Source organism: Pseudomonas sp. Teo4, from assembly GCF_034387475.1.
Classification (GTDB): domain Bacteria; phylum Pseudomonadota; class Gammaproteobacteria; order Pseudomonadales; family Pseudomonadaceae; genus Aquipseudomonas.
Genome location: NZ_JAXCIL010000001.1, coordinates 461,374 through 516,572 on the forward strand (window position 1 = coordinate 461,374; position 55,199 = coordinate 516,572).

General features: G+C 62.2%; 52 protein-coding genes, 5 tRNA genes and 3 pseudogenes (2 of these 60 only partly in view). 34 read left to right on the plus strand and 26 right to left on the minus strand.

What is annotated here, in order from left to right; all coding sequences use genetic code 11:
- A protein-coding gene (locus PspTeo4_RS02320) for an XRE family transcriptional regulator (protein ID WP_322362112.1) crosses the window boundary here: on the minus strand, positions 1-425 show its 5' portion. The gene continues 199 nt to the left of window position 1, outside the view; only the first 425 of its 624 coding nucleotides appear in the window; the start codon lies at positions 423-425; its stop codon lies off the left edge, out of view.
- A 113-nt stretch (positions 426-538) separates the two neighbouring features.
- Here PspTeo4_RS02320 and PspTeo4_RS02325 point away from each other — a divergent pair, with 113 nt between their 5' ends.
- The 4 genes from PspTeo4_RS02325 (at position 539) to PspTeo4_RS02340 (ending at position 4,483) form a co-directional block, all read left to right on the plus strand.
- On the plus strand, positions 539-1,669 hold the full coding sequence (locus PspTeo4_RS02325; RefSeq protein WP_322362113.1) for an FAD-dependent oxidoreductase: 1,131 nt from the start codon (positions 539-541) through the stop codon (positions 1,667-1,669).
- 18 nt (positions 1,670-1,687) lie between these two features.
- Positions 1,688-2,059, plus strand: a complete 372-nt coding sequence (locus tag PspTeo4_RS02330) for a RidA family protein (protein WP_322362114.1) — start codon at positions 1,688-1,690, stop codon at positions 2,057-2,059.
- Between the two features lie 65 nt (positions 2,060-2,124).
- Positions 2,125-3,189 carry a hypothetical protein gene (locus PspTeo4_RS02335; RefSeq protein ID WP_322362115.1) on the plus strand — a complete coding sequence of 355 codons (1,065 nt, stop codon included), beginning with the start codon at positions 2,125-2,127 and terminating at the stop codon, positions 3,187-3,189.
- 340 nt (positions 3,190-3,529) lie between these two features.
- On the plus strand, positions 3,530-4,483 hold the full coding sequence (locus PspTeo4_RS02340) for an IS110 family transposase (protein WP_322362116.1): 954 nt from the start codon (positions 3,530-3,532) through the stop codon (positions 4,481-4,483).
- A gap of 176 nt (positions 4,484-4,659) precedes the next feature.
- Here the strand turns inward: PspTeo4_RS02340 and PspTeo4_RS02345 are convergent, their stop codons facing one another.
- Positions 4,660-5,088: a PACE efflux transporter gene (locus tag PspTeo4_RS02345; protein WP_322362117.1), complete on the minus strand. Its 429-nt coding sequence runs from the start codon at positions 5,086-5,088 to the stop codon at positions 4,660-4,662.
- A 102-nt stretch (positions 5,089-5,190) separates the two neighbouring features.
- Here PspTeo4_RS02345 and PspTeo4_RS02350 point away from each other — a divergent pair, with 102 nt between their 5' ends.
- From PspTeo4_RS02350 to PspTeo4_RS29755, 3 genes and pseudogenes are all read left to right on the plus strand, one after another.
- A complete protein-coding gene (locus PspTeo4_RS02350; protein WP_322362118.1) occupies positions 5,191-6,069 on the plus strand; it encodes a LysR family transcriptional regulator in 879 nt (292 codons plus the stop codon).
- 143 nt (positions 6,070-6,212) lie between these two features.
- Positions 6,213-7,244 (plus strand): annotated as a pseudogene (mcpA, locus tag PspTeo4_RS29750) (methyl-accepting chemotaxis protein McpA); the annotation flags it as partial.
- Between the two features lie 114 nt (positions 7,245-7,358).
- Positions 7,359-8,099: a methyl-accepting chemotaxis protein gene (locus PspTeo4_RS29755; protein ID WP_416196939.1), complete on the plus strand. Its 741-nt coding sequence runs from the start codon at positions 7,359-7,361 to the stop codon at positions 8,097-8,099.
- 85 nt (positions 8,100-8,184) lie between these two features.
- On the opposite strand, the gene PspTeo4_RS02360 is transcribed toward PspTeo4_RS29755, so the two are convergent.
- The 6 genes from PspTeo4_RS02360 to PspTeo4_RS02385 form a co-directional block, all read right to left on the minus strand.
- Positions 8,185-9,138, minus strand: coding sequence for an IS110 family transposase (locus PspTeo4_RS02360; RefSeq protein ID WP_322362116.1), 954 nt, complete (start codon positions 9,136-9,138; stop codon positions 8,185-8,187).
- Positions 9,139-9,379: 241 nt separating this feature from the next.
- Positions 9,380-10,438 carry a hypothetical protein gene (locus PspTeo4_RS02365; RefSeq protein ID WP_322364785.1) on the minus strand — a complete coding sequence of 353 codons (1,059 nt, stop codon included), beginning with the start codon at positions 10,436-10,438 and terminating at the stop codon, positions 9,380-9,382.
- Between the two features lie 90 nt (positions 10,439-10,528).
- The gene (locus tag PspTeo4_RS02370) at positions 10,529-11,209 is read right to left on the minus strand and encodes a GntR family transcriptional regulator (protein WP_322362120.1); all 681 of its coding nucleotides are present in this window, start codon (positions 11,207-11,209) and stop codon (positions 10,529-10,531) included.
- A 16-nt stretch (positions 11,210-11,225) separates the two neighbouring features.
- Positions 11,226-11,930, minus strand: coding sequence for a FadR/GntR family transcriptional regulator (locus PspTeo4_RS02375; protein ID WP_322362121.1), 705 nt, complete (start codon positions 11,928-11,930; stop codon positions 11,226-11,228).
- Positions 11,931-11,974: 44 nt separating this feature from the next.
- Positions 11,975-13,285: a C4-dicarboxylate transporter DctA gene (locus PspTeo4_RS02380; protein WP_322362122.1), complete on the minus strand. Its 1,311-nt coding sequence runs from the start codon at positions 13,283-13,285 to the stop codon at positions 11,975-11,977.
- Between the two features lie 247 nt (positions 13,286-13,532).
- On the minus strand, positions 13,533-13,847 hold the full coding sequence (locus PspTeo4_RS02385; RefSeq protein WP_322362123.1) for a helix-turn-helix transcriptional regulator: 315 nt from the start codon (positions 13,845-13,847) through the stop codon (positions 13,533-13,535).
- 267 nt (positions 13,848-14,114) lie between these two features.
- Here PspTeo4_RS02385 and PspTeo4_RS29760 point away from each other — a divergent pair.
- From PspTeo4_RS29760 to PspTeo4_RS02395, 3 genes and pseudogenes are all read left to right on the plus strand, one after another.
- Positions 14,115-14,444, plus strand: a pseudogene (locus PspTeo4_RS29760) (PAS domain-containing protein); the annotation flags it as partial.
- 747 nt (positions 14,445-15,191) lie between these two features.
- Positions 15,192-15,680 (plus strand): annotated as a pseudogene (locus PspTeo4_RS29765) (methyl-accepting chemotaxis protein); the annotation flags it as partial.
- 12 nt (positions 15,681-15,692) lie between these two features.
- Entirely contained in the window at positions 15,693-17,381 is a 1,689-nt protein-coding gene (locus PspTeo4_RS02395) for a putative bifunctional diguanylate cyclase/phosphodiesterase (RefSeq protein ID WP_322362125.1), read from the plus strand.
- On the opposite strand, the gene PspTeo4_RS02400 is transcribed toward PspTeo4_RS02395, so the two are convergent.
- From PspTeo4_RS02400 to folD, 3 genes are all read right to left on the minus strand, one after another.
- On the minus strand, positions 17,382-17,867 hold the full coding sequence (locus tag PspTeo4_RS02400) for an Lrp/AsnC family transcriptional regulator (protein WP_322362126.1): 486 nt from the start codon (positions 17,865-17,867) through the stop codon (positions 17,382-17,384). It lies immediately after the preceding gene.
- A gap of 101 nt (positions 17,868-17,968) precedes the next feature.
- Complete coding sequence (locus tag PspTeo4_RS02405; protein ID WP_322362127.1) at positions 17,969-19,033, minus strand: ornithine cyclodeaminase; 1,065 nt, start codon at positions 19,031-19,033, stop codon at positions 17,969-17,971.
- A gap of 232 nt (positions 19,034-19,265) precedes the next feature.
- Entirely contained in the window at positions 19,266-20,120 is an 855-nt protein-coding gene (folD, locus tag PspTeo4_RS02410) for a bifunctional methylenetetrahydrofolate dehydrogenase/methenyltetrahydrofolate cyclohydrolase FolD (protein ID WP_322362128.1), read from the minus strand.
- A 256-nt stretch (positions 20,121-20,376) separates the two neighbouring features.
- Between folD and PspTeo4_RS02415 the strand changes: the two genes are divergently transcribed.
- The 5 genes from PspTeo4_RS02415 to PspTeo4_RS02435 all read left to right on the plus strand — a co-directional run bounded on the left by PspTeo4_RS02415 (position 20,377) and on the right by PspTeo4_RS02435 (position 20,988).
- Positions 20,377-20,453, plus strand: a tRNA-Arg gene (locus PspTeo4_RS02415).
- A 42-nt stretch (positions 20,454-20,495) separates the two neighbouring features.
- Positions 20,496-20,571, plus strand: a tRNA-His gene (locus tag PspTeo4_RS02420).
- 55 nt (positions 20,572-20,626) lie between these two features.
- A tRNA-Leu gene (locus PspTeo4_RS02425) sits at positions 20,627-20,711 on the plus strand.
- A 59-nt stretch (positions 20,712-20,770) separates the two neighbouring features.
- Positions 20,771-20,846 (plus strand) — tRNA-His (locus PspTeo4_RS02430).
- Between the two features lie 57 nt (positions 20,847-20,903).
- Positions 20,904-20,988 (plus strand) — tRNA-Leu (locus PspTeo4_RS02435).
- 57 nt (positions 20,989-21,045) lie between these two features.
- Here the strand turns inward: PspTeo4_RS02435 and PspTeo4_RS02440 are convergent.
- Both PspTeo4_RS02440 and PspTeo4_RS02445 read right to left on the minus strand, forming a co-directional pair.
- Positions 21,046-21,357 (minus strand): XRE family transcriptional regulator, encoded by a 312-nt coding sequence (locus tag PspTeo4_RS02440; RefSeq protein WP_322362129.1) that lies wholly within the window; start codon positions 21,355-21,357, stop codon positions 21,046-21,048.
- Positions 21,354-21,695: a type II toxin-antitoxin system RelE/ParE family toxin gene (locus tag PspTeo4_RS02445; protein WP_322364786.1), complete on the minus strand. Its 342-nt coding sequence runs from the start codon at positions 21,693-21,695 to the stop codon at positions 21,354-21,356. The genes PspTeo4_RS02440 and PspTeo4_RS02445 overlap by 4 nt, the downstream gene beginning before the upstream one ends.
- A gap of 284 nt (positions 21,696-21,979) precedes the next feature.
- Here PspTeo4_RS02445 and PspTeo4_RS02450 point away from each other — a divergent pair, with 284 nt between their 5' ends.
- The 7 genes from PspTeo4_RS02450 to PspTeo4_RS02480 all read left to right on the plus strand — a co-directional run bounded on the left by PspTeo4_RS02450 (position 21,980) and on the right by PspTeo4_RS02480 (position 30,990).
- Complete coding sequence (locus tag PspTeo4_RS02450) at positions 21,980-22,279, plus strand: DUF6388 family protein (protein ID WP_322362130.1); 300 nt, start codon at positions 21,980-21,982, stop codon at positions 22,277-22,279.
- Between the two features lie 247 nt (positions 22,280-22,526).
- Positions 22,527-23,837 (plus strand): trigger factor, encoded by a 1,311-nt coding sequence (gene tig / locus PspTeo4_RS02455; RefSeq protein ID WP_322362131.1) that lies wholly within the window; start codon positions 22,527-22,529, stop codon positions 23,835-23,837.
- A 91-nt stretch (positions 23,838-23,928) separates the two neighbouring features.
- Positions 23,929-24,570 carry an ATP-dependent Clp endopeptidase proteolytic subunit ClpP gene (clpP, locus tag PspTeo4_RS02460; protein ID WP_003250240.1) on the plus strand — a complete coding sequence of 214 codons (642 nt, stop codon included), beginning with the start codon at positions 23,929-23,931 and terminating at the stop codon, positions 24,568-24,570.
- A 108-nt stretch (positions 24,571-24,678) separates the two neighbouring features.
- Complete coding sequence (clpX, locus tag PspTeo4_RS02465) at positions 24,679-25,962, plus strand: ATP-dependent Clp protease ATP-binding subunit ClpX (RefSeq protein WP_322362132.1); 1,284 nt, start codon at positions 24,679-24,681, stop codon at positions 25,960-25,962.
- A 152-nt stretch (positions 25,963-26,114) separates the two neighbouring features.
- A complete protein-coding gene (gene lon, locus PspTeo4_RS02470) occupies positions 26,115-28,511 on the plus strand; it encodes an endopeptidase La (RefSeq protein WP_322362133.1) in 2,397 nt (798 codons plus the stop codon).
- A 152-nt stretch (positions 28,512-28,663) separates the two neighbouring features.
- A complete protein-coding gene (gene hupB, locus PspTeo4_RS02475; RefSeq protein ID WP_011533117.1) occupies positions 28,664-28,936 on the plus strand; it encodes a nucleoid-associated protein HU-beta in 273 nt (90 codons plus the stop codon).
- A 182-nt stretch (positions 28,937-29,118) separates the two neighbouring features.
- Positions 29,119-30,990: a SurA N-terminal domain-containing protein gene (locus PspTeo4_RS02480; protein ID WP_322362134.1), complete on the plus strand. Its 1,872-nt coding sequence runs from the start codon at positions 29,119-29,121 to the stop codon at positions 30,988-30,990.
- Positions 30,991-31,158: 168 nt separating this feature from the next.
- On the opposite strand, the gene PspTeo4_RS02485 is transcribed toward PspTeo4_RS02480, so the two are convergent.
- A complete protein-coding gene (locus tag PspTeo4_RS02485; RefSeq protein ID WP_322362135.1) occupies positions 31,159-32,199 on the minus strand; it encodes a patatin-like phospholipase family protein in 1,041 nt (346 codons plus the stop codon).
- Between the two features lie 166 nt (positions 32,200-32,365).
- On the opposite strand from PspTeo4_RS02485, the gene PspTeo4_RS02490 reads away from it, so the two are divergent.
- The 3 genes from PspTeo4_RS02490 (at position 32,366) to PspTeo4_RS02500 (ending at position 34,312) form a co-directional block, all read left to right on the plus strand.
- Positions 32,366-32,644: a hypothetical protein gene (locus PspTeo4_RS02490; protein ID WP_023379639.1), complete on the plus strand. Its 279-nt coding sequence runs from the start codon at positions 32,366-32,368 to the stop codon at positions 32,642-32,644.
- 14 nt (positions 32,645-32,658) lie between these two features.
- A complete protein-coding gene (locus tag PspTeo4_RS02495; RefSeq protein WP_322362136.1) occupies positions 32,659-33,429 on the plus strand; it encodes a CHAD domain-containing protein in 771 nt (256 codons plus the stop codon).
- A gap of 85 nt (positions 33,430-33,514) precedes the next feature.
- Entirely contained in the window at positions 33,515-34,312 is a 798-nt protein-coding gene (locus PspTeo4_RS02500; RefSeq protein ID WP_322362137.1) for a thioesterase family protein, read from the plus strand.
- Positions 34,313-34,536: 224 nt separating this feature from the next.
- On the opposite strand, the gene PspTeo4_RS02505 is transcribed toward PspTeo4_RS02500, so the two are convergent.
- The 3 genes from PspTeo4_RS02505 to PspTeo4_RS02515 form a co-directional block, all read right to left on the minus strand.
- Positions 34,537-34,905 carry an Mpo1-like protein gene (locus PspTeo4_RS02505; protein WP_322362138.1) on the minus strand — a complete coding sequence of 123 codons (369 nt, stop codon included), beginning with the start codon at positions 34,903-34,905 and terminating at the stop codon, positions 34,537-34,539.
- A gap of 75 nt (positions 34,906-34,980) precedes the next feature.
- A complete protein-coding gene (locus tag PspTeo4_RS02510; protein WP_322362139.1) occupies positions 34,981-36,459 on the minus strand; it encodes a methyl-accepting chemotaxis protein in 1,479 nt (492 codons plus the stop codon).
- A gap of 88 nt (positions 36,460-36,547) precedes the next feature.
- Positions 36,548-37,345 carry a TatD family hydrolase gene (locus tag PspTeo4_RS02515; protein WP_322362141.1) on the minus strand — a complete coding sequence of 266 codons (798 nt, stop codon included), beginning with the start codon at positions 37,343-37,345 and terminating at the stop codon, positions 36,548-36,550.
- Positions 37,346-37,504: 159 nt separating this feature from the next.
- On the opposite strand from PspTeo4_RS02515, the gene PspTeo4_RS02520 reads away from it, so the two are divergent.
- The 5 genes from PspTeo4_RS02520 to PspTeo4_RS02540 all read left to right on the plus strand — a co-directional run bounded on the left by PspTeo4_RS02520 (position 37,505) and on the right by PspTeo4_RS02540 (position 42,187).
- Positions 37,505-38,911, plus strand: a complete 1,407-nt coding sequence (locus PspTeo4_RS02520; RefSeq protein ID WP_322362142.1) for a transglycosylase SLT domain-containing protein — start codon at positions 37,505-37,507, stop codon at positions 38,909-38,911.
- Positions 38,912-39,023: 112 nt separating this feature from the next.
- Positions 39,024-39,461 carry a DoxX family protein gene (locus PspTeo4_RS02525; RefSeq protein WP_322362144.1) on the plus strand — a complete coding sequence of 146 codons (438 nt, stop codon included), beginning with the start codon at positions 39,024-39,026 and terminating at the stop codon, positions 39,459-39,461.
- A gap of 204 nt (positions 39,462-39,665) precedes the next feature.
- Positions 39,666-39,974 (plus strand): hypothetical protein, encoded by a 309-nt coding sequence (locus tag PspTeo4_RS02530; RefSeq protein ID WP_322362145.1) that lies wholly within the window; start codon positions 39,666-39,668, stop codon positions 39,972-39,974.
- Positions 39,975-40,055: 81 nt separating this feature from the next.
- Positions 40,056-40,532 carry a transcription elongation factor GreB gene (gene greB / locus PspTeo4_RS02535; RefSeq protein ID WP_322362146.1) on the plus strand — a complete coding sequence of 159 codons (477 nt, stop codon included), beginning with the start codon at positions 40,056-40,058 and terminating at the stop codon, positions 40,530-40,532.
- Between the two features lie 251 nt (positions 40,533-40,783).
- Positions 40,784-42,187 carry an LLM class flavin-dependent oxidoreductase gene (locus PspTeo4_RS02540; RefSeq protein ID WP_322362147.1) on the plus strand — a complete coding sequence of 468 codons (1,404 nt, stop codon included), beginning with the start codon at positions 40,784-40,786 and terminating at the stop codon, positions 42,185-42,187.
- 51 nt (positions 42,188-42,238) lie between these two features.
- Here the strand turns inward: PspTeo4_RS02540 and PspTeo4_RS02545 are convergent, their stop codons facing one another.
- From PspTeo4_RS02545 to PspTeo4_RS02575, 7 genes are all read right to left on the minus strand, one after another.
- Positions 42,239-43,480, minus strand: a complete 1,242-nt coding sequence (locus PspTeo4_RS02545; protein ID WP_322362148.1) for an acyl-CoA dehydrogenase family protein — start codon at positions 43,478-43,480, stop codon at positions 42,239-42,241.
- Between the two features lie 476 nt (positions 43,481-43,956).
- Positions 43,957-45,090 carry an FMNH2-dependent alkanesulfonate monooxygenase gene (gene ssuD / locus PspTeo4_RS02550; RefSeq protein ID WP_322362149.1) on the minus strand — a complete coding sequence of 378 codons (1,134 nt, stop codon included), beginning with the start codon at positions 45,088-45,090 and terminating at the stop codon, positions 43,957-43,959.
- Between the two features lie 28 nt (positions 45,091-45,118).
- On the minus strand, positions 45,119-46,222 hold the full coding sequence (locus PspTeo4_RS02555) for a sigma-54 dependent transcriptional regulator (protein WP_322362150.1): 1,104 nt from the start codon (positions 46,220-46,222) through the stop codon (positions 45,119-45,121).
- 8 nt (positions 46,223-46,230) lie between these two features.
- Entirely contained in the window at positions 46,231-47,418 is a 1,188-nt protein-coding gene (locus tag PspTeo4_RS02560) for an acyl-CoA dehydrogenase family protein (RefSeq protein WP_322362151.1), read from the minus strand.
- A 59-nt stretch (positions 47,419-47,477) separates the two neighbouring features.
- Entirely contained in the window at positions 47,478-48,041 is a 564-nt protein-coding gene (gene msuE, locus PspTeo4_RS02565; RefSeq protein ID WP_322362152.1) for an FMN reductase, read from the minus strand.
- Positions 48,042-48,260: 219 nt separating this feature from the next.
- On the minus strand, positions 48,261-50,768 hold the full coding sequence (locus PspTeo4_RS02570; protein ID WP_322362153.1) for an ABC transporter permease: 2,508 nt from the start codon (positions 50,766-50,768) through the stop codon (positions 48,261-48,263).
- Positions 50,768-51,451, minus strand: a complete 684-nt coding sequence (locus tag PspTeo4_RS02575; RefSeq protein WP_322362154.1) for an ABC transporter ATP-binding protein — start codon at positions 51,449-51,451, stop codon at positions 50,768-50,770. Before PspTeo4_RS02575 ends, PspTeo4_RS02570 begins: the two co-directional genes overlap by 1 nt.
- Before the next feature lie 10 nt (positions 51,452-51,461).
- On the opposite strand from PspTeo4_RS02575, the gene PspTeo4_RS02580 reads away from it, so the two are divergent.
- The 3 genes from PspTeo4_RS02580 (at position 51,462) to PspTeo4_RS02590 (ending at position 53,491) form a co-directional block, all read left to right on the plus strand.
- Positions 51,462-52,067 (plus strand): arylesterase, encoded by a 606-nt coding sequence (locus PspTeo4_RS02580; protein WP_322362155.1) that lies wholly within the window; start codon positions 51,462-51,464, stop codon positions 52,065-52,067.
- Between the two features lie 58 nt (positions 52,068-52,125).
- Entirely contained in the window at positions 52,126-52,407 is a 282-nt protein-coding gene (locus PspTeo4_RS02585) for a hypothetical protein (protein ID WP_322362156.1), read from the plus strand.
- A gap of 106 nt (positions 52,408-52,513) precedes the next feature.
- Positions 52,514-53,491 carry a L,D-transpeptidase family protein gene (locus PspTeo4_RS02590; RefSeq protein ID WP_322362157.1) on the plus strand — a complete coding sequence of 326 codons (978 nt, stop codon included), beginning with the start codon at positions 52,514-52,516 and terminating at the stop codon, positions 53,489-53,491.
- Between the two features lie 138 nt (positions 53,492-53,629).
- Here PspTeo4_RS02590 and oprI read toward each other — a convergent pair whose 3' ends face one another.
- Positions 53,630-53,881 carry an outer membrane lipoprotei OprI gene (oprI, locus tag PspTeo4_RS02595; RefSeq protein WP_003259780.1) on the minus strand — a complete coding sequence of 84 codons (252 nt, stop codon included), beginning with the start codon at positions 53,879-53,881 and terminating at the stop codon, positions 53,630-53,632.
- Between the two features lie 506 nt (positions 53,882-54,387).
- Between oprI and PspTeo4_RS02600 the strand changes: the two genes are divergently transcribed.
- A complete protein-coding gene (locus PspTeo4_RS02600; RefSeq protein WP_023379662.1) occupies positions 54,388-54,669 on the plus strand; it encodes a GNAT family N-acetyltransferase in 282 nt (93 codons plus the stop codon).
- A 57-nt stretch (positions 54,670-54,726) separates the two neighbouring features.
- On the opposite strand, the gene PspTeo4_RS02605 is transcribed toward PspTeo4_RS02600, so the two are convergent.
- A protein-coding gene (locus PspTeo4_RS02605) for a 3-deoxy-7-phosphoheptulonate synthase (protein WP_085674649.1) crosses the window boundary here: on the minus strand, positions 54,727-55,199 show its 3' portion. Its footprint extends 604 nt past the window's final position; only the last 473 of its 1,077 coding nucleotides appear in the window; its start codon lies off the right edge, out of view; its stop codon occupies positions 54,727-54,729.

Genomic DNA, 55,199 nt, shown 5'->3' on the forward strand with positions numbered 1-55,199 from the left:
TCGAACTGGCCGCGTTCGCGCGCGATGATGCGGGCATAAGCCGGGGTCATGCGCCGTTCGGGAAAGGCGCCGGCAATCGGGTGGTAGTCATAGGTGCCGGTGGAATAGCCGGCCGCCGCCGGTAGCGAGTCCACCACCACGGTTGCCGGCACTGGCGCATTCACCGGCCCGCTGGCGCGGAACAATTGCGCGATGTCGACGTTCAATGCCCGGGCTGCGGCGGCCAGCTTTTCGTAGCTCACCGAGACTTGCGCCAACTCCATCTTCGACAAGGTCGACACCGGCACTCCACTGAGTTCGGACAGCTGCTTGAGGGTCAGCTGGCGCGCCTTGCGAACCTGGCGCAGACGCGCGCCCACTTCGGCGCGATCGAGCAAGGGCAGGGCATCGGGGCGGCCTGTGGTAGAGGGGCGTTCAGCGGACATCGAGACTCTCTGTGTGCGGCTTTGGTCGGGCATCTTACCTTGGGCGCTTGCATGATCGTAAATTCTCATATATTAGAATTCTCATAAATGATAATTGCGCGACGGGAGCGTGCATGACCCAGATCTACGACACCCTGATCATTGGCGCCGGTATCGCCGGCGCTTCCCTGGGCTACCGCCTGGCCGGCGAGCGCCGGGTGCTGCTGCTCGAACGCGAGATGCAGCCGGGTTATCACTCCACCGGGCGTTCGGCGGCCATGTTCATGGAGGCCTACGGCACGCCGCAGATTCAGGCGCTGACCCGCGCCAGCCGGGCGTTCTACGAAGCGCCGCCGCCTGGTTTCTGTGAACACCCGTTGCTTGAACCGCGCGGCTGTCTCTACGTCGCCAGCCTTGAACAGCAGGCGCTGCTCGAAGCCACCCACGCCCAGAACCTGGCCAACGGCACCGAGGTCAGCCTGCTGGACCGCGATGCCGCCCTGGCGCTGGTGCCGAGCCTGCGTGGCGGCACGCTTGCCGGGGCGGTGCATGAGCCGGGCGCCATGGACCTGGATGTGCACGCCCTGCACCAGGGCTTCCTGCGTGGCCTGCGTGCGGCCGGTGGTGAGCTGCGCTGCAATGCCGAGCTGGTCCAGGCGTATTACCTCGACGACCTTTGGCACGTGGAGTTGGCCGACGGCAGCTGCCTGCAGGCGCGTCAGCTGGTCAACGCCGCAGGTGCCTGGGCCGACCGCGTGGCCGAACAGTGCGGGGTGGCCCGAATCGGTCTGCAGCCCTGCCGGCGCAGCGCCTTTACCTTCCCAGGGCCGGTCGACCAGGACTTTGCCCGTTGGCCTGCGGTAATCGGCGTCGACGAGAGTTTCTACTTCAAGCCCGATGCCGGCCAATTGCTGGGTTCGCCCGCCAACGCCGACCCGGTCGAACCCCAGGACGCCGCGCCCGATGAGCTCGACGTGGCCATCGGCATCTACAACATCGAGGCCATGACTACCCTGCAGATACGCCGCCCAAGCCACAGCTGGGCGGGCCTGCGCTCGTTCGTCGCCGATGGCGACCTGGTGATCGGTTTCGACGCCCAGGCGCCCGCCTTCTTCTGGCTGGCAGCGCAGGGCGGCTATGGCATTCAGTCGGCTGCAGGCGCCTCTCGTCTGGCCGCCGACCTGTTGCTTGGGCAACCGCTGTGCCCGAGCTTGACTGTTCAAGGGGTGTCGCCCGAGCGGCTGTCCCCTGCACGATTTCAATAACCCCCCAAGGAGCTACCCATGAGCAATGACATCCAGCGTTTCCCCAGCAGCCTGCCGTTTCCTTTTTCCCGTGCGGTGAAGGCTGGCGGCTTCCTGTTCCTGTCCGGTCAGGTGCCGATGAGTGCCGGTGGTGATGTGGTGCGCGGCGACATCCAGACCCAGACCCGCGCCGCCTGCGAGCGTATCGCCGAGAGCCTGGCGGCTTGCGGTGCGGGCTTCGAGCAAGTGGTCAAGTGCACGGTGTGGCTGTCGGACATGAGCCACTTCGCCGGTTTCAACGAGGTGTACAAGGAGTTCTTCGGCGCGGCGCTGCCGGTGCGTTCCACTGTGGCCTCGGCGCTGGCGCTTGGCGTGGATGTGGAGATCGAAGTCCAGGCTTACGTCGGCTGAAGCCCTTCGCGGGCTTGCCCGCAGGCAGGGCCCGGCTGGCACAACAACAATAACCAGAGGTTCACATGCAAGAGCAACTGAAGATCGCCGGCGCATTCGTTGGCGTGATCGTGGGGGCGGGCTTCGCGTCCGGGCGGGAACTGTTGTTGTTTTTCGTCGACTTCGGCGTCTGGGGCCTGGTCGGGGCGCTGGTCAGCGCGGCCCTGTTCACCTTCCTGGGCATGGCCCTGGCCGGCTTGGGCAATCGCCAACAGGCCACCTCGCACAAGGATGTGATCCAGGCCATCTGCGGCCGCCACCTGGGGTGGTTCGTCGACTGGCTGATCACCTTCTTCATGTTCGCCGTCACCGTGGTCATGCTCGCGGGTGGCGGTGCCTTGCTGGAGCAGCAGTTCGGCATTCCCGCGCTGACCGGTAGCGTGCTGGTGACCTTGCTGGTGGTCGGAATCGTGTGCCTGGATGTGCGCAAGGTGATCCTGGCCATTGGTGCGGTCACGCCGCTGCTGATTCTGGTGGCCTCTGCGATTGCGCTGTATGCGGTATTCACCCGCGGTCAGAGCTTCGCTGAACTCGACCAACTGGCCAGCCAGCAGCAGGCCGGCACCCGTCACTGGTTGCTCGGGGCGTTCCTGTATGTGTCGTACAACATCGTCGCTGGCGCTCCGATCCTGGCCATCCTCGGTGGCTCGGCCAAGGGCGAGAAGACTGCGGTGTGGGGCGGCTTGTTGGGCGGTGCGGCATTGGGTGGGTTGATGCTGGTCATGAGTGCCGGGCTGTTGTCGCGCCTGGACAGCGTGGCCGACCTGCCGATGCCGATGCTGTCGATTGCCAGTGAAATCTCGCCGCTGTTGGGGCTGGTGATGTGCCTGATCATCTTCGGCATGATCGTCAACACGGCCGTGGGCACGCTGTTTTCGTTCCTTTCGCGCCTGCTGCCGGCCGGCACGCCGAAGTTTCGCAGGGGGGCGGTGGCGACCGGGGTCGTCGCTTTCGTCTGCAGTTTGGTGGGGTTCATCAGCCTGGTGGGTGAGGTGTACCCGTTCTTCGGGTATCTGGGCTTCGTGCTGATGGCGGCGGTATTGGTGGGTTGGGTGCGGCGGGGCAGGAGCGGTAGAGCGGTGGTGGCCTAGAGGCCTTTATCGTCGCGCTTCGTCGTCACGACAAGCCGGCCCCTAAAGGCATTGCAGTGGTCTCAGGATCAGCTCGGCCCATGTGCAAACAACTGCCTTGTGTTGCCTGTACCGGCCTCATCGCCGGCAAGCCGGCTTGTATGGTAGGACTTGAAGGGGTGGTGGGACGACATGCCGGCTTCTGACTGTGACAGCAGTACAGACCGTGGGAGACATCGCCCCACCCCTTCCACCAAAGCGCCGATAAAGAATGCATCGTTTGCAAGCGACGATAGAAGCAAGCCAGCGCCTCTTGGTGAAACCCCTTCAAGCCGGAAAACCATAACGTGGAGAACCGCCCATGGCAATGCAGGTAAGCAAGTTGATCGTGGGTGCGGATGTTGCGAAAGCGGAACTGGTTATTCATCACGACGGTAGTGATGAACTGATCAAACTGAAGAACGCAAAACCCGAGATCAAGCGGTGGCTCAAGCAACAGCCCCGCAATACTGCCATCGCCGTTGAGGCGACAAATGTCTACCACTTGGACTTGGTCGAGCTAGCCCATGGTGCGGGTCTTGAAGTCTACGTAATTGATGGTTTTCAACTGAGTAATTACCGGAAAAGTGTTGGGGGGCGAGTCAAAACCGACCCTTCCGATGCCAGGCTGTTGTCTCGTTTTCTAAGAAATGAAGGCGAGGATCTTCGTCCGTGGAGTCCGCCACCCGCTGTCTACGGCAAGGTTCAGAGCCTACTTCGACGTCGGGCTGCCTTGGTGGCCGCCCGGACCGCAATGACTCAGAGCTGGGCTAACGAAAGTCTGCTGAAAAGCGCCTTCGAGGCGTTCGTCAAATCGATAGACCGTTTGGATCTGTTGATACAAAAAAAACTTAAAGAAGTGCTCCGCGAAGCCGGACTGCAAGAACAAGTTGCCCGTTGCCAAGCAGTGGAAGGTATTGGCTTTCTTACCGCCACGGCATTGGTCATGGCCTTTGTTCGAGGCGAGTTCAGAAGCAGCGACGCTTACATCGCATTTCTGGGAATGGACTTGCGAGTGAACGACTCGGGACAGACGAACGGACGTCGTCGCCTGACCAAGCGGGGATGCTCTGAGATCCGTCGCTTGCTGCACAACGCGGCAATGGCTGCGAGCAGGTCATCGGCTTGGAAAGATGTTTACGAGCATCATCGAAACAGCGGCAAAGCAACCACTCAAGCCCTGGTCATCCTGGCCCGTAAACTCGCTCGTGTAGCATTCGCCCTGATGAAAAATCAGGACGAATACGTCACTAAAGGCGGGAAACTGGCTTGCTGAGAACCATAGAATCTCCCACAACACCTGCGTCCGCCGTACCTGGGCTGCCCCCAAGGGTTGGATTGGTGTCCAACTTCTTGGGGGCAGTCCATACCTGTGGGAGCCGGCTTGCCGGCGATGAGGCCGGTACAGCCAACCCAAGCGACAGCCCTGCAACAGGGTCTGCACCGAAGGCATCAGGCAACAGCCATCGCCGAAGTCGGCAAACCAAAGACCCGGTCAAACGCCCAGTTGTAGACGAAGGTGTAGCAAGGCACCAGAACGATGAACGCCAGGTCCACCAGAAACGCCTCGACCAGGCTCATGTCCAGCCACCAGGCAATCAGCGGTATCAGGTACACCACCAGGGTCAGTTGAAAACCGACGGCATGCGCCACCCGCCGCGCCACGCTGCGACCACGCTTGGCCTGGCGGCTCTCCCAGCGCTCGAACAGGCTGTTGTAGATGAGGTTCCAGAGCATGGCGATGGTGGTGATCATCACCGCCAACGGCCCCGTGTGGGACGCCTGGGTGTCCGACAGGTAGGCCAGCCCCAGGGTCGACATGCACAGGCCGATCAGTTCATAGAAAGTCACGTAGACCAGTTTGCGTTTCAGTCCCTGCACCAGGGTTACCTCACATGACAAAAGCGAAGGGGCGCAAGGATGATTCATTTTTATTGACAGACAAAGTCAGCAGCTTTCAGATTAATTGACAGGAGGCTGCCCATGAACTTTTCCAGCGATAACATCCAGTTGTTCCTTGCCGTGCTCGACCACGGCTCGTTTTCCGCCGCTGCACGCGCCTTGGGGCGGGTACCTTCGGCGGTGAGCATGGCCATCGGCAACCTTGAAGCCGAACTCGGTTACGCCCTGTTCGAGCGAGGCCCTCGCGAGGTCCGGGCCAGCGCCCGTGCCTTGGCCCTGGAACCCCACGCCCGGCTGATCGCCGAGCAGTTGGGGCTGTTGCAGGTGCATGCGCTGGAGTTGTCCCAAGGGCTTGAAAGCAGCCTGATCATCGCCGTGGTCCCGGACATCGATCACCGCCCGTTGCTGGCCGCCATCGCCCAGCTTGGCGAGCGCTTTCCCCTGCTGGACATCACCCTGCTCAGTGCTCCGCAGGAAGATGCCCTGCAGTTGCTCGACAGTGGCCGAGCAGACCTGTGCCTGGCCTTCGCCGGCCTTCAGGTAGAGGCCCATCGCGGTTTCCAGCACATTGGCACGGAGGCCCTGATCGCCACTCTCTCCCCTACTCACCCTGCCTTGCTCGACGGACGCATCCACTACCTGGAAGACCTTATTGCGGTACGCCAGATCCTGGTTCGTAGCCGCGACCTGCCACTGACCGACCCACGCGCCCTGATCGGCGCCACACACTGGTCCACCGACAGCTTCGACCTTGCCCTGCAGATGGTCGAAGCCGGCCATGGCTGGGGGGACCTGCCGCGCAGCCGAGTCGCGCCGCTGATCGATGCCGGGCGTTTGGTACGCCTGCATTTTCGCAACACCCGCAACGAACTGCAGTTGCCGATCCATGCCTTCTGGCGCAAGCAGCAGCCGCTGCATCAAGCCGCACGGATGCTCCTAGAACAGTTGGCCACTCGCTAGGCTGCCGTCCGTCGACAGGGCATCAACAAGTCACTGTAAGTGTTTCAATTTTTTAACCATTGCGCCGATATGACTGGAGAAAGGTGCGCACACACGCCACAAGCGTGCAGCGCCCTCCCCTCCCTGGCTCAAGGTCTCGAAACATGAACCTGAAATTCCGCCACAAGATCCTGCTCAGCGCCTGCACCGTCGTGGTACTGGCCTTCGCCCTGTTCACGCTTTACAACGATTACCTGCAACGCAACACCATTGCCCAGAACATCGAATCGTCCGTGCAACAGTCCGGTGCGCTGACTGCCAGCAGCGTGCAGAACTGGATGAGCGGGCGCATCCTGGTGCTGGAAAACCTGGCCCAGGACATCGCCGAGCAAGGGGCTGGCGACAGCCTGGCAGGTCTGATCGAGCAGCCTTCCTACACGCGTAATTTCCTGTTCACCTACCTGGGCCAGGCCAGCGGCGTGTTCACCCAGCGCCCCAACGCGCAGATGCCTGCCGGCTATGACCCGCGCCAACGCCCCTGGTATGGCGCGGCGGTCAACGCCGGGCAAACCGTGCTCACTGCCCCTTACCAGGGTGCTGTCGGCGGCCTGATGGTTACCATCGCCACCCCGGTCAAGCGCAAGAGCACCGGCGAACTGGTGGGAGTGGTGGGCGGTGACCTGACCCTCGACACCCTGGTGCAGATCATCAACTCGGTCGACTTCGGCGGCATCGGCCACGCCTTCCTCGTCGACAGCGACGGCCAGGTCATCGTCAGCCCGGATAAAGACCAGGCGATGAAGAACCTCAAGGACATCTACCCCGGCAGTGGCCTGCGGGTGGCCGCTGGCATGCAGGACGTCAGCCTCAATGGCCAGCAACGGCTCATTTCCTTCGCCCCGGTCAACGGCCTGCCTTCGGCGCAGTGGTACATCGGCCTGTCCATCGACAAGGACAAGGCCTACGCCGCACTCGGCCAGTTCCGTACTTCGGCGGTCATTGCCATGGTCATCGCCGTGGCCGCCATCGCTGGCCTGCTGGGCCTGTTGATTCCAGTGCTGATGCGCCCGCTGACCACCATGGGCCGCGCCATGCGCGACATTGCCGAGGGTGAAGGCGACCTGACCCGCCGCCTGACGGTGCAGCACAAGGACGAATTCGGCGAGCTGGCGACCTCGTTCAACCGCTTCGTAGAACGTATTCACGCTTCCATGAGCGAAGTGTCGTCGGCAACCCGTCTGGTGCACGACCTGTCGGAGAAAGTGGTCAATGCCTCCAACGCCTCGATCATCGGTTCTGAAGAGCAAAGCATGCGCACCAACAGCGTTGCCGCCGCGATCAACGAACTGGGTGCCGCCACCCAGGAGATCGCCCGCAACGCCGCCGATGCCTCGCAACACGCCAGCGGTGCCAGCGAGCAGGCCCATGGTGGCCGCGAAGTGGTCGAGGAAGCGATCAACGCCATGACCGCCCTGTCGCAGCGCATCAGCGAATCCTGCGAACAGATCGAAGCGCTCAACGCCAGCACCGACGACATCGGCAAGATTCTCGACGTGATCAAGGGCATTTCCCAGCAGACCAACCTGCTGGCGCTCAACGCCGCCATCGAGGCAGCCCGCGCCGGTGAAGCCGGGCGCGGGTTCGCTGTAGTAGCCGACGAAGTGCGCAACCTTGCCCACCGCACCCAGGAATCGGCCGAAGAAATCCACCGCATGATCACCAGCCTGCAAGTCGGCTCGCGCGAGGCGGTGCACACCATGAACACCAGCCAGGTGTCGAGCGAACAGACCGTGCAGGTCGCCAACCAGGCGGGCGAGCGCCTGGCCAGCGTGACCCAGCGCATCGGCGAGATCGACGGCATGAACCAGTCGGTGGCCACCGCCACCGAAGAACAGACCGCCGTGGTCGATAGCCTCAACCTGGACATCACCCAGATCAACGCGCTGAATCAGCAAGGGGTGGAAAACCTCAACGAAACCCTGCGCCATTGCGACGCGTTGGCCCAGCAGGCCGGGCGGTTGAAGCAGTTGGTGGGTAGTTTCCGGATTTGAGTGAAACCCATCGCCGGCAAGCCGGCTCCCACAGGTAGCAGCGATCTCAAGATCAGCGCGGTCCATGTGGGAGATTCTATGGTTCTCAGCAAGCCAGTTTCCCGCCTTTAGTGACGTATTCGTCCTGATTTTTCATCAGGGCGAATGCTACACGAGCGAGTTTACGGGCCAGGATGACCAGGGCTTGAGTGGTTGCTTTGCCGCTGTTTCGATGATGCTCGTAAACATCTTTCCAAGCCGATGACCTGCTCGCAGCCATTGCCGCGTTGTGCAGCAAGCGACGGATCTCAGAGCATCCCCGCTTGGTCAGGCGACGACGTCCGTTCGTCTGTCCCGAGTCGTTCACTCGCAAGTCCATTCCCAGAAATGCGATGTAAGCGTCGCTGCTTCTGAACTCGCCTCGAACAAAGGCCATGACCAATGCCGTGGCGGTAAGAAAGCCAATACCTTCCACTGCTTGGCAACGGGCAACTTGTTCTTGCAGTCCGGCTTCGCGGAGCACTTCTTTAAGTTTTTTTTGTATCAACAGATCCAAACGGTCTATCGATTTGACGAACGCCTCGAAGGCGCTTTTCAGCAGACTTTCGTTAGCCCAGCTCTGAGTCATTGCGGTCCGGGCGGCCACCAAGGCAGCCCGACGTCGAAGTAGGCTCTGAACCTTGCCGTAGACAGCGGGTGGCGGACTCCACGGACGAAGATCCTCGCCTTCATTTCTTAGAAAACGAGACAACAGCCTGGCATCGGAAGGGTCGGTTTTGACTCGCCCCCCAACACTTTTCCGGTAATTACTCAGTTGAAAACCATCAATTACGTAGACTTCAAGACCCGCACCATGGGCTAGCTCGACCAAGTCCAAGTGGTAGACATTTGTCGCCTCAACGGCGATGGCAGTATTGCGGGGCTGTTGCTTGAGCCACCGCTTGATCTCGGGTTTTGCGTTCTTCAGTTTGATCAGTTCATCACTACCGTCGTGATGAATAACCAGTTCCGCTTTCGCAACATCCGCACCCACGATCAACTTGCTTACCTGCATTGCCATGGGCGGTTCTCCACGTTATGGTTTTCCGGCTTGAAGGGGTTTCACCAAGAGGCGCTGGCTTGCTTCTATCGTCGCTTGCAAACGATGCATTCTTTATCGGCGCTTTGGTGGAAGGGGTGGGGCGATGTCTCCCACGGTCTGTACTGCTGTCACAGTCAGAAGCCGGCATGTCGTCCCACCACCCCTTCAAGTCCTACCATACAAGCCGGCTTGCCGGCGATGAGGCCGGTACAGGCAACCTCTAAGGCGGTAGGCGTATCAACAATGGCTCCTGCGGCTGTTCCGCCCTTTGTTCCACCTCTTGCTCCACCGGCCGCGGCGCACTGGCCAGCAAGTTGTCCTCCACCTGCCCCGACAAGTAGTACACCCCAGCCATGGCCCCGCTCTGGCGGTTTTCCATCAACTCCTTCCACTCCTGGTTGAGCGCCACGTTGAGGATCACCCGCAACTGCTCGACCATCTGCGGGTGCTCGCGGTCATGGGTGATCATCCCGTAGCCGGCCGAGACTATCGAGATCATCGCCCCGGCCACCTTGCCCACGGCACTGGCCACGGCGCTGGCTATGCCCCGCGGTGCCAGGGTGGCGCCAAGCTTCTCGCTGGCGCGGTCAGCAACCGAGGACAAACCCACATCGGTTTGCCCTGGCCCCTTTGCCGCCTGCTGGTGCAAGTGCTGGCGCAGAGCCTGCCAGGCAGGCTGCTGCTCCAGCGGTTTGGCGCGCAATAGCTGATAAAGGCTGGCATTGCGGGCGTCGGGCGGGCCGAGGGTAATGGCCGGGATGCGATTGAGGCGCTGGCTGAACTGCTCAGGCGGTGCGCGGTAGCGCGCGATGATGGCCGGCAGCTGCTGGCCCAGCAGTTGTACATATAACTCACAGGCCCGGTCGCGGATGGCTTCGGGGTTGATCTGCTCGGCCACCGGCTCGATCACTCGCTCGTGGTATTGCTCCTGCAGGTACAGGGCCAGGCGCTTTTCCGCAGACTCCCGACCTTCGCCACTGTCGAGTTTGTACCAGGCCACCTTCAGGGTCAGCCATTGCTGGGTCCAGTAGCCGGTGAACCACGGGATGAAATCTTTTTCGGTGCGCTGCTGTACCTGTTCTTTCCACACCCGCATGGAGCGGCGGGCGTAGTCGTTGGCCGAGCCTGCGGCACCTGCCGAGGCGTCGATCAATTCCTGGTCGATGCGTTGCCAGGTGGCGGCTGTGAGCACCACAGGCGGCGGTGGAGGCGGTGGAGGCTTGCTGGCGCAGCCGCCAAGGGCTAGCAGCAGGCAGAGCAGCAGTGAGGGACTGCGCAGCTTCACGCGAGCGCCTCCCTGATACGTGGGGGTTATCTAACGAGTATAGGGGGCGCATCCGAGGGCTGCCTTGCAGCCCATCGGCCCTGCTTAACTGAGTTCGAGCTTATCTTCCAGGCGGTCGAGGTGTTCGTGCATCAAGGCCAGCGCTGCGTCCCCATTGCCCGCTTCCACGGCATCGATGATCGCCGCATGCTCCTGCCAGGCGCAGTGATCACAGCAAGGTGACTCGTAGCGGGCGATGATCAGTGAGGTCATCGGTACCAGACCGTTGAGAAAACGCGCCAAGGGGGCATTGGCAGCCACTTGTGCGAGCTTCAGGTGAAATTCGCCACCCAGACGAATGGCCGCGCAGCGTTCGCCACGTTCATGGTGCTGGCGTTCGCGTTCCACCAGCGAGCGCAACTGGCGAACCTGTGTGGGCCTGGCGCGCTGGGCCGCCAGGGTGATCAGGGTGGTTTCTGCCAAACGCCGGGCGCTGAGTACCTGGCGTGCTTGCTCAGGGTCGGGCGCGGCCAGATGGGCGGTGTGGCTGGGGCGTTGCACCACCACTTGCTGGTCCGTCAGGCGTCCGAGCACCCGGCGGATCACTGTGCGGCTGACGCCGAACGCATTGCCCAGCGCTTGCTCGGGCAGCAGGCTGCCTGGAGGCAGGCGCTGCTCGAGAATGGCGTCGAACAAACGGGGGTAGATCTGCTCGGCCGACAGGCGCGTCTCGCCAGCGGCGAGCAGGGCAGGCAAGTGAGGGGTGGCGTGGGCGCAGGCGGTCATGGTCGCTCTCCTGGGGTCATTGGCCGGGGTGTTCATCCGGGATGTTCAGCTCGATACCCATGCGCAGGCTTTCGGCAAGGATGTGCCGGCGCATCTGCGCGCTGGCCTGGGCACTGTTGCGGTCACGGATGGCGCGCACCACGGCTTCGTTTTCCTTGAGCCGGGCAGCCAGGTGCTCGGGGGAGTTGCGCAGCATGTCGGCACTTTGCTTGAGGGCGTTGCTGGTTTGCTGCACCACGCTCTGGAAGATCGGGTTGGTGGTCAGGGCGAACAGCGCCTGGTGGAAGGCGATGTAGGCATTGACGCCGGCTTCACTGTCCTCGGCGTCGAGCGCTTCGCGCATGTCCATCAGGGTCAGGCGCAGTTGGCCGATGTCCTGGCTGTTGGCGGACTGTGCCACCAGGCCGACGATGAATGGCTCCAGGGTGTAGCGCAGTTCGAGTACGTCGGCCAGGCTGGCCGCTGCTGTGGTGTCGGTGGCGGGGCCGGCCATGGCGGCGTCGGCATCCAGTACCAGTACACCTTTGCCTGGCATGGAGCGCACCAGGCCCAAGGTCTCCAGTACGGTGACCGCTTCGCGCAGGCTAGGGCGGCTGATGCCCAGTTGCTCGGCCAGTTCACGCTGGCCGGGGAGCATGTCGCCGGAACGCCACTGGCCGCGGGCCAGGGCCTGGCGCAGTTTTTCCACCACTGAGTTGACGACGGTTGATGAGCTGATCACGGTTCGCTCCTGAAAGGGCCGGCGTCAGCGCCGGCCACACTCGGTCAAAATTCCTGTTGATGGGCGTTGGGCTGCTTGCGCGGGGTATGGGCGAAACCCGGTTTGTTGTCGAGCACGTTCTGCGCACGCTCAAGGTCGATGTCCTTCTCCCAGCGGGCGATGGCTACGGTGGCCACGCAGTTGCCGATCAGGTTGGTCAGTGCCCGGCCAATGCCCATGAACCAGTCCACCGCCAGCACCAGTACCAGGCCTACCACCGGAATCGCCGGTACAGCGGTCAGGGTTGCGGCCAGGATCACCAGCGCCGAGCCTGGGATGCCGTGGGCCCCCTTGGAGGTCACCAGCGACACCAGCAAAATGGTCAGCAGGTCGGTCATCGCCAGCGGCGTGCCGGTGGCGTTGGCAATGAACACGATGGCCAGGGTCAGGTAGATGGAGAAACCGTCGAGGTTGAACGAGTAGCCGGTGGGGATGACCAGGCCGACGGTGGAGCTGCCGATGCCCAGATGCTCAAGTTTGCGCATGATCTGCGGCAGCACGGCGTCGGAGGAGGCTGTACCCAGCACGATGGTCAGTTCTTCGCGCAGGTACTTGATGAACGGCAGCAGCTTCAGGCCCGACAGGCGCATCACCGTGCCGAGAATGATCAGCACGAAGCCAGCGCAGGTCAGGTAGAACAAAGCCACCAACCCACCCAGATGTTGCAGCGACTCCAGACCGTACTTGCTGGTGGTGAAGGCGATGGCGCCGAACACGCCGATCGGTGCCAGGCGTACGATCATGCCCATGATGCGGAATACCACATGGCTCAGTTCGTTGATCAACCGTGAGATGCCCGCCGCCGAATCGCCCACCAGGTTCAGGGCGCTGCCGAACAGCACCGAGAACAGCAGCACCTGAAGAATGTTGTTGTCGGCGAAGGCACCCACCACCGAGGTCGGGATCAGGTCCATGAAGAACGCCGTGGCGCCGTGGATGTGCTGGCCGCGCTCGGCCAGGCTGCTGGCGTCGGCGCTGGACAGCTGGTCGAGGTGAATGTTGGCGCCGCTGCCGATGCCACTGGTGAAGGCGAATACCAGGCCGATCACCAGGGCGATGGTGGTGAGGATCTCGAAATAGATGACTGACTTCAGGCCGATGCGCCCGACTTTCTTCAGGTCGCCAGCGCCGGAGATACCACTGACCACCACGCAGAAGACGATGATGCCGATGAGCATCTTGATCAGCTTGATGAAGCCGTCGCCCAGGGGTTTGAGTTGCAGGGACAGGTCGGGAAAGCTGAGTCCGCAGGCAATGCCGAGAGCAAGGCCTAGCACCACTTGGAGGAAGATCGAACGCGAGCACCATTTGAGCATGGGAGGGGTCTCTGATCGGTGTCCTTGCTTCGATGCCTTGGGGGCGAAAGAGCGCAGGACTTAATTATTGTGGTCTTACCGGTTTGTTCAGTGCGGGGTCATAAAAGCGCGAAAAATCCTACAATGCAAGGGTTTTTGGCCTTACCGGTCTGACCAGTTGTGGGGCATTTTGGCCTGTTCCGCTCTAGTTCGGTGCGTGCAGGGTCAGGGCCTCAGGGCAGCCTGGCGCTGAATGGCACGAAAGGGGTCAGGATTTGGCCAATGCCTGGTCCACTGCTGCAATCAGCTTGCCAAGAACCTTGGGCGGGGCATTGTGGATCACATCGAACAGGTACGCCCGTTGCTCGTCTTCATCGTCTGGTTCGGAGAAAAAGGCCTTGGGCTTGATACCCAGAACGTCGGCGAAGGTCAGCAGGGCATCGATGCTGGGGGTGTAGGTGCCGGTTTCGAAGCGGCTGATGGTCTTGGGGTCGAAGCCGGTCTGCTCGCCGAATTGAGCCTGCGTCAAACCCGCCAACTTGCGGTAGCGGCGCAGGGCAAATCCCAGAGCTGATCTCGTCATCAATTAATTCCCATTTAGAATCAGGAACTTACCGGTATAGTTTGGTATAGCGCAACGCCATGATTGATCACATTCACTTGCTTTATGTGATGGTATTCGTAGAATTCACGTTTTGACTGGCTAGTCACGATTGGCGCTCCGGCGTGGTTCGGCCTGCGGCTTTCAAGGGCTGCGGGCGCATCAGGTTATTGGATCCGATCGACCAGGAACGGTTCCGATGTCCGCCGATTGGCGAGGTGCCGGTTTTTTTGTGAATGGAGTCTCATCTTGCGTCTCAACCTGCCGGTTACACCGGTCGAGCAGCGTTTCCCCGAAAATCAGCGGCTGATATCGGCCACCGACACGGCCAGCCTGATCACCTATTGCAACCCCGAATTCGCTGCCATCAGCGGCTACAGCGAAGCTGAGCTGATCGGTAGCCCACACAATCTGGTTCGCCACCCGGACATGCCCGAGGCGGTGTACGCATTGATGTGGCGCTACCTCAAAGCCGGCAAGAGCTGGATGGGTATCGTCAAGAACCGCTGCCGCAATGGCGACTTCTACTGGGTCAATGCCTATGTCACGCCAATCCTTGAACAAGGGCGGGTGGTTGGCTACGAGTCGGTACGGGTATGCCCGACCCGCGAGCAGGTGCGCAGGGCCGAGGCGCTGTATGCGCGCTTGCGCCAGGGCAAGGCGGCGCTGCCGGCCGGGCGGCGTCTGGCTTTGTTGGGGCAGGCGCTGGCGTTGCCATTGCTTGGCGGTGGTTTGGCGGTGGCGGCCAACCTGCTCTGGCCAGGCGCGTTGGGCCAAGGGTTGACCCTGGCGCTGTTCGTGGCCTACGGCGCGTGGGGGCGCAAACGTTTGGATCGGCAGTTGCAGCGCGTCATCCAGGGCGCCGAAGGCACCTTCGCCGACCCGGTCGCAGCCCTGACCTACAGCGACTTGCCGGGGGCAGCGGGGCAGTTGCAGCTGATTCTGATCGGTGAACAGGCGCGGCTGAAGACCGCACTCACGCGGCTCAGCGACCTGGCAACGCAGATGGCGGTGGCGGCTGAAGAAGCCGGGCGGTTGTCCCGTGGCACTGAAACCGCCTTGCTGGCGCAGCGTGCCGAAACCGACCTGAGCGCCACTGCCATGACCGAAATGGCCGCATCGATTGGCGAGGTGGCGAGTCACGTTCAGTTGACGGCCAGTGAGGCGCATACCGCCCACGGGCTTGCCGAGCAGGGCGCGCGGGTGGCCGATGCGACTGGCACCGCCATTGGTACCCTGGCGGCCACGGTGGGGCAGATCAACCAGGCGGTGACCGATCTGGCCGGCCAGACCGATGCCATCGCCGAGGCCGCCGGGATGATCCGCGCCATCGCCGAGCAGACCAACCTGCTGGCGCTCAACGCTGCCATCGAGGCGGCTCGCGCTGGTGAGCAGGGCCGTGGTTTTGCCGTGGTGGCCGACGAGGTTCGGGCGCTGGCCGACAAGACTCGTCAGTCGACCCTGCACATTCAGAGCATCATCGATGCGTTGCGCCAGGGTGCCGAGCAGGCGGTGACCATTGCCAGCCAAGGCATCGAAGGTGCCGAGCACGGCGTGGCCCAGGTGCAGGAGGCGCAGCGGGCGCTGCAAGGTATTCGTGACGCGGTGCAGCGTATCAGCGACATGAGCCAGCAGATGGCCACCGCGTCGCAGCAGCAGTCTTCGGTGGCTGAAGATGTCTCCCGACAAATCAATGGCGTGGCCGGTATTGCTCAGCAGAGCGCCGACAGTGCCAATGCCGCCGCTTCACGCGGGGCAGAGCTGGAACAGGTGTGCGCTGGATTGCGCGCCCTGGTGGAGCGCTTCAACCGTTAAAGGCAGGATGCTATGGACGATATCTATCGCGCGGCCGTGGACGCGGCCGCGATCTTTTCCGAAACCGACTTGCGTGGGCAAATCACTTACGTCAACCAGCAGTTCTGCAGTATCTCTGGCTACAGCCGCGAGGAGCTGTTAGGCGCCAACCACCGCATTCTCAACTCCGGCTTGCATGAACCTGAGTTTTTCCTGGGCATGTGGCGTGCCTTGGCCGCAGGCCAGGTGTGGAAGGGCGAGATCTGCAACCGGGCCAAGGACGGCTCGCTGTACTGGGTCGACAGCACCATGGTGCCGTTGAGCGACCCACAGACCGGTAAGGTGCACAAGTACGTCTCGATCCGTTTCGATGTCACCGAAAAGCGCCAATTGCTGCACACCCTGCAATGGCGTGTCGGGCACGATGTGCTCACCGGGCTGCCCAATCGCGCATTTTTGTCCGAGTTGCTCAACCAGGCCTTGGCGTTTTCCCGTCGCGAGGACATTCCCTTGGCGGTGTGCATGCTCGACCTCGATGGCTTCAAGGCGGTCAATGATGGCTATGGGCATGCCACGGGTGACCTGCTGCTGGTCGAAGTGGCCCGGCGGCTGAAGGGCATCCTGCGCGGCGGTGATGCCGTGGCGCGGCTGTCGGGCGACGAGTTCGTGCTGATTCTGCGTCACATCGACGGCAGCCATCAGTTACATGCGGCCTTGCAGCGGGTGCTGCGGGCGCTGGCCGCGCCTTATGTCATCCGCGAGCAGCGCCTGGCGCTGAGCGCGAGTGTCGGCGTGACGCTGTTTCCACTGGATGACGAGGATGCCGATACCTTGGTGCGCCATGCTGATCAGGCCATGTACGTGGCCAAGCAGCGCGGTCGCAACCGCTATCACATTTTCGATGTTTCCCAGGAGCTGGAACTGAAGGCGACCCACCAGACGGTGGCGCGGGTGCGCCGTGCGCTTCGTCAGGGCGAGCTGTGCCTGCATTACCAGCCCAAGGTCAACCTGCGCAGCGGCCAGGTGCTTGGCTTCGAGGCGCTGCTGCGCTGGCAGCGCCCAGGGCGTGGCTTGGTGTTGCCGGGAGAGTTCCTGCCCTTGGTCGAGCAGACCGACCTGATCGTCGAAATCGGCGAATGGGTGATTGAGCAGGCACTGCATCAACTGCGCAGATGGGGACGCGAAGGGCGGGCTTGGTCACTGAGTGTCAACATCGCCGCCCGCCATTTGCAGCGTAACGACTTTGCCGAGCGCCTGGCGCAGATGCTGGCCGAGCATCCAGGTGTCGACCCGACCCGGTTGGACCTGGAGATCGTCGAGTCGGTGGCGTTGGATAATCTCCAGCACGTCAGCCGGTGCCTGGAGGCGTGCCTGGCGCTGGGGGTGCGTTTCTCGCTGGATGACTTTGGTACCGGCTATTCGTCGTTGAGCTACCTCAAGCGTCTGCCGACCCAGACCATCAAGATCGATAAATCGTTCGTGCGCGACATCCTCCACGACCAGGACGACCTTGCCCTTACCCGTGCGGTGATTGGCCTGGCGCGGGCATTTGGACGCGAAGTGATTGCCGAAGGGGTGGAGAGCGTCGAGCATGGGCGGGTGCTGATGGCGCTGGGCTGCGAGCTGGCACAAGGGTATGGCATCGCGCCCGCGATGCCGGTGGGTGAGGTGGCGGCATGGGCGCAGGCTTATAGACAGCCTGAGCCATGGCGCACCGCTTGATCAGAGCTGCGGTGCCATGCTCTTGACCGAAGCCAACTCCGGGTGCGCCACCAGTTTGTCGATATGCAAGGCGTCGTCATTCATCCAGCGTTCGGTGAGTACCCGGTAATGCTCCATGTCGCGGCAGCGCATGCGCAGGCTGTAGTCGAAGTGGCCGCTGATCAGGTGACACTCATACACTTCGGGGCAGCTGTGCATGGTGGCCTCGAAGGCTTTCTGCGCAGCGCGTCCGCTCTGGTTGGACAGCGCCACCAACACCAGAAGCGATAGTCCTGGCGAGACTTTCTGCAGGTCGATGATGGCTCCGTAGCCGCGGATGACGCCGCGGCGCTCCAGTTTGCGCACCCGCTCAAGGCACGGGCGCGGGGTGAGGTGGACCAGGGTGGAGAGCTTTTCGAAGGTGATGCGGCCATCGTGGCGCAGCACGTCGATGATCGCCTCGTCGATGCGGTCCAGCGGTTGTGTTGAATCGGCCTTGGTGTCCATGCGCAATGGCTTCATTCAGCGGGGGGGGCATGGACAGGGTAGGTGGTAATTCGGCAGATGTCGTTGCTGTTGAAGGGGGCCGTGGTGCGGCCCCCTTGATTTCACGCACACGCGATGCTGGCTGGGTGCGCAGCACGAATGCCCACAATGCGCGGTTGCAGCAGTGCGAACAGGTCTTTCGGGTTCTCCAGTGTCGGCACCAGTTCAATGTCCTGGCCGATATCCAGTGCCTGGGCGGTATCCAGCACATAACGCAGTGCCGAATAGTCCTCCAGGGCAAAACCGACTGAGTCGAAAAGCGTCACTTGCCGGTTGTTTTCGCGGCCAGGTGCCTGGCCTGCAACCACCTGCCAGAATTCGGTGACGGGCATGTCTGCCGCCACCTGCTGGATTTCACCTTCGACCCGGCTTTGCGGTTCGTACTCGACGATCACCCTGGCTGCCTCGACGATGGCCCGATGCAGTTCGGTCTTGCCCGGGCAGTCACCGCCGACGGCATTGAGGTGCATGCCTGGCTCGATCATCTCCGGGGTGAGGATGGTGGCGTAGGCTTTGTCGGCAGTGACCGTGGTCACGATATCCGCGCCGCGCACTGCCTCGGCAACCGAGTTTGCGACGGTCAGTTTCAGGCCGGGACGACCCGCCAGGTTCGCCACCAGCTTGGCCGTGGCGGCCGGGTCTATGTCATACAGGCGAATTTCGTCGATACCCAGCAGTGTGTTGAAAGCGATGGCCTGGAACTCGCTCTGCGAACCGTTGCCGATCAATGCCATGCTGCGGCTGTCCTCGCGGGCCAGGTAACGGGCGGCGAGGGCGGAAGTGGCCGCGGTGCGAATCGCGGTGGTCAGGGTCATCTCGCTGAGCAGCACTGGTGCGCCGCTGTCGACGTTGCTCAATGCGCCGAACGCCATCACGGTCAGCAGGCCGTCGTGGGTGTTCTTCGGGTGGCCGTTGACGTGTTTGAAGGCATACAGGTTGTGATCGGAAATCGGCATAAGCTCGATCACCCCGTCTGGCGAATGGTTGGCCAGGCGCGCGCATTTTTCGAAGTCCTGCCAGCGCAGGTAGTCCTGGCGAATGTACTCGGCCATCTCCACCAGGCAGGTCGAAAGACCTTTGCGGTTGACCAGGCGTGCGAGGTCTTGCACATCGATATAGCGAGTCATGGGGCTCTCCGTGCAGCGGCGCACCTGAGCGTCGGGTAGGCATTCAGGGTGGGCTGCAGGAATATTTTCAGGCAGGCGCAGCATCAAAGCTGGCTGAAGAAGGGGCTGGGTTCAGCGGCTACAGCTGAAATCAGACGTGTGACAGCCGAATCGGCTGTGGGGTGGGCCTTGGCATGGCATAAACAAAAACGGCACCCGTCTGGGTGCCGTTTCATGCATGCGCCAAGCTTGCTTACTTGTGCAACTCTTCGGCCGCGTACAGCGTATTTTCCAGCAGGCAAGCCCGGGTCATCGGGCCGACACCGCCCGGTACCGGGGTGATCCAGCCGGCGCGGGGCAGGGCGGTCTCGTAGACCACATCGCCAACCAGCTTGCCGTCTTCCTGGCGGTTGATGCCGACGTCGATGACGATGGCGCCTTCCTTGACCCATTCGCCCTTGACCAGGCCCGGCTTGCCGGCAGCCACCACCACCAGGTCGGCGCGGCCGACATGGCCGGCGAGGTCCTTGGTGAAGCGGTGGCAAACGGTGACGGTGCAGCCGGCCAGCAGCAGCTCCATGGCCATCGGGCGGCCAACGATGTTGGAGGCGCCGACGATTACAGCGTTCATGCCATACAGGTCCTGACCGGTGCTGTGCAGCAGGGTCATGATGCCTTTGGGCGTGCATGGGCGCAGCAGCGGAATACGCTGGGCCAGGCGGCCGATGTTGTACGGGTGGAAGCCATCGACGTCCTTGTCCGGACGGATGCGCTCGAGCAGCAAGGATGCGTCCAGGTGCGCAGGCAGCGGCAGTTGCAGGAGGATGCCATCGACGGCCGGGTCTTCATTGAGGCGGTCGATCAGGTCGGTCAGGGCCTGCTGCGTGGTCTCGCTGGGCAGGTCGAAAGCCTGCGAAATGAAGCCGACCTCTTCGCAGTCCTTGCGCTTGTGCGATACATAGACTTGGGAGGCGGGGTCGGTGCCGACCAGGATCACCGCCAGGCCCGGAGTGCGCAGGCCTTGCTGGCGACGCTCCTCGACACGTTGAGCGATCTGCTGGCGCAGGTTGGCGGCGATCGCCTTGCCATCGATTAGGTGTGCAGTCATAGACGCGTGATTAACCATCGAGAAAGGAACATTAAAGAGGGCGCATTCTCGCACGACATGGCCCGAGGGCAAAGGCGCGTGGTCGGGCAAATTCCCTAACCCCTTCAATAATTTAAATTTTTTTGAGAAAGGTGTTGACGGTATGGCCGCTCGTCTATAAGATTCGCCGCACTTGTCGGGTACGACCTAGCACGGGCTGGCAAGGTCGGGCAGAATGAGTGGTTTGATAACTCGTTCGGTTAGGCCGAATGCTTATGCGCCCGTAGCTCAGCTGGATAGAGCATCCGCCTTCTAAGCGGATGGTCGCAGGTTCGAGTCCTGCCGGGTGCGCCATTAGGCTGCTTGGGCAAGCAAGTAAGGCTGTATAGCAATATGGTGGGCGTAGCTCAGTTGGTAGAGCGCTGGATTGTGATTCCAGTTGTCGTGGGTTCGATTCCCATCGTCCACCCCATATTCTTCAGAGGCGCCTTGATTGCATGATCTGGCGCCTTTGTTTTAAGCGTTACGCGGACGTGGTGAAATTGGTAGACACACTGGATTTAGGTTCCAGCGGCGCAAGCTGTAAGAGTTCGAGTCTCTTCGTCCGCACCATGCTTCTGTAAGACCTGCTTTTATAAAGCTGCAACGTAGTACTGCAACACCGCAATATGGTGGGCGTAGCTCAGTTGGTAGAGCGCTGGATTGTGATTCCAGTTGTCGTGGGTTCGATTCCCATCGTCCACCCCATATTCTGTGAAGGCGCCTTGATCGAATGGTCGGGCGCCTTTATGTTATGTGCTGTATGCGGACGTGGTGAAATTGGTAGACACACTGGATTTAGGTTCCAGCGGCGCAAGCTGTAAGAGTTCGAGTCTCTTCGTCCGCACCATCTGAAATGAAAAAGCAGCCTGAATGGCTGCTTTTTTCGTTTTCGAGGGGTGCCTGGTCAAGAGGGGTGTGCCTGAGCCGGGTTGATCTCGGGCACCAGTCGAATTTCAACACGCTGGCCCAATGCTCGCGCTGCGCTCGCCAGGGTCGCCAAGGTCATTCCAGGGTCGTTCTGGTCCAGGGCTCTGTTCAACGCGCTGCGGCTGGTATGCATGCGTTCCGCCAGGGCTTTCTTGGTAACTTTCTGGGCTTTCATGGCCTCTGCGATTTGCCAGGCAATCACTCGCTTCAGGGCGGCGGCGCAGACTTCTTCCGCAAGCCCCTGTTCGGCAAGGAACTCCTCGAAGTCAGAGCCGATTTGTGGGTTCATCGTGTGTTCCTCTCAAGGGTTGCCTTGCGCTGTCGAGCTGTTTCCAGGTCGGGCGTTGGTGTTTTCTGGCTTTTCTTGATGAAGCCGTGGAGCAGGATCATTCTGTCGTCGGTTACGGTAAATAATATTCGTGCTGTCGCGTCAATCAGATTGGCTCTGATTTCCCATAAGCCTTTCTCGAGTTTCCTGACGATGGGCATGCCAATCGGCCAGCCGATCTGCACAGTCCTGATCTCGATGCCGATTGCTCGCTTTTGGTCTCTTGGTAAGTTGGTGAGCCAGTCGCGAACGGGTTCGTTGCCGGCTTCTGTGCGAAAAAAGCAGGCGTTTAGTGTCATTGATGCCTCGCTATCGAAGTGTACCAAAAATGGTTCACCATTCAAGCGGGCTGCCCTAGGGGCGGAATAGTGGCGGGTTCTTTGGGGCGGGTGGGATCAGGCTGGGTGATTTGTCGGATTGGTCTGATGAGTGCTTGATAGTCTCAATTACGATGCAAATCACCGGTGCAGGTGCCAATCGATTGCCGGTGTCCTTGCAATCCACTGGTGGTGCCCCAATAAAAGCTGATAGATTTCAGTTGGTTGGAATAACGGCTCCAGCGACAGGCCAGAGGAAGTGCCCAATGATTGCAAAAGAAGCCCGTCAGGCCCTTGCGCTACAGCGCTTCGCTGAAGCCAATCCACAGCTGCTCGAAGAGATCCGTGATCTGGATGCGCGCGAGCAGGCCCAGCAGATCGAGTGGGCGTTCGAGGATGCCGCCGACGAGCAGGGCATCCAGCCCTGGGAGTTGGCGCTGCAACTGATCGCCGAAAGCCCGGAGCAACTGCAGGCCATGCGCCTGGAGACCCATCGCGAGGTGGCCGAGGCGCTGGGTATGGAGTGGGAAGAATACTGTCAGTTCAACGAAATCGACCCCGAATGAGGCGTTGTTCTTGAGCTGGTAGTTGTTTGACAAGGTATTTCGGTTGCGTGCCGTCCAAAGTGTTACGCAGCCTTCATATAAAGAGGGGTTCGGCGGTGCGCCGTGCGGGCCTTGCAAGTTAATCGACCGGCGTGGTTTCCCGTCGTCCCGGGTGGGGTGACTTCTGGTGCGTGACTCACTAGAATGCTTGCCCTTGATTCTGGAGTCGGGCTATCGCCGGCTAACGTCTGTGCAACGAGGAATATCCATGCAAGTTTCTGTTGAAAACACTTCCGCTCTCGAGCGCCGCATGACCATCGCCGTTCCGGCCGAGCGCGTCGAGAACGAAGTCAACAAGCGTCTGCAGCAGACTGCCAAGCGCGCCAAAGTCGCCGGCTTCCGCCCGGGCAAAGTGCCGATGAGCGTGATCCGCCAGCGTTTCGAGGGCGACGCCCGTCAGGAAGTCTTCGGTGACCTGGTTCAGGCTTCCTTCTACGAAGCCGTTGTCGAGCAGAAGCTGAACCCGGCTGGCGCTCCGTCCGTTGAGCCGAAGTCCTTCGAAAAGGGCAAGGACCTGGAATTCGTCGCTATCTTCGAAGTCTTCCCAGAGTTCACCGTTGCCGGCCTGGAGTCGATCAACATCGAGCGCCTGAGCGCCGAAGTGGCTGACGCCGATCTGGACAACATGCTGGAAGTACTGCGCAAGCAGAACGTCCGCTTCGAAGCCGTCGAGCGCGCTGCCGAGAAAGACGACCAGGTCAACATCGACTTCGTCGGCAAGATCGACGGTGAAGCCTTCGCCGGTGGTTCGGCCAAAGGCACCCAGCTGGTGCTGGGCTCGGGTCGCATGATCCCAGGTTTCGAAGATGGCCTGGTTGGCGCCAAAGCTGGTGAAGAGCGCGTTGTCAACGTGACCTTCCCAGAGGACTACCAGAACCTGGACCTGGCTGGCAAAGCCGCCGAGTTCACCATCACCGTCAACAGCGTTTCGGCTCCTCAGCTGCCAGAACTGAACGAAGAGTTCTTCGCCCAGTTCGGCATCAAGGAATCGACCCTGGAAGGCTTCCGCGCCGAAGTTCGCAAGAACATGGAGCGTGAACTGCGTCAGGCGATCAAGAGCAAGGTCAAGAACCAGGTAATGGACGGTCTGCTGGCCGCCAACCCGATCGAAGTGCCGAAAGCCCTGCTGGAAAACGAAGTCAACCGTCTGCGCGTCCAGGCTGTTCAGCAGTTCGGTGGCAACATCAAGCCTGAGCAACTGCCGGCCGAGCTGTTCGAAGAACAAGCCAAGCGCCGCGTCGTTCTGGGTCTGATCGTCGCTGAAGTGGTCAAGCAGTTCGAGCTGAAGCCGGACGATGCCAAGGTTCGCGAGATGATCGAAGAAATGGCTTCGGCTTACCAAGAGCCTGAGCAGGTCATCGCCTGGTACTACAAAAACGACCAGCAACTGAACGAAGTTCGTTCGGTTGTGCTGGAAGAACAAGTTGTAGATACTGTTCTGCAGAAAGCGACTGTGACCGACAAGTCGGTCTCGTACGAAGAAGCAGTAAAACCAGCACAGGCTCCAGCCGCTGAGTAATACGTTTCTCTCGTAGGAAACCCCCACAAGCCAGCCTTCGCGCTGGCTTGTGCGTATTCAAGCCATGACTATTTGGGAGTGAGCGCAGGACATGTCCCGCAATTCTTATATTCAGCAGAGCTCTGACATCCAGGCCGCAGGCGGTCTGGTCCCGATGGTTATCGAGCAGTCCGCCCGTGGCGAACGTGCCTACGACATTTACTCGCGCCTGTTGAAGGAGCGTGTGATCTTCCTGGTTGGCCCTGTAGAGGACTACATGGCGAACCTGGTCGTGGCACAACTGCTGTTCCTTGAAGCGGAAAACCCGGACAAGGATATCCATCTGTACATCAACTCCCCGGGCGGCTCGGTAACGGCTGGCATGTCGATCTACGACACCATGCAGTTCATCAAGCCGGACGTCTCGACCATCTGCATCGGCCAGGCCTGCAGCATGGGCGCCTTCCTGTTGGCTGCCGGTGCCAAGGGCAAGCGTCACTGCCTGCCGAACTCGCGTGTGATGATCCACCAGCCGCTGGGCGGCTTCCAGGGTCAGGCCACCGATATCGAGATCCACGCCCAGGAAATCCTCAACATCAAGGCGCGCCTGAACGAGCTGTTGGCCTACCACACTGGCCAGGAGCTGGAGACCATCAAGCGCGACACCGAGCGTGACAACTTCATGAGCGCCTCGCGCGCGGCCGAGTACGGCCTGATCGACTCGGTCTACGACAAGCGGCAACTGGCCTCCTGACCCCAGGTGCCAGAGCAGGTAGGTGCCGAAAGCGCCTACCTGCGGACTTGAAAAAGCCCGCAATTGCCTTCATCTTGTGTTGCAAGCCTACCGGATTGGATCGATCGAATGACTGACACCCGTAACGGCGAGGACAGCGGCAAATTGCTCTATTGCTCCTTCTGCGGCAAAAGCCAGCACGAAGTGCGCAAATTGATTGCCGGGCCCTCGGTATTTATCTGCGACGAGTGCGTCGACCTGTGCAATGACATCATCCGAGAGGAGGTGCAGGAAGCCCAGGCCGAGAGCAGCGCGCACAAATTGCCTTCGCCGAAAGAAATCAGCGGCATCCTGGATCAGTACGTGATTGGTCAGGAGCGCGCCAAGAAGGTGCTGTCCGTAGCGGTGTACAACCACTACAAGCGCCTGAACCAACGTGACAAGAAGGGTGACGAGGTCGAACTCGGCAAGAGCAACATCCTGCTCATCGGGCCGACCGGCTCGGGCAAGACCCTGCTCGCCGAAACCCTGGCACGTCTGTTGAACGTACCGTTCACCATTGCTGACGCCACGACCCTGACCGAAGCCGGTTATGTGGGCGAGGACGTCGAGAACATCATTCAGAAACTGTTGCAAAAGTGCGACTACGACGTGGAAAAGGCCCAGATGGGCATTGTCTACATCGACGAAATCGACAAGATTTCGCGTAAGTCGGACAACCCGTCCATCACCCGCGACGTGTCGGGCGAGGGCGTGCAGCAGGCGCTGTTGAAGCTTATCGAAGGCACCGTTGCCTCCGTACCGCCGCAAGGGGGGCGCAAGCACCCGCAACAGGAGTTCCTGCAGGTTGATACCCGCAATATCCTGTTCATTTGCGGTGGCGCCTTCTCGGGCCTGGAAAAGGTCATTCAGAACCGCTCCACCAAAGGTGGCATCGGTTTTGGCGCAGAAGTGCGCAGCAAGGAAGAAGGCAAGAAGGTCGGCGAGTCGCTGCGTGAGGTCGAACCGGACGATCTGGTGAAGTTCGGCCTGATCCCGGAGTTCGTTGGCCGTCTGCCGGTACTGGCGACCCTCGACGAGCTCGACGAGGCTGCACTGATGCAGATCCTCACCGAGCCGAAGAACGCCCTCACCAAGCAGTATGCCAAGCTGTTCGAGATGGAAAGCGTGGACCTCGAGTTCCGCAGCGACGCCCTCAAGGCCGTCGCCCGCAAGGCCCTGGAGCGCAAGACTGGCGCCCGTGGCCTGCGTTCGATCCTCGAAGGCGTGCTGCTCGACACCATGTACGAGATCCCTTCGCAGAAGGATGTCAGCAAGGTGGTGATCGACGAGAGCGTCATCGAAGGCACTTCGCAGCCGCTGCTGATCTACGAAAACAGCGAGCCGCAAGCCAAGGCCGCACCTGACGTCTGAGTCGGGTGATGGCAACAAGCACGAAGGGGCCTACGGGCCCCTTTCTGCTTTTCCTGTTCCAGCGCTTGTAATTTGCCAAGCCTGCCCCCACATTAGGTCCAAGCATAATTTCCACCGGTTTCCGGCCATAAGGCCGCTGTAGAGGCGAAATCATGAAGACCACCCTCGACTTGCCTCTTTTGCCATTGCGCGATGTCGTTGTTTACCCGCACATGGTTATCCCGCTGTTCGTGGGGCGCGAAAAATCCATCGAAGCCCTCGAGGCCGCGATGACGGGCGAAAAGCAGATTCTCCTGCTTGCCCAGAAGAATCCGGCCGACGATGATCCAGGCGAAGACGCCCTGTATCGCGTGGGTACCGTTGCCACCGTGCTGCAACTGCTGAAACTGCCTGATGGCACCGTGAAGGTGCTGGTCGAGGGCGAGCAACGTGGCTCGGTCGAGCGCTTCACCGAAGTAGAAGGGCACATCCGTGCCGAAGTTTCCCTGATCGACGAAGTCGACGCCGCCGAGCGCGAGTCGGAAGTCTTCGTGCGCACTTTGCTGTCGCAGTTCGAGCAGTACGTACAGTTGGGCAAGAAAGTGCCTGCTGAAGTGCTGTCGTCGCTCAACAGCATCGAAGAGCCTGGTCGCCTGGTCGACACCATGGCCGCGCACATGGCCCTGAAAATCGAACAGAAGCAGGAAATCCTCGAGATCGTCGACCTGCCGACCCGTGTCGAGCATGTGTTGGCCCTGCTGGACGCTGAAATCGACCTGCTGCAGGTGGAAAAACGCATCCGTGGCCGCGTCAAGAAGCAGATGGAGCGCAGCCAGCGCGAGTACTACCTGAATGAGCAGATGAAGGCCATTCAGAAGGAGCTCGGCGACGGTGATGAAGGCCACAACGAAGTCGAAGAGCTGAAAAAGCGCATCGAAGCCGCTGGCCTGCCCAAAGATGCCCTGGCCAAGGCCCAGGCGGAGCTGAACAAGCTCAAGCAGATGTCGCCGATGTCGGCCGAGGCCACCGTGGTACGTTCCTACCTCGACTGGCTGGTACAGGTGCCGTGGAAGGCTCAGAGCAAGGTTCGCCTGGACCTGGCCAAGGCCGAGGAAATCCTCGACGCCGACCACTATGGCCTGGAAGAGGTCAAGGAACGCATTCTCGAATACCTCGCCGTTCAAAAACGCGTGAAGAAAATCCGCGGCCCGGTGCTGTGCCTGGTCGGCCCACCTGGTGTCGGCAAGACCTCCCTGGCCGAGTCGATCGCCGCTGCCACCAACCGCAAATTTGTACGCATGGCGCTGGGTGGCGTGCGTGACGAGGCCGAGATCCGTGGTCACCGTCGCACCTACATCGGTTCGATGCCGGGCCGTCTGATCCAGAAAATGACCAAGGTGGGTGTGCGCAACCCGCTGTTCCTGCTTGACGAAATCGACAAGATGGGCAGCGACATGCGTGGCGACCCGGCTTCGGCGCTGCTGGAAGTGCTGGACCCCGAGCAGAACCACAACTTCAACGATCACTACCTGGAAGTCGACTACGACCTCTCGGACGTGATGTTCCTCTGCACCTCGAACTCGATGAACATTCCGCCGGCGCTGCTCGACCGCATGGAAGTCATCCGCCTGCCGGGCTACACCGAGGACGAGAAGATCAACATCGCGGTCAAGTACCTGACGCCCAAGCAGGTCAAGGCCAACGGTTTGAAGAAGGAAGAGCTTGAGATCGACGTCTCGGCCATCCGCGACATCATCCGTTACTACACCCGCGAAGCCGGTGTGCGTGGCCTTGAGCGGCAGATCGCCAAGGTGTGCCGCAAGGTGGTCAAGGAGCACACCGGGCAGAAGCAGGTCAAGGTGAAGGTCACCAGCGAGCAGCTCGAGCACCTGTTGGGCGTGCGCAAGTTCCGCTACGGCCTGGCCGAGCAGCAGGACCAGATCGGTCAAGTCACAGGCCTGGCCTGGACCCAGGTGGGCGGCGAGTTGCTGACCATCGAGTCGGTTGTCATTCCAGGTAAAGGCCAGTTGATCAAGACCGGCTCGCTGGGCGACGTCATGGTCGAATCGATCACCGCCGCGCAAACCGTGGTCCGTAGCCGCGCTCGCAGCCTGGGCATCGCCGCTGACTTCCACGAGAAGCACGACGTGCACATCCACATGCCAGAGGGGGCCACGCCGAAGGACGGGCCGAGCGCGGGTATCGGCATGTGCACCGCGCTGGTCTCGGCTCTGACCCAGATTCCGGTGCGCGCCGACGTGGCCATGACCGGGGAAATTACCCTGCGCGGCCAAGTGCTGGCCATCGGTGGTTTGAAGGAAAAACTGCTGGCAGCACACCGCGGTGGGATCAAGACGGTGATCATTCCCGAGGAAAATGTTCGCGATCTGAAGGAGATTCCGGAAAATATCAAACAGGATCTTCAGATCAAACCGGTCAAATGGATTGACGAAGTCCTGCAAATTGCGCTGCAATACGCCCCGGAGCCCTTGCCAGATGTGGCTCCGGAGATTGTCGCGAAAGATGAAAAGCGCGACGGCGATGCTAAGGAAAGAATCAGCACGCACTAGTAGTTTTTGGCTGGGGGGCTTTCCTTGACAGTTTTTTCGGGGCCTTGCTATAAAGCGGCACGCTATTGTCAACAAGCCACCCAGTGCACGTTTCATAAGCTTTTCATTACATACTTAGAAACAAACTCAATAGAGAAATAAGGGGACTTAGAGTGAACAAGTCGGAACTGATTGACGCTATCGCCGCATCTGCTGACATCCCGAAAGCTGTAGCCGGCCGTGCGCTGGACGCAGTCATCGAATCCGTCACCGGCGCCCTGAAGCAAGGTGACGATGTGGTACTGGTTGGCTTCGGTACCTTCTCGGTCAAGGAGCGCGCTGAGCGCACCGGCCGCAACCCGCAAACCGGCAAGGCCATCAAGATCGCTGCCGCCAAGGTTCCAGGCTTCAAGGCTGGTAAAGGCCTGAAAGACGCCGTCAACTAAGTCGTCTCTTTCAGCCGGTCCTGGCTTGGCCAGGTCCGACCGCGTGGCGGTGGGCGCAAACGTTCCCGCCGAGCACGCCCGCTTTGAGAAGGCGCATCCACCGGATGCGCCTTTCTTCTATCAGGATTCTACCCACGCTCCGCGGTTGTCGACGCAGTGGTACAACCGTTTCTGGGGGACGCATGCTGCAAAATATCAGGGACAATTCACAAGGTTGGATTGCCAAGACCATCATCGGCCTTATCGTCGTGCTGATGGCGTTGACCGGGTTCGAGGCCATTTTCCAGGCCGCCACCCATTCGCAGGACGCCGCCAAGGTGAACGGCCAGACCATCAGCCAGAACGAGCTGAGCCAGGCCGCCGACATGCAGCGTCGTCAGCTCATGCAACAGCTGGGCAAGGATTTCGACCCCGCTCTGCTGGACGACAAGATGCTGCGCGAAGCCGCGCTGAAAGGGCTGATCGATCGCAAACTGCTGCTGCAGGGTGCTGAGGACGCCAAGTTCGCCTTCTCCGAGGCAGCGCTGGACCAGGTTATTCTGCAAACACCGGAATTCCAGGTCGACGGCAAGTTCAGTGCCGACCGTTTCGACCAGGTCATCCGCCAGATGGGCTACGGCCGCATGCAATTCCGCGACATGCTCGCCGAAGAAATGCTCATCGGCCAGCTGCGCACCGGCCTTGCCGGTAGCAGCTTCGTCACCGACAAGCAGGTGGATGCCTTCGCCCGTCTGGAAAACCAGACCCGTGACTTCGCCTCCCTGACCTTCAAGGCCAACCCGGCTGCGGTCAAGGTCAGCGACGAAGAGGTCAAGGCGCATTATGACGAGCACGCCAAGGAATTCATGTCTCCAGACCAAGTGGTCATCGACTACATCGAGCTGAAGAAGTCGGCGTACTTCGATCAGGTCAAGGTCACCGACGACGAGCTCAAGGCGCAGTACGAAAAAGAAATCGCCAACCTGGCCGAGCAGCGCCATGCCGCGCACATTCTGATCGAAGTCAACGACAAGGTCAGCGATGCCCAGGCCAAGGCCCGTGCCGAAGAAGTCGAGCAACGTCTGGCCAAGGGCGAAGACTTCGCCGCGCTGGCGAAGGAGTTCTCCCAGGATCCAGGTTCTGCCAACAACGGCGGTGACCTCGGTTTCGCAGGCCCAGGTGTCTATGACCCCGCCTTCGAGGACGCGCTGTACAAGCTCAAGGACGGCCAGGTATCGGCTCCGGTACGCACCGAGTTCGGCTATCACCTGATCAAGCTGCTGGGCGTGCAAGCGCCGGAAGTGCCAAGCTTCGCCAGCCTGAAGGACAAGTTGACCCGTGACCTGAAGCTGCCGCTGGTCGAGCAGCGTTACGTCGATGCCGCCAAACAGCTGCAGGATGCTTCCTACGAGGCTTCCGACCTGGTCCAGCCGGCCCAGGACCTGAACCTGAAGGTACAGACTTCGGCGCCGTTCGGTCGTGAAGGCGGCCAGGGCATCACCGCCAACCGTGCGGTGGTCCAGGCGGCATTCTCCGAGGAAGTGCTGGAAGAAGCTGCCAACAGCACCGCCATCGAGCTCGACCCGGAAACCACCGTGGTGCTGCGCGTCAAGGAGCACCGCAAGCCGGAGCAACTGCCGTTGGAGGCCGTGGCCAAGAACATCAGCGAGCACCTGGCCAAAGAGAAGGCCACTGCCGAGCTCAAGGCCAAGGCGGACAAGCTGATTGCCGGCCTGCGTGATGGCTCCATCGCCGCAGGTGCTGCATACGAAGGGCAGGGCTGGACTTCGCACGAAGCCGTGACCCGTGGCCAGGACGGTATCGACCCGGCCGAGCTGCAGGCGCTGTTCCGTCTGGGCAAGCCGCAGGCCAAGGACAAACCGGTGTTCGGCAGTGTAGTGCTGAACGACGGCAGCCTGGTTGTGCTGCAGCTCAAGGGCGTGAATGAAGGTGCTGCCGCCAGCGATGAAGAGAAGCTGCAGATCCGCCGCTACCTCGCTTCGCGTGCCGGTCAGCAAGACTTTGCGGCCTACCGCAAGCAGCTGGAAGCCAATGCGGACATCACTCGTTACTGAGTGGTGGATGCACAATGAAACAGGCCGCGTAATGCGGCCTGTTTCGTTTCTGTTGCCCGTGCCGGCCTCTTCGCGGGTAAACCCGCTCCCACAGGAGCCGTGAACGCCTATGCGGCCCCTGTGGGAGCGGGTTTACCCGCGAAGAGGCCGGGTCGGACCACCCAAGGCCTAGCGTTTCTCCCCTTCGTAGTTATCCAGCGTATCCCGCGCAATTTCCCGCCCCAGCGCAATCAGCTCAGGCGCCTTGTAAAACTCGAAGAACCGGCACACCCGCTTGGGTACGTTGATGAGTACGTCGGGTGGGTAGCCCGCGATCTTGTACTGCGCCAACGAGGTCTGCATCACCTCGAAGCTCTGGTTGATCAGGTCGAGCAGCGAGGCAGGCCCGACGTTGTCGATGATGAAAGAGCCTGTGGCCGACTTGGGTGCTCCCTCGCGCTCCGGCGCCGCCGCAGGTTGCTGGGCCTCGGGGTCGGCTGCGTCGGCAAGCCATGGGTTGGGTGGCGCCAGCCCCTCGGAGACGATCTCCTGCTCAATGCGAATCAGCTCTTCGGCAGGTTTGCGTCGGAACGGCAGGCGTGACCCGAGCGAGCTGAGCAGCGAGTCGAAGCGCATCTTGAACGCCGCAGGGCGCTCGATGACCGGCAACTGGTACTGCTTCTGGTTGGTGGCGTTGAGGTTGACCGCGATGATCAGGTCGCAGTGGCTGGACACCACCGGCACGATCGGCAGCGGGTTGAGAATGCCGCCGTCGACCAGCATGCGGTTGCCTTGCATCACCGGTGTGAACAGGCTGGGAATGGCCGCCGAAGCGCGCATGGCCTGGTGCAGGCAGCCTTCCTGGAACCATATCTCCTGCTGGTTGGTGAGGTCGGCTGCCACAGCCGTGTAGGGGATGCGCAACTGTTCGATGTTGATCTCGCCGACGATCTTGCGGATCTGGCCAAACACCTTGTCGCCACGAATGGCGCCGAGGCGGAAGCTGACGTCCACCAGCCGCAGCACATCCAGGTAATCGAGGCTTTCAATCCAGTTTCGGTACTCGTTGAGCTTGCCGGCGGCGTAGATGCCGCCAATCACCGCGCCCATGGAGCAGCCCGCGATACAGGCGATGTCATAGCCGCGCCGTTCGATTTCCTCGATCACGCCAATGTGGGCGTACCCCCGAGCACCACCCGATCCCAACACCACTGCCACACGTTTGCTCATGATCGTCCCCCGGCTTGTGCAACCATTGTCCAACAATGCACGCTTTGCTGCCTGTGCTTCAATGTAGACCGCGCTGGACTACTCTAAGCAAGGCATGTCGAGCAGGGCACTTTTCAGCAGACCGTGCGTCGAACAGCCACACTTTTTTTCTTTTGAGGTAACACTGATGAAAGCCTGGATCTGCCTTCCTCTGATTGCCCTGGCCCTTGCTGGCTGTGCGGGCAAGACGGCCTACCGTGACAGCTGCGCAACCCAGCTGGATGCCGCCTGGAAGGAGCTTGACCTGGCCAAGGCCGAAGGCTTTGCCGGTACCGTGAGTTACTCCAAGGCACTGTCGCTGTTGACCGGGGCCAAGACCCAGCAACAGTTCGAGGGCTTCGAAGGCTGCACGCGCAAAGCCGAGAAGGCACGCTTCTATATCCGTGAGTCGCGCGCCGGGCGCTGACCGAGGAGCGTCATATGTCCACCAGCATGCTCGATCATGTCGTTGCCCAGATACTGACCTTGCAGGTGCGACTGTTGGCGTGTCGCGAGCGCCTGGCTGCCGATACCGACAGCGAGGCGCTGCACGACCTGCGCATCAGCCTGCGGCGCTTGCGCAGCCTGCTACGGCCTTTGCGCGGGTTACCAGGCGCGGAGCAGTTGGAGGATGCCGCAAAATCCCTGGGCACCCTGACCACGCCTTTGCGGGACCGCGAGGTGCTGGCGGCGGAGCTGATTCGGCGTGGCCTCGTCGAACCGGGGCAGCGGCGCCTGGAAGGGCGGGGCAGAACCTTTGCAAGTGTGGCGGCCAGCCCGCAGCTGAGCCGTGTGCTGGCCATTCTCGATGCATTTCCCTTGTTCCTGCGCGCTGCTGATCGCGAAGGGTTGGCCAAGTCGCTGGACAGGCGCATCGACAAGCGCCTGATCAAGCAGTGGCGTGAATTACGCGATGCGCTGGAAGACCCTGCCCATGATCGGCATCGTCTGCGCTTGTTGATCAAGCGGACTCGTTACGGCGATGAAGCCTATCCACAACTCGAGCATGCGGGAAAAAAGCTCCAGCGTTTGCTGAAACGGGCGCAGGGCGACCTGGGTGGCTGGCACGACCGGCTGCAGTGGTTGCTGCAGGCGCGCGACCATGCAGACCTTGCCCCGTGCAAGGAGGCCTGGGAGCGGGAGCTGCACGAGGCCGAGCGCCAGTCCGATGTCACCCTCGATGCCCTGCAGGCGGCGTTGAAGCGCAGATAGCCCTGCAATTGACCGAAATGCGGGCTGTTGGCGCGCAGTAGGGCCGTTAGTATGGCCTGACATGCCTGCCCAGGAGCCTTGCCCCGTGAATTTCAATGAGTTGCTCGACGCCGTACGGGCGAACCCTGAATCCGTCTGCATCCCGCCCGAGTGGGCTCAGGGCCGCGCGGCGTTCGGCGGCCTGATGGCGGCCATGGTGTTCGAGACCATGCGTTCGAAACTGTCTGACAACCGCCCGGTGCGTTCGCTGGCCATCAGCTTCGTCGCTCCGGCTGCCCCCGATGTTCCGATTCGTTTCGAGGCTGAGGTGCTGCGCGAGGGTAAGGCGGTCAGCACGCTGTTGGGCCGTGCCGTGCAGGGCGGCCAGGTCGTCACGCTGATACAAGGCAATTTCGGCGCCGGTCGTCCTTCGGTGGTCGACGTGCCAGCACTGCCTGCGACGCCGATGAAGGCGCTCGAAGAGTCTGCACCGGAGCTGCCCTACATCAAGGGCATCACCCCGGAGTTCATGCGCCATGTGGCCCTGCGCTGGGCAGTTGGCGGCCTGCCGTTCAGCGGCAACACATCGCGGCAGATGGGGGGATGGGTGCGCTTGCGTGATGTTGTGCAGGAGCAGGTCAATGAAGCCCATCTGCTGGCCCTGGTCGATGCCTGGCCGCCGAGCTTGATGCCCTTCCTCAAGCAGCCGGCAGCTGGCAGTACCCTGACCTGGACCATCGAGTTCATCCAGCCGACACCGACGCTGTCGACCCTGGACTGGTGCCGCTATTGCGTCGAAACCGAACACGCCCGCGATGGCTACGGACACGCAGCGGCCGCACTGTGGACGGCCGAGGGTGAGTTGCTGGCCCTGAGTCGGCAGACGGTGACGGTGTTCATGTAGGAAGCTGCCCAGCCCTGCCTTGTGTTGCCTGTACCGGCCTCATCGGCGGCAAGCCGGCTCCCACAGGTACCGAGCAAACATTCGGATCTTCAGCAAGACAGTTGCCCCACAGGTACTTCAGTCGCGGTCCATGTGGGAGCCGGCTTGCCGGCGATGCGGGCTGCGCGGTGCATGGCACTGGCTACAGGCTCCCTGTTGAGTCAATGAGCTGCGGCGATGGAGCCTCAACGCTGATGCTTGTGTCGCTCGCGCCACGCGCGCCACCAGGCACCGCTCAGGACAAAACGCGGAAAGGTGACGAACTGTTCGGTCAGCAGCCGTTGCACGGCGTCCTTGCGGTTGGCAAAGGGTTCCGGTTGCTCGGCTTCCAGACGATGGCCCTGACGCTGCATGCCCAGGCCTGCGATGAGGGCGATGACACCCACCGCGATCTGGCCAAGGTCCAGCGCGAAAATGCCTGACAGCACCAGCAGCGCGCCCAGAATGAACAGCGGCACAGCAATCAGGTGCAACACCAGATTGGTCGGGTGGCGGTGGTTGTGGTGGTAGCCGCGCCATTGCCAGGCGGGCAGGTTGGGCAGACGTTTGCTCATGGGCATTTCCTCTCGGTCATGCCCAAAGCTTAGTGCGGCGCCCGAACAGCGGCCAATCGAGGCTGGCTATGGTGACTATAGCTTGAGCTGGCCAATGGCCTTGTTCAATTCCCCGGCCAGGGTGGCCAGTTCGTTGCTGGTGGTGGCCGAGCCGACAGTCTGCTGCACGGTCTCTTCGGTGACGTCGCGAATGCTCACCACTGCCCGGTTCATCTCTTCGGCCACCTGGCTTTGCTGTTCGGCGGCCACGGCAATCTGGGTATTGCTCTCTCGCATCTGCGCCACGGCACCGGTGATCTCGGCCAGGGCTTCGCCAGCTTCCTGGGCCTGCTTGACGCAATCGTCCGCCTTGTACGAGCTCTCTTGCATGAACTCGACCGCATCGCGGGTGCCGGACTGTAACGCGGCCACCATGGTGGTGATTTCGTCGGTGGAGGTCTGCACGCGCTTGGCCAGGTTGCGCACTTCGTCGGCAACCACGGCAAAGCCACGGCCCAGGTCGCCCGCGCGGGCGGCTTCGATGGCGGCGTTGAGCGCCAGCAGGTTGGTCTGCTCGGCGATGCTGTGAATCACGTTGACCACACCGTTGATCTTCTGGCTGTCCTCGGCCAGCTGGCGGATCATTTCGGCGGTCTGCTGCACGCCGCTGGACAGCCCGGAGATCGAATCCTGGACCCGGCTCACCACCTCCTTGCCACTGCCGGCCAGCGAGTCGGCGGTCTGCGATAGGTCGCGGGTGGCCCCGGCGTGCTGGGCAATGTGATGCACGGTCGCCGACATTTCGTTGATGGCGGTGGCGGCCTGGTCGGTCTCGCTCTGTTGGCCGAGCATGCCGTGGCGCACCTCGTTCATGCTCGCCGCCAGGCGAGCGGCACCGGAGTCCAGTTGCGCAGCGGTGCGCGCCACGGTGCTGACCACGCGGTGGTAGGTGGTCTGCATGGCGTTGAAGGCACCGGCCATCTGGCCCACTTCATCGCCACACGCCAGCGGTACCCGCGCCGACAGGTCGCCGGTTTTTTCCACGTGCAGCATCACGTCCTTGAGGGTGTTGAGCTGGCTCAGCAGGAAGCGGATCAGCAGTTGCGAGGCGCAGAGCATGGCCAGCATCAGGATCAGTACGCACACCGCATAGTTGCTGAATCGGTCGAAGAACACTTGGCGCAAGCTAGGCGATGGGGCCAACACCGCGACCTGCTGGTCGCCGTGGCGCAGTACCTGGGCACCGCGCAGCGGGTTGTCGCCAAGGATCCAGGCGGCGGGTAACGCGACCCAGCCCTGGGCATCGCCCAGGCCGTCCACGGTTTCGCCAGCGTAAGTCGGCGTCTGGCCGGGTTGCCAGGTAATCACATTGGCTTGCAGGGGGAGGGCCTGCCCGGCCGGCCAGGCGGCCAGCAGCTCTGCCTGGGCGGCGGCCTGGGCCTGGGCCGCTTCGGCCCGGGCCCGTTGCTCCAGGTGCACGGCATACAGCACCAGCAGCAAGGTCGTGACGAAGGCCACCGCGTTGACGGCCCAGAACTTGTACTTCAGCGAAACATTGCTAATCCAGGCACCCATGGGCAGGTCTTCTCTGAGTTGAGCGGGAACATTGTTGGCAAGGTGCCATCATTGTGCCCAGGCAAGCCAGCGCCTGTCTTGATGTGTGTCAACTGAGCCTGAAGAAGGCCTGCGCGGCTGCCGTTGTGTGGGCGGCGGTGTGCTCGATGGATTCGCCGCGATGCAGCGCCACTTCGCGCAGCACCTCGGGCAGGAACGCCGGTTCGTTGCGCCCGTTCTTGGGCTTGGGCCGCAGGCTGCGCGGCAGCAGGTAAGGGGCATCGCTCTCCAGCATCAGGCGGCCTTCGGGAATGTTGCCGACCAGCGGGTGCAGGTGGGTGCCGCGGCGCTCGTCGCAGATCCAGCCGGTGATGCCGATATGCAGGTCCAGGTCCAGGTAGCTGAACAACGCCTCGCGTTCGCCGGTGAAACAGTGCACCACGGCGGCGGGCAGGTGGTCGCGGTAGTCCTTGAGCACCGCCAGCAAGCGTTCGCTGGCATCGCGCTCATGCAGGAACACGGGTAGACGCAATTCGGCGGCCAGCGCCAGCTGGGCTTCCAGGGCTTTTTCCTGCAGTGGGCGAGGGGAGAAGTCGCGGTTGAAGTCCAGCCCGCATTCGCCAACCGCGCGTACCCGCGCTTCACTCAATAGCTGACGCAACTGGCGCTCGCTGCCGGCATCCCAGGACTTTGCATCGTGCGGGTGCACGCCTGCGGTGGTGAACAGGTGCCTGCCGTCCGCATCGAGTTGCTGGCACAGCTCCAGGGCCTGCTCGCTGACTTCAAGGCTGGTGCCTGTCAGAACCATCTGCAGCACACCGGCTTCGATGGCGCGCTCGACGATGGCTGCCTGTTGATCATGGAAGCTACTGTTGGTCAGGTTGACGCCGATATCGATCAGTTGCATGGTGCTACCTCGTGCCGCGGGGCGGCCAGCATAGCAAAAAGCGCGATATACGGAAAAAAGCCAAGAACTTCAGGCTGTTGCCGTGGTCTTCTGCCGTCGTTTATCACGAGCTGCCAGTGCCTCATGGATGCCGCCTACCGACCTCGGACACGTTTTCGCATGCTGCGATACCTGCTGACTTTCCTGCTGACGCTTGGGCTGATCACCGCCGGCCAGGCCCAGACGCGCCTGCCTGGCCCCCAGCAGAGCGTGCCGACCGGCCATGCCCGTGACCTTGAGCAAGTTCGCGCCAGCAAGGTGCTGCGGGTGCTGGTCAACCAGAGCCGCAACAGCTCGGGTGAGATCAAGGGTGAGCCGGTGGGCCTGGAGTACTATCGCTTGCGTGCGCTCGAGCATTACCTCAACGCCCGCGCTGGCGATGGGCAGCAGGTTCAGCTCAAGCTGATTCCCAGGGCCAAGGAACAACTGTTGGGTGCGCTACAGCGTGGCGAGGGTGACTTGGCTGCGCCCGGCGAATTGCTCGACCCCTCCGTGGTAGGCGGTGTCGGCAGCAGTGCACCGGTGCTGGACCAGGTGCCGCTATTGCTGGTGGGGCGCAAGGGCGAGCGCAGTTTCAGTCGTGTCGAGCAGTTGTCCGGGCGTACCGTGGCACTGACCAGCGCCAGCGCCGCCGGCCCGGTGATCGAGCAGATCAACCAGCAGTTGGCGTTGCGCAAGCGCCCGCCCATCAAGGTGGAGTGGGTCGATTCGACCCTGGCGATCGAAGATGTGCTGGAGATGGTCCAGGCCGGCATCTATCACCTGACCATGGTGGAACGGCCCATTGCCCAGCGCTGGGCCAGGGTAATGCCGCGCCTTCGCCTCGACACTCGTGTGCAACTGGGGCAACCACAGGCCATACGTTGGTATGTACGACGCGATGCGCCGCAGTTGCTGGCGAGCGTCGACCGCTTCCTGCAAGGCTACCGTGCACCGGATAACCAGGACGCGGCGTTCGAGCGGATCTACCGCCGCCAGTACCGTGTGCACGACCCGCTGGCGACAAAGGACCGCCAGCGCCTTGCCTCGCTGCGCCCGGTATTGCAGAAGCATGGCGAGGCCCAGCAGATCGACTGGCTGAACCTGGCAGCCCTGGCGTTCAAGGAGTCCACCCTGAACCCGAGTGCCCGCGGCAGTGGAGGGGCCCATGGGCTGATGCAGATCACACCCTCGGCAGCCCAGCGGGTGGGGGTCAGCAATACCGCCACGGTCGATGGCAACGTCCAGGCCAGTGCCCGCTACCTGGCGCTGATTCGCCGCAAGTTCTTTGCCAGTGCCCAGATCAACGAGCGCGAACGCATGGCCTTCGTGCTGGCGGCCTACAACCTTGGCCCGGAGCGTGTTCAGGCCATGCGCGCCGAGGCACGGCGCCGGGGGCTCAACGGTAACCAGTGGTTCTTTCAGACCGAACGCATCGCCATGGAGCAGGTGGGTATGGGGCCGGTCAATTTCGTCAACAGCGTCAACAAGTACTTCCTGGCGTTCAACCGCCAACGTGCGGTGCTGGAGCGGGTGGCAAAGCGCTGATAGATCAATTTTGTCGATAGTAACCAGCGTTATTTTGCGATTTTACTATTCGTTAATTTGATTAAGATGGCGCCCATACCAACACACACCTCTTACTCAAGGAAGTCTCGAAATGAACAACACTACCCTCAACGCCCTGTTCTCCACCCGCGCCGGCGCCGGTCTGAGCGTCATCCGCATCCTGGTGGGCATCATCTTCATGGCCCACGGTGCGCAGAAATTGTTCGGCCTGTTCGGCGGCTACGGCCTGGAAGGCACCGGTCAATGGATGGAAAGCATCGGCCTGGCGCCGGGCTACCTGATGGCCCTGCTCTCGGGCAGTGCCGAGTTCTTCGGCGGCCTGGCCCTGGTGATCGGCCTGCTGGCCCGCCCTGCAGCCCTGGCGCTGACCGTGACGCTGATCGTGGCGATCTTCTCGGTGCACATCGGCAACGGCCTGTTCATGTCCAACAACGGCTACGAGTTCGCCCTGGCGCTGCTGGCCGGTACCGTGGCGGTGCTGATCGAAGGTGCGGGCCGCTTCTCCCTGGACCGTCTGATCGCCCGCTGAACCAGGTTTGCGGCAAGCTGCGATGAAGGTCTACTTGCAGCTTGCCGCTTCTCGCTCTAGGATACCGCCTGCGCCGATTTAAACAGCTACTTGCGGGGCGCGGGAGAAGCCCCCCTCCGGGTCATCCGAAATACCGCTAAAGCGCTGGTTCGGTGACGCCTCCCACCGCTGCCCAGCGGGATTCGCGAGGCGGAGAGATGCTCCATGAGTTGTCCACGTACCAGTGTCTGCTTGACCCCATTGCCTGCCAGCCAGGCGTCCCGCACCCCGCGCATTCTGCTCGGCGGCCAGCATCAGCCCACACTTTTGCGTCACCTCGAAGGCTTGTCGCGTCGCAAAGGCCAGGCCCGTGCATTTCTCATCCAGTTCGCTGAAACCTGCTGTGACCTCGAACAGTACGGCAACGACCGTTTCGACCTCGCGGTGATCCAGGCGCCAGCCGCCCAGGATGCCGGTGAAGTCATCGGCCATCTCACCCGCATCGCTCGCCAAGGCCTGATCACCCGGCGCTGACAGGCGCGTTCAGGCGGTTGTTCGATTGCTGTATGCTTGGCCCCGGACTGTTCGTTGATCAGACGTTGTCGGGGGTCAAAGTTGCCTACAAACATCATCACTCGCCATGGCTTCGAGTCCCTTAAAGGCGAACTCGACCATCTTTGGCGCGTGTATCGGCCGGAAATCACCCAGAAGGTAACTTGGGCAGCTTCGCTGGGTGACAGAAGCGAGAACGCCGATTACCAGTACAACAAAAAGCTCCTTCGTGAAATCGACCGCCGGGTACGCTACCTGCGCAAGCGCCTGGAAGATGTGAAGGTGGTCGACTATGCGCCAGAGCAGGAAGGGCGGGTGTTCTTCGGTGCGTGGGTCGAGGTGGAGGATGTCGAGGGCGAGACCAAGGCGTTTCGCATCGTCGGCTACGATGAAATCTACGACCGCAAGGATTACATCTCCATCGATTCGCCGATGGCCAGGGCGCTGCTGAAAAAGTCCGAAGGCGATGAAGTGGTCGTCGCGACGCCTGGTGGCGACGCTATCTGGTATATCACCAAGATTTCCTACGGCAACCCTTGAGGTGAACCCGCTACAGCCAGTAGCGGCCGTCGTTCGTCGAGCAGCCCTCGAGTCGTTCTCCGCCGACATCCCGCGCACTGTTGATCAGCAGACAGTTGATCAGCAGCGGTGTGGTGATACATGCACTTCTGCTGTTGGGTTGCATATATAACTTATTGAAAATAAACAAATATTTTATTGGCATGAATCGTGTTGATAGAGCTTCGAAGGGCACCGGGTAATGGTGCCAAGCCTATCGAGCAGGAGTCACCATGCCACGTGAAATTCGTTTGAACGCCTTCGAGATGAACTGTGTCGGGCACCAGTCCCCTGGACTGTGGCGCCACCCCAAGGACCGCGCCTGGCAGTACAAGGACCTGGAGTACTGGACCGACCTGGCCAAGCTGCTGGAACGTGGCAAGTTCGATGGCATCTTCATTGCCGATGTGATCGGCATCTACGATGTGTTCGGCGGCAATGGCGATGCCGCCATCCGCCAGGCCACTCAGGTTCCAGTCAACGACCCGCTGGCGCTGATCACCCCGATGGCGCTGGTCACCGAGCACCTGGGGTTCGGCCTTACGGCCTCGCTGACCTTCGAGCATCCCTACCCATTCGCCCGCCGCCTGTCGACCCTGGACCACCTGACCAAGGGCCGGATCGGCTGGAACATCGTCACCTCGTACCTCGACAGCGGTGCCCGCAACCTCGGGCAGAAGGCGTTGAGTGACCATGACGCGCGCTACGACTTCGCCGACGAGTACCTTGAAGTGCTGTACAAGCTGTTCGAAGGCAGCTGGGAGGAGGGTGCAGTAGTGCGTGACCGCGCCACCGGCCTGTTCAGCGACCCACGCAAAGTCCACGAGATCCGCCACCACGGCAAGCACTTCCAGGTGCCGGGCATCCACCTCTGCGAGCCGTCGCCGCAGCGTACTCCGGTGCTCTACCAGGCCGGTGCTTCTAGCCGTGGCAAGGACTTCGCCGCTGGGCACGCCGAATGCGTATTCGTCGCCGCACCGTCCAAGGCCATTCTGAAAAAGACCGTGGCCGACATCCGTCGTCGCGCCGCCGAGGCCGGACGCGACCCGCGCAAGGTGCTGATCTTCAACCTGCAGACAGTGATCGTCGACGAAACCGACGCCAAGGCCCAGGCCAAGTGGCAGGAGCTCAAGTCCTACACCAGCTACGAAGGTGCGCTGGCGCTGATTTCCGGCTGGACCGGCATCGACTTCAGCCAGTACCAGCCCGACCAGGTGCTCAAGCACATTCATACCAACGCCATTCAGTCGGCGGTCGAGACGTTCTCCACGGCCGACCCGAACAAGCAATGGACGGTGCAGGAATTGGCCGACTGGGTCGGTATCGGTGGTTTCGGCCCGCTGATCGTCGGCAGTGCACAAACGGTGGCGGATGAGTTGCAGGCCTGGGTCGAGGAAACCGATGTCGACGGTTTCAACCTGGCCTATGCCCTGGCCCATGAAACCTTCCACGACGTGGTCGAATTGCTGGTGCCTGAACTGCAGCAGCGCGGTGCCTACAAGACCGAATACCGCCCAGGTACGCTTCGCGAGAAGTTGTTCGGCGAAGGCCCGCGACTGCCCGCAAGCCACCCCGCTGCCGGCTACCGTGACCTCAGTCGTCTGGCTGAGCAGCCCCGCATCGTCGAGCCGGCCTGAGCCGCCTGAGTGTGGCCCGGGCAGCGAATCAACGCTGCCCGGGCGCTTGGCTTACGACTGCTTGGCGCCGCCGCCGATCTGCCAGACATAGGGCGGTTCAGCGCCGTTGACATGCCAGTCACCGATGATGCGTTCCTTGTAGATCACCGGGTTGTGCGAAGCGGCCGTGCGCGCATTGCGCCAGTGGCGGTCAAGCTGGCGGCTGGTGCTGGTGGTGGAGGCGCCCAGGGCATTGAACAGGTCGCTGGTGGCGCGTAGCACCAGGTCGATGGCCGCCACCTGGGCCTGGGCCGATTCCAGTTCAGCGGCGATGTTGGCCTCGCGTTCTGCCGCGGGGTCGTTGGCAAAATGCGCCAGATAGGCCTGCTGGGCGGCGTCGGCGGCGCGCAGGGTAGCGGCCTCGGCGGCATAGACCTGGCCCGAGGCCTTGCCGATCACCTGCAGCACCTGCGGGTCCTGGCTCACCGCGCCGCCATTGCCGTGGCTGAATACCCGCGTGCGCTTGCCCGTTTCAACGCTGAAGTCGCGCAAGGCGGCGCGTCCGGAGCCGGTAATGACCGCGAGCAGGACCAGTTGATAGAACGCGGTCTGGTACTTGAAGCGGCTGCTGAAGTCGATGAGGTTTTCTTCCTCCACCACGGCGTTGGTGAAGACTGAGGTGCCGCTGCCGGTGGTGCGTTGGCCGAAGCCGTCCCAGTCGTCGCTCTGGGTGATGCCTGGTTGTTGAGTGCGGATGGCGGCGATTACATCGGCGCCGGTGTCATCGCGGCGGGCGAACAGGTCGATCCAGTCGGAGAACAGGCTGCCGGTGCTGTAGTACTTGGTGCCGTTGACCACCCACTGCTCGCCTTGGCGCGAAACGCGGGTGATGACATCGCCAATCTTCACCGCACCGATTTCGGTCCAGGCGCAGCCGACCAGGTCGCCGTCGACGAAGCGCTTGAACCAGACATCCTGAGGCGCTTCGGCATGAGCATTCAGGCGGTCCTCGACGAAGGCGAAGTGGCCGCGCAAGGCCTGGGGTACGTTGGAGTCGGCTTCGGCCAGTTCGATCAGCAGTTTAAACAGCTGCGCCAGCGACGCCCCGGCGCCGCCATGCTCGACCGGCACGCGTACGGCACCGAAGCCGGCTTCCTTCAGCCAGCGGATGGGTTCAAAGGGCAGGGTGCGGTTGCGCTCGCGCTCTACGCTGGATTCAGCGATGCGGGCGAAGATCGGTCGGAAACGGGCGGCGAGGCTGGCATAGTCGGTGCCGTTGGAGTGGGGTGGCAGGTGGTGTTCGAGGGCAGTCATCGGAATACTCCTGGTAGCTAACGGAAAGTTCGCCTGCCGCTGGCAGACGGCTTGCCTTGACCGTTGCACAGGTCGTGCCGCCTCCTGAAAGCCCCGCTGGGCAAGGCTTTCAGGGTGTTCGTGAGTGATTTGGCTGTTTCGTCCAGGGCAATCTGCTGACCATGTGTGTGCCAGGCAACAGCTTCATGAGGCGACCTTGAGGGAGCAACTGCATGGTGTTGCCTGTACTGGCCTCATCGCCGGCAAGCCGGCTCCCACAGGTACTGCGGTGGTCTCAATGTGGGAGCAACTGTCTTGTGTTGGCTGTACTGGCCTCATCGCCGGCAGCCGGCTCCTACAGGAGCTGCAGTGATCTCACGATCGTCGCGGTCCATGTGGGAGCCGGCTTGCCGGCGATGAGGCCGGTACAGGCAGCACAAGTTCTGCGCTGACCTTGAGATCACTGCCTTAGCCCGTGCCATACACCACGTTGCCTCCTACGATGCGGCGGCAGCTCGGCCAGCGCGAACGTCGAAGGCGCCGCCAGTGAACGCCCCGTCCACGGTCACCTTGCTTTTACCCGGCAGCAGTGGGAACACCAACTCGGCAAAACGGTAGGCCTCTTCCAGGTGCGGGTAGCCGGACAGCACGAAACTGTCGACGCCCAGGTCGGCGTATTCCTTGAGCCGCGCGGCAACGGTCTGCGGGTCGCCCACCAGCGCGGTACCTGCGCCACCGCGTACCAGGCCGACACCGGCCCACAGGTTGGGCGCCACTTCCAGTTTGTCGCGGCCGCCGCCGTGCAGGGCAGCCATGCGCCGCTGGCCTTCGGAGTCCATCTTGGCGTAGTTGGCCTGGGCGGCGGCGATGGTGGCGTCGTCGAGGTGGCTGATCAGCTCATTGGCGGCAGCCCAGGCCGCTTCGTTGGTTTCCCGTACGATCACATGCAGGCGCACACCGAAGCGCACCGTGCGGCCATGCTTGGCCGCGCGGGCACGCACGTCGGCGATTTTTTCCGCCACCGCAGCCGGAGGTTCGCCCCAGGTCAGGTAGGCATCCACATGCTTGGCCGCCAACTCGTGCGCCGCGACTGAAGAGCCACCGAAGTACAACGCAGGGTAGGGCTTCTGCACCGGCGCGAAGAAGTTCTGCGCGCCGCGCACCTTCAAGTGCTTGCCGTCGAAGTCGACCGTTTCGTTCTGCAGCAGGCGGCGCCAGATGGTGAGGAATTCGTCCGAGGCCTGGTAGCGTGCATCGTGGTCGAGGAACACGCCGTCAGCTTCCAGTTCGGTGGCGTCGCCTCCGGGGACGACGTTGAGCAGCACGCGGCCACCACTGGCCTGGTCCAGGCTGGCGGCTTGGCGGGCCGAGGCAGTGGGGTTGCCCAACGAGGTGCGCAGCGCCACCAGCAGCTTGATGCGCTGGGTCACCGGCACCAGGCTGGCGGCGGTCACCCAAGGGTCGAGGCAGCTGGCGCCTGTGGGAATCAGCAGCCCGTCGTAGCCGAGCTGGTCGCAGGCAACGGCGATCTGGCGCATATAGGCATTGGTGGCGGGCCGGCCGCTGGCTGAGTGGCCCAGGTAGCGGGTGTCGCCGGAGGTGGGCAGGAACCAGAAGATGTCCAGGCTCATGAGGTTGATCCTTGTGCGGTATCGTTGTTCAGATCGACAGTTGCACGACCCTGTTCGGGCGTGCATTGATGTCCGGGCGGCGGCGGTTGACCACCAGTTCGCCGATGGCGATCAGCCGTGCCCGGGTGACGTTGCGGCTCAGGCCCAGCAGGCTGGCAGTGTGCACCTGGTTGCAGTGGCAGAAACGGTAGGCGGCCCGCAGCAGGCTGTCCTCGACCTTCTCGTGAAGGCCGCCGGCCTGTTCCTCGAATAACCGGTGAAAAGCGCGCAGCAGCTGGTTTTCGGCGCTGTCGTGAAGCTCCGCCGGTGCTTGCTCTTGGCGCTCGATGCGCATGTGCGAAAGGCGCAGGTCGCTTTCTTGCACCAACCCGTCGCGGCACACCAGCAGGGTGTGGTGAATGACGTTTTCCAGCTCGCGGATATTGCCCGGCCAGTCATAGGCAGTTAGCTTGCGCTCGGCCTCCTGGCTCAGCTGTACTTCGCCGTAACCCAGGCGCTGGCAATAGGTTCCGATGAAATGGCGGGCCAGCGGCAGTACGTCACCGGGCCGTTCGCGCAGTGGGTAGAGCTGCAGGCTGACCACGTCGAGGCGGTAGTAGAGGTCCTCGCGGAAGTTGCCGGCGCTGATGGCTTTTTCCAGTTGCACGTTGGTGGCGGCCACCACCCGCACGTTGATCGGAATGCTCTTGCGTGAGCCCAGGCGCACGACTTCGCGCTCCTGCAACACCCGCAGCAGCTTGACCTGAATGGCCATGGGCAGGTCGCCGATTTCATCGAGGAACAAAGTGCCGCCATTGGCTTCCTCGAACCAGCCGGCCTTGGCGGCCAGGGCGCCGGTGAAGGCACCTTTCTCGTGGCCGAACAGTTCGGCCTCGACCAGCGACTCGGAGAACGCCCCGCAGTTGACCGCGAGGAAGGGGCCGTTGCGGCGCCCGCTGAGGTTGTGGATGTGGCGCGCGACCAGCTCCTTGCCTGTGCCGGTCTCGCCAATGATCAGGACGCTGGCCTCGCTGGGGGCGACCTGTTGCAGGTGGGAGAGAAGCGCCTGGGATCTTGGGTCTTCGAAGACTTGTGCAGTCGCCCGGATCGAGGTAGCCAGTGTCGGCGAAGGGGGGAGGGTCAGCAGTTGCATGGGTATCCCTACGAATAGAAAGAGGGGCTGGGTCGTGTCTGGTTCAGCGCCCACTCACCCAGCTCATGGAGTTTGTAGTCCAGTGGATCGTGCAGGCTCTGGGTCCGCAGGTTGCGCCAGTAACGGTCCAGGCGCAGTGAGGCGTGGGTGGCCCGGGCACCGGTCACTTCGAACAGGCGGTTGCAGATGTCCAGGCCGGTACGGGTGGCGGCCACTTTGGCCGTAGCGATCGACAGGGCCAGTTGTGCGCGCTCTTCTGCACCCAGGGCATGGTCCTTGCGCCAGGCCTCGTCGAGCTGTTCGGCGGCACGTTCGACCAGTACGCGCACACCTTCAAGGCCAACCCAGAACTCGCCGTAGTGGCGCAGGATGTAAGGGTCTTCGCTGACGTGTTCGGCTTTTGAGCGGAACCAGGGGCGCCCCTCCTTGAGGGTGTATTGCCGCGCTTCCTCCAAGGCGCCTTCGGCGATGCCGAGGAATACGTGGGCGAAGTGCAACTGGGCAATCAGCGGGCGCAGACAGGCGAAAGGGGTGCTCAAGGGGCCGGGTTCGAGCAGCAGTTCGTTTTCTTCGACGCGTACCCGCTCGAAGGTAGCGCTGCCGCTGTCGGTCTGGCGCTGGCCCATGTTGTCCCAGTCGCCGTGCAGGGTGATGCCGGTGCGGCCGCTGGGAATGGCGGCAATCAGCAGCTTGCCGCCAGCGCTTTCGTCGATGGCCGAAGCAATCAGCATTTCTGAGTCGCTGGCGCCGGAGCAGAAGCTCTTCTTGCCGGAGAATTCGCGCCAGCCGTCGAACTTGCGGACCACCGTGCGCGTGTCCAGCGGGTTCAGGGCATTGCCCCAGAACCAGTTCTTGCGCGCAGTCTGCTCGAACCAGGGTTGCCACTGGTCGGGGCGGGCGAACAGTCGGACGGTGGCCAGCATCAGGTGCTGGAAACCAAAGACGTGGGCGATGGAGCTGTCGACCTTGGCGAACTCGCGCACCACGCCGAGGGTTTCGCTCCAACTGCCACCGTAGCCGCCAAACTGCGTCGGAATGCTCAGTGCCAGCAGGCCGCTTTGGCGAATGGCGTCGCGCTGCTGCTTGGGCGTGCCGCCAGCCTGGTCACGCTCGACGGCGCTTTCAGCGAACTGCGCGGCAAGCTGGCGAACGCTTTGCAGCGGATTCAGCACGGTCGCTTGGTAGTGGTTTCTCACGCGTCGATCCTCGCTGAAAGGCACAGCAGAAAGTGAAGGGTGTGACTCATGCGGGCTCCTCAGGCGATCTTGCGCAAGGCGTGTGCCTGGCCGGTGAACAAGTGGGCGGCACGTTCGGCGGCCAGTGCGATGCGGGCCTGCAGCGGGCCGCTGACGATGCGGTAGTCGGCGAAGTCGGCTTCGCTGGCGTAGACGCCGATGGGCAGGGTCAGTGCCTGGAAGAAGCTGAACAGCGGGCGCAGCTGGTGATCGAGCACCAGGGCGTGTCGCTCACTGCCACCGGTTGCCGCCAGCAGCACGGGCGTGTTGGTCAGGCTGTCCTGGCCGACCAGGTCGAACAGATGCTTGAACAGACCTGGGTAGGTGCCACGGTAGACCGGGGTGGTCACCACCAGCAGGTCAGCGGATTCGATCAGACGCAGTTCATGCTCGACGGTGTCCGGCAGGTCCTTGCGCCACAGCGCGCCGCCCAGCGGGCGGGCGATGTTGCCCAGCTCGATCAGGTGGGTATCGATGGCAAGGTGCTGGCTGAGTTCGGCCAGGATGGCTTCGGTCAGGGCCAGGGTGCGGGAAGGTCGCGAGGTGCCGCCGGAAAGGGCGACGACTTTCAAGGGAGTGCTCATCCGGTGTGTTCCTTCTAGTGTTGCTTGAGGTTCACCGGGTTAGAGCAAGTGCCGTACCAACGTGCAAAGCGCCGTATTTGCTGGGTTTGCGCGTTGCAGGGCGCCTGTGTGCTGTTGGTTGGCAGGTCGAACTGCTGAATCACTGTTGCTGTGGAAACAGTGATTCAAGTGTTGCTGGGGCAACAATGTCGCCCCAGGCATCCGCTGTGAAACGTGGCTTCAACCCTCCCGAAGGACGGCCAGCGGGCTGGCGTTCAATGCCCGTCGTGTGCCCAGCACGCCGGCACCGCCCACCAGTAGCGCGCCGGCCAGCGGCAGCACCAGCAGCCAGGGATGCGGGCTCCATTGCAGGTCGAAGGCATAGCGATACAACACCAGCGTGATCAGCTCGCAGCCCAGCGCCGCCAGTGTGCCGCTGACCGCGCCCAGCAGCCCGAACTCGATACGCCGGGCCTTGACCAGCAGCGGCCGCGCCGCGCCCAGCGCACGGAGCAGTGCACCTTGGCGAATGCGCTCGTCGAGTGTCGCCTGCAACCCGGCGAACAACACTGCCAAGCCCGCCGCCAGTACGAACAACAGCACGTATTCGACCGCCAGGGTGACCTGGGCCAGGATGCTGCGCAGCTGCTCGAGCAAGGCATCGACCTGAAGGATGGTCACCGCCGGGAATGCCCGCGACAGTGCCACCACCTCCAGGTCGTGGCCGGCCCCCAGGTAGAAGCTGGTCAGGTAGGTGGTCGGCAGCCCTTGCAGCGTGCCCGGCTGGAAGATCATGTAGAAATTCGGCTGGAAGCTGTCCCAGTGCACGCTGCGCAGGCTGCTGACCCGCGCCTGGCGCTGCTGGCCGCCGATGTCGAAGGTCAGCAGGTCGCTCATCTGCAGCTTGAGGCTGGTGGCCAGCTCCGCTTCAACGGAAACCCCAGGAATCTGGTCGGCTGGCGGGAGTGCCTGCCACCAATTACCTGCGGTCAGCGTGTTGCCTTCGGGCAGTTCGGCGGCCCAGGTCAGGCTCAAGTCCCTTTGCACCGCGCGCTCGCCCGCCGAGTCCTTGCTGACCACTTGCTGCACCGGTTGCTCGTTGATCTGGATCAGCCGCCCCGGCGTGACCGGGTACAACGGCGCCGAGGTGGCATTGACCTGATGCAGGCGCTGGGCGAACGGTTCGCGATCGTCAGGCAGGATGTTCAGGGCGAAATGGTTGGGGGCGTCCTTGGGTAATTGTGCTTGCCAGGTGTCGAGCAGTTCGGCACGCAACAGCGCGACCAGGGCCATGGCCAGCAGTATCAGGCCAAAGGCCAGGGCCTGGCCGGCGGCGGCCATGGGGTGGCGTAGCAGTTGGCCCAGCCCCAGGCGCCAGGTCAGCGGCGCACCTGCCAGCAGCCGCCGCAGGCTGCGCAAGCCCAGCAGGAGCAGGCCTCCAAGCAGCAGGGCGGCGAGCAGGCCGCCGCCGAGCAGGGCGAAGGTCAGCAACAAGTCGAGGCTCAGGCGCCACATGATCAGCCCCAGTGCGAGCAAGGCCGCGCCGTACACCAGCCAGCTGCTCGGTGGCACTGGCAGCAGGTCGCGGCGCAGTACTCGCAAGGGCGGGACCTGGCCGAGGGCGGCGATGGGGGGCAGGGCAAAGCCGGCCAGGGCCACCAGCCCGGTGCCAATGCCTGCCAGCGCTGGCGTCAGGCCGCCGGGTGGCACCACGCTGGGCAGCAGGCCTTCGAGCAGGCGGAACAGCCCCAGCTGCGCCAGCCAGCCAAGCAGGGCGCCGGCCAACGCAGCCGCCAAGCCGAGCAAGGCCAATTGCACACAGTACAGGCCCAGGGCTTGGCGACGGGAAAGCCCCAGGCAGCGCAGCAGTGCGCTGGCGTCCAGCCGCCGCGCCGCGTAACGGCTGGCCGACAAGGCCACGGCCACGCCCGCCAGCAGCACCGCCACCAGGCTGGCCATGTTCAGGTAACGTTCGGCCTTGCCCAGGGCGCCGCCAATCTGCTGATTGCCGTCGCGGGTGTCGCGCAGCCGCTGGTTGGCTGCCAGCCCGGCTTCCACGGTTTGGCGGTACTGGGCCAAGGCTGGGCCTTCGCCGCGCCACAGGTCACGGTAGGTGACCCGGCTGCCAGGCTGGACAACCCCGGTGGCAGGCAGGTCCGCGAGGTTCATCATGACCCGGGGTGTCAGGCTGTAGAAGTTGTTGGCGCGGTCCGGTTCGTAGGTGAGCACGCGGCTCATGCGCAGGGTTTTCATGCCCACGTCGATGCTGTCGCCAACTGACAGCCCAAGGGCGGCCAGCAGGCGTGGCTCGACCCAGGCTTCACCTGGGGTGGGCCCGCCACCTGGGGTTTCCTCTGCATAAGGTGCTGGGGCACTGCGTACCTGCCCGCGCAGCGGATAGGCAGCATCGGTGGCCTTGATGCTCGACAATTGAATGCCGGTGTCACCGCCCACCACACTGGTGAACTCGACCACCTGTGCATGGCGCAGCCCCAGGGACTGGCCTTCGTCTATCTGTTCCTGGCGTGCCGGCGAGCTGCCCTGTAGCACCAGGTCAGCCCCCAGGAACTCGCTGGCGCGCAACTGCATGGCGCCGTTGAGGCGCGCACCGAAATAGCCAATGGCGGTGCTGGCAGCCACCGCCACCAGCAGGGCGAAGAACAGCACGCGCACTTCACTGGCGCGGGCATCGCGCAGCAGTTGGCGGGCGGCCAGGCCGCACAGGCGGGAGAGGGGCATGTGGGTCATCAGGCCTCCACAGGGGCTACCAGGCGGCCCGCGTCCAGGCGGATTTGGCGACGGCAGCGCCGGGCCAGGCGCTCGTCATGGGTGACCAGCACCAGGGTGGTGCCGCGTTCCTTGTTCAGTTCGAACAGCAGGTCGCTGATGCGCTCGCCGGTGTGGCTGTCCAGGTTGCCGGTGGGTTCGTCGGCGAACAGCACCGCAGGTTGCGCGGCAAACGCCCGGGCGATGGCCACCCGCTGCTGCTCGCCGCCGGACAGTTGGCGTGGCGTGTGGCTCAGGCGCTTGCCCAGGCCGACGCGCTCGAGCAAGGTGCGGGCATGCTCGCGGGCATCGCGACGGCCGTCGAGTTCCAGTGGCAGCATCACGTTTTCCAAGGCGTTGAGGCTGTCGAGCAACTGGAACGACTGGAACACGAAGCCGACATGCTCGGCACGGACCCGCGCGCGCTGGTCTTCGTCCAGCGGCCCCAGGTCGTGGCCTGCGAGAATGACCTGGCCGGCGCTGGGGCGATCCAGCCCGGCAAGCAGGCCCAGCAAGGTCGACTTGCCGGAGCCCGAGGCGCCGACGATGGCCAGGCTGTCGCCTTGGGCGAGGTCCAGGGAGAGGGCGTGGAGGATGGTCAGGTCACCTTCCGCGCTGGGGACCACTTTGCTAAGGTTCTGCGCAACGAGAATGCTGGGGCCCATGGAGAATCCAATGCGAGTGTGGTGGTTGAGTGCCGGTCTGGCCCTGTATTGCCTGGCCCAGAGCGCGGCAGCGGGAACACTGCTGGTTGTCGGCGATAGTATCAGCGCCGGTTTTGGGCTGGATAGCCGGCAGGGCTGGGTTTCCCTGTTGCAGCAGCGCCTGCGCAACGAGGGTTTCAGCGACCAGGTGGTCAATGCATCGATCAGTGGCGACACCAGCGCAGGTGGCCAGGCGCGGCTGCCGGCGCTGCTTGCGGCGCACAAACCGACCCTGGTGGTGCTGGAGCTGGGAGGCAATGACGGGCTGCGCGGGCAGCCGCCACAACAATTGCAACAAAATCTTGCCTCGATGATCGACCAGTCCCGTGAAGCCGGGGCCAAAGTGGTGTTGCTGGGCATGCGCCTGCCGCCCAACTACGGGGTGCGTTACACCACCGCGTTCAGCCAGGTGTTCGAGCAGCTGGCGACACAGAAACAGGTGACGCTGGTGCCGTTTTTCCTGGAAGGCGTTGGCGGGGTTCCGGAGATGATGCAGGCCGATGGCATCCACCCGACGCAGGGCGCCCAGCCGCGTTTGCTGGAAAATGCCTGGCCGGCGATAAAACCCTTGCTGTGACGCTTTAAACGGGGCCGGCTTTCGGCTAATGTTGCGCCCCCCGTTTCGAGAGCCCCCAATGCCGCGCCCTGCCTGGTCCTTGTATGCCTATCAACTGATCGAGCCCGATGAACAGCTCGACCTGTTCGCGTGCCAGGAAATCCGCGTTCATCTGGTGGCCCGTCAGCTCGAGCTGGGGGTGCCTGTGGACCGTACGCTGTGCGGCGGCCTGCTGCCCGCGCAGCCCCGTTGGTCGGGGGTTCAGCGTTCGGTCTACCGCGACAACCGTCTTTGCACGCTGTGTCGGGCGATTCTCGAGGCACAGCGGCGCGGTATGCGCCCGGTCTGGCCGGAACTCTGAGCACCTTTCATCATCTGAAACGCATGCAGGTCGCCAATGCCTCCCGTTCACAACGGGGCGGGTGTACAATCGACTGTCTTGAGCCATCTTTCGAAGGATTTACCGGATGTTGCCGCGCTTTCCCGCCGTCACCCGTAGCCTGTCCCTGGCCGCCCTGCTGGTAGCTGGGCCCGCCGTCGCGCTGGAGCTGCCCTTGCCGCCACCCGGTGAAGATGTCGTGGGTCAAGTGCAGGTGATCAAGGCCAAGTACGAGGACACCTTTGCCGACATCGGCACCGCCAATGACCTCGGCTACCTGGAAATGATCGCCGCCAACCCGGGGGTCGATCCGTGGCTGCCGGGCGCCGGTACCGAGATCGTCCTGCCGACCCGCTACGTGCTGCCGCCAGGGCCGCGTGAAGGCATTGTCATCAACCTCGCCGAATACCGCATGTACTACTTCCCGAAAGGGCAGAACGTCGTGCACACCTTCCCGCTGGGTATCGGCCGGGAAGGGTGGGGTTCGCCAATCGCCAACACCAAGATCACTGCCAAAACGCCCAACCCTACCTGGACGCCACCTGCTTCGATCCGTGCCGAGCACGCCGCCGATGGTGACATCCTGCCTGCGGTGGTGCCGGCCGGCCCTGACAACCCGCTGGGGCCGTTCAAGTTCACCCTGGGTGTGCCGGGCTATCTGATCCACGGTTCGAACAAGAAGTTCGGTATCGGCATGCGTACCAGCCACGGTTGCTTCCGCATGCTCAACAACAACGTGGTGGAATTGTCGAAGATGGTGCCGGTGGGTACTCCGGTTCGCATCATCAACGAGCCTTACAAGTTCGGTATCAGTGGCGGCAAGGTCTATCTTGAGGCTCACACGCCGCTGGACGATCATGGCAACCCTTCGGTAGTCGACAAGCACACTGCGGTTATCAACGCCTTGCTCAAGCGTGAAGACATGGCCAACAACCTGCGCATGAACTGGGACATGGTGCGTGACGTAGTCGCCGCAGAAGATGGCATGCCGGTTGAGATTGCAGTCCCGGTCAACAACCAGGGCGCTGCGCCCATGGTGTCGAGCATACCGGCTGAACTGCAGTAAGCCCGTTCTTGCGATGCCTTTGAGGCCTGCCTTAGTGCAGGCCTTTTCGTTTCTGCCGCAGACAGTCAGGCAAAAACGACAGGCAATAAAAAAGCCGACCCACAAGTGGGTCGGCTTCTCAACAATCCGTGAGGATTATTACTTGCGGCTGGCTTTGTCCAGCATACGCAGAGCGCGCTCGTTGGCTTCGTCAGCGGTCTGCTGAGCCTTCTGAGCGGCTGCCAGTGCGTCGTCAGCCTTACGGTAGGCTTCGTCTGCACGAGCTTGAGCGCGAGCTGCTGCGTCTTCAGTCGCAGTCAGACGAGCTTCGGTTTCTTTGGATACGCTGCTGCAACCGGTAGCCAGAACTGCGGCCAGAGCCAGAGCAGAGAATTTCAGAACGTTGTTCATCGTGTTCCCCTTCAAGGACTTTCTATTAAATAGCCATCTCTCGGAAAAGAGAAACTGGCCGGCGTACATAGTACCCATTACTTGTAGTAAGTAAACTGACTAAGCGCAAGAACTGCAAAAAAAATGTTGCCGGAGGGGTAGCCGACAAGATTTGTAGGGGATTTGTGAAAAAAACGTACAGGCGCTGCAAGCGATTGTAGTAGTAGAACTTTTTTGTTGAACTAACGGTGACTTTAACTGTCGGTTGACGTCTTAAGCCCAAGAGCATCCGGCTGCTGTTCGGAGTCCAGGGTTAGCGATTTACCGTGGAGTTCCGAGCTTTTTAATCGCAGCCACCTTGAGCAATCCCGCTTGCGGCGCCTACTATTTGGGAGTGCCCAGCCGACCGAACGATTGCAATCGCCTTGTGGTCCAAGGGGCAGAAGGTGGCGTAGAGGTTCCTCCGCCGGATAAACCATCATCGGTTAAGGTAAGGGTCTGCCAAAAAGGACCTGTGAGGAGTAGTGATGAGTGAAGCGCTGACCATCCACCATGACCAGGCCGGTCATCAGTTCGAGACCAATGTGGACGGTCACCGTGCCTACCTGACGTACATGGATCTGGGCAAGCAGACGCTGGACATTTATCGCACCTTCGTGCCTAACGCCCTGCGCGGCCGTGGAATTGCCGCAGCGCTGACCGAGAAGGCTCTGGAGTACGCCGATCAGATGGGTTACACGGTGATTCCGTCCTGCTCTTACGTGGAGCGCTACATGGAGCGTCAGCAGCGCCATTCGAGCAAAGTCTGACTGAGTTCCGAATACGAAAACGCCGGGCAATGCCCGGCGTTTTCGTTTATCCCGGCCTTAGCCGCGCTTGCGCTGTGGCAGCACGTCCTTGAGCTTGGCGTGCATGCTGCGCAGGGTCTTTTCGGTGGCGGACCAGTCGATGCAGGCATCGGTGATCGAAACGCCGTATTGCAGCTCGTCCAGATTCTTCGGAATCGACTGGCAGCCCCAGTTCAGGTGGCTCTCGACCATCAGGCCGATGATCGACTGGTTGCCTTCGAGAATCTGGTTGGCGACGTTCTCCATCACCAGCGGCTGCAGGGCCGGGTCCTTGTTGGAGTTGGCGTGGCTGCAGTCGACCATGATGTTGGCCTTGATCTTGGCCTTGGCCAGGTCCTGCTCGCACAGGGCGACGCTGACCGAGTCGTAGTTCGGCTTGCCGTTACCACCGCGCAGTACCACGTGGCCGTATGGGTTGCCTTTGGTGGTGACGATGGACACGCCGCCTTCCTGGTTGATGCCGAGGAAGCGGTGCGGCTTGGAGACCGACT

Bases quoted from the DNA above. Each gene is read 5' to 3' on its own strand.
- PspTeo4_RS02370 (WP_322362120.1), bottom strand. From the start codon at position 11,209: ATGACCGCCTGCGCCCACGCCACCCCTCACTTGCCTGCCCTGCTCGCC.
- lon (WP_322362133.1), top strand. From the start codon at position 26,115: ATGAAGACCACCCTCGACTTGCCTCTTTTGCCATTGCGCGATGTCGTT.
- PspTeo4_RS02545 (WP_322362148.1), bottom strand. From the start codon at position 43,480: ATGACTGCCCTCGAACACCACCTGCCACCCCACTCCAACGGCACCGAC.
- PspTeo4_RS02580 (WP_322362155.1), top strand. From the start codon at position 51,462: ATGCGAGTGTGGTGGTTGAGTGCCGGTCTGGCCCTGTATTGCCTGGCC.
- PspTeo4_RS02340 (WP_322362116.1), top strand. From the start codon at position 3,530: ATGGCAATGCAGGTAAGCAAGTTGATCGTGGGTGCGGATGTTGCGAAA.
- PspTeo4_RS02505 (WP_322362138.1), bottom strand. From the start codon at position 34,905: ATGAGCAAACGTCTGCCCAACCTGCCCGCCTGGCAATGGCGCGGCTAC.
- PspTeo4_RS02575 (WP_322362154.1), bottom strand. From the start codon at position 51,451: ATGGGCCCCAGCATTCTCGTTGCGCAGAACCTTAGCAAAGTGGTCCCC.
- PspTeo4_RS02510 (WP_322362139.1), bottom strand. From the start codon at position 36,459: ATGGGTGCCTGGATTAGCAATGTTTCGCTGAAGTACAAGTTCTGGGCC.
- PspTeo4_RS02570 (WP_322362153.1), bottom strand. From the start codon at position 50,768: ATGACCCACATGCCCCTCTCCCGCCTGTGCGGCCTGGCCGCCCGCCAA.
- PspTeo4_RS02525 (WP_322362144.1), top strand. From the start codon at position 39,024: ATGAACAACACTACCCTCAACGCCCTGTTCTCCACCCGCGCCGGCGCC.
- clpX (WP_322362132.1), top strand. From the start codon at position 24,679: ATGACTGACACCCGTAACGGCGAGGACAGCGGCAAATTGCTCTATTGC.
- oprI (WP_003259780.1), bottom strand. From the start codon at position 53,881: ATGAACAACGTTCTGAAATTCTCTGCTCTGGCTCTGGCCGCAGTTCTG.
- PspTeo4_RS02380 (WP_322362122.1), bottom strand. From the start codon at position 13,285: ATGCTCAAATGGTGCTCGCGTTCGATCTTCCTCCAAGTGGTGCTAGGC.
- PspTeo4_RS02335 (WP_322362115.1), top strand. From the start codon at position 2,125: ATGCAAGAGCAACTGAAGATCGCCGGCGCATTCGTTGGCGTGATCGTG.
- PspTeo4_RS02485 (WP_322362135.1), bottom strand. From the start codon at position 32,199: ATGAGCAAACGTGTGGCAGTGGTGTTGGGATCGGGTGGTGCTCGGGGG.
- PspTeo4_RS02520 (WP_322362142.1), top strand. From the start codon at position 37,505: ATGCTGCGATACCTGCTGACTTTCCTGCTGACGCTTGGGCTGATCACC.
- PspTeo4_RS02330 (WP_322362114.1), top strand. From the start codon at position 1,688: ATGAGCAATGACATCCAGCGTTTCCCCAGCAGCCTGCCGTTTCCTTTT.
- PspTeo4_RS02450 (WP_322362130.1), top strand. From the start codon at position 21,980: ATGATTGCAAAAGAAGCCCGTCAGGCCCTTGCGCTACAGCGCTTCGCT.
- PspTeo4_RS02590 (WP_322362157.1), top strand. From the start codon at position 52,514: ATGTTGCCGCGCTTTCCCGCCGTCACCCGTAGCCTGTCCCTGGCCGCC.
- PspTeo4_RS02515 (WP_322362141.1), bottom strand. From the start codon at position 37,345: ATGCAACTGATCGATATCGGCGTCAACCTGACCAACAGTAGCTTCCAT.
- PspTeo4_RS02530 (WP_322362145.1), top strand. From the start codon at position 39,666: ATGAGTTGTCCACGTACCAGTGTCTGCTTGACCCCATTGCCTGCCAGC.
- clpP (WP_003250240.1), top strand. From the start codon at position 23,929: ATGTCCCGCAATTCTTATATTCAGCAGAGCTCTGACATCCAGGCCGCA.
- PspTeo4_RS02490 (WP_023379639.1), top strand. From the start codon at position 32,366: ATGAAAGCCTGGATCTGCCTTCCTCTGATTGCCCTGGCCCTTGCTGGC.
- folD (WP_322362128.1), bottom strand. From the start codon at position 20,120: ATGACTGCACACCTAATCGATGGCAAGGCGATCGCCGCCAACCTGCGC.
- PspTeo4_RS02540 (WP_322362147.1), top strand. From the start codon at position 40,784: ATGCCACGTGAAATTCGTTTGAACGCCTTCGAGATGAACTGTGTCGGG.
- ssuD (WP_322362149.1), bottom strand. From the start codon at position 45,090: ATGAGCCTGGACATCTTCTGGTTCCTGCCCACCTCCGGCGACACCCGC.
- PspTeo4_RS02360 (WP_322362116.1), bottom strand. From the start codon at position 9,138: ATGGCAATGCAGGTAAGCAAGTTGATCGTGGGTGCGGATGTTGCGAAA.
- PspTeo4_RS02555 (WP_322362150.1), bottom strand. From the start codon at position 46,222: ATGCAACTGCTGACCCTCCCCCCTTCGCCGACACTGGCTACCTCGATC.
- PspTeo4_RS02325 (WP_322362113.1), top strand. From the start codon at position 539: ATGACCCAGATCTACGACACCCTGATCATTGGCGCCGGTATCGCCGGC.
- PspTeo4_RS02440 (WP_322362129.1), bottom strand. From the start codon at position 21,357: ATGAACCCACAAATCGGCTCTGACTTCGAGGAGTTCCTTGCCGAACAG.
- tig (WP_322362131.1), top strand. From the start codon at position 22,527: ATGCAAGTTTCTGTTGAAAACACTTCCGCTCTCGAGCGCCGCATGACC.
- PspTeo4_RS02600 (WP_023379662.1), top strand. From the start codon at position 54,388: ATGAGTGAAGCGCTGACCATCCACCATGACCAGGCCGGTCATCAGTTC.
- PspTeo4_RS02585 (WP_322362156.1), top strand. From the start codon at position 52,126: ATGCCGCGCCCTGCCTGGTCCTTGTATGCCTATCAACTGATCGAGCCC.
- PspTeo4_RS02405 (WP_322362127.1), bottom strand. From the start codon at position 19,033: ATGACTCGCTATATCGATGTGCAAGACCTCGCACGCCTGGTCAACCGC.
- msuE (WP_322362152.1), bottom strand. From the start codon at position 48,041: ATGAGCACTCCCTTGAAAGTCGTCGCCCTTTCCGGCGGCACCTCGCGA.
- PspTeo4_RS29755 (WP_416196939.1), top strand. From the start codon at position 7,359: ATGCGCACCAACAGCGTTGCCGCCGCGATCAACGAACTGGGTGCCGCC.
- PspTeo4_RS02495 (WP_322362136.1), top strand. From the start codon at position 32,659: ATGTCCACCAGCATGCTCGATCATGTCGTTGCCCAGATACTGACCTTG.
- PspTeo4_RS02395 (WP_322362125.1), top strand. From the start codon at position 15,693: ATGGACGATATCTATCGCGCGGCCGTGGACGCGGCCGCGATCTTTTCC.
- PspTeo4_RS02350 (WP_322362118.1), top strand. From the start codon at position 5,191: ATGAACTTTTCCAGCGATAACATCCAGTTGTTCCTTGCCGTGCTCGAC.
- PspTeo4_RS02400 (WP_322362126.1), bottom strand. From the start codon at position 17,867: ATGGACACCAAGGCCGATTCAACACAACCGCTGGACCGCATCGACGAG.
- PspTeo4_RS02385 (WP_322362123.1), bottom strand. From the start codon at position 13,847: ATGACGAGATCAGCTCTGGGATTTGCCCTGCGCCGCTACCGCAAGTTG.
- PspTeo4_RS02480 (WP_322362134.1), top strand. From the start codon at position 29,119: ATGCTGCAAAATATCAGGGACAATTCACAAGGTTGGATTGCCAAGACC.
- PspTeo4_RS02445 (WP_322364786.1), bottom strand. From the start codon at position 21,695: ATGACACTAAACGCCTGCTTTTTTCGCACAGAAGCCGGCAACGAACCC.